A 55,663-nucleotide genomic window follows, 5' to 3' on the forward strand; every position below is an offset into this window, starting at 1 on the left:
CCCAAGGACAGACAGGACAACCCAGGGCTGATAGCACGGCGCCGAACCCTGAGCGACGCTGCGGATGCGGAACCCGCCATGATTGTGCGACAGTGTCAGCACAAACGACAGGTTCTTTTCACGCAGCCGCTTGCCAGAAGCCAAGGCAGCCCGCGAGCCGCTGCCAAGGCTTCGTCCTGTCACACATGTCCGCCCTCAGGCTGAGCCGATCAGGGGTCCGGAACCGCCCCCCGGCCACTCGCAGCCGGTCCCGCGCCCTTCCCGCGCGTGCCACAACGGCACCGCACCGGTCGCGCGATCTGTGCTTTCCCACCGGCGTTACCGTCCGCATTCGCCAGCGGATGAGCCACTGCATAACCATTGGCGTCCCCGCGAAGGCGGGGACCTCAGTGGTGTTCCGGAACATCAGCGCAAACCGCCCGAGACCCCCGCCTTCGCGGGGGAGCAGGCATGCGCTCAAACGCTCGCGAACCAGATCACATGCTTGGCGCCCTTGCCATTGGTCCGCGCGCGCACTTCCACCTCGTCCACATCGAAGCCCGCCGCCTTCAGCCGCTGGGTGAAGTTCGGGTCGCGCGCGGCTGACCAGATCGCCAGAACGCCGCCGGGGCGCAGCGCGTCCATCGCGGTGCGCAGCCCGCGCATCGTGTAGAGCCGGTTGTTCTTGGTCCGCACCAGCCCGTCCGGCCCGTTGTCGACATCGAGCAGGATCGCGTCATAGCCCGTGCCGCCCACCGAGAGCGCATTGGCCGAGATCACGTCGGCAACGTCGGTCATCACCAGCCGCACGCGCGGATCATCGAGGCAACCCGCTTCCAGTTCCTTCATCGGCCCGCGCGCCCACTGGATGATCTCGGGCACCAGTTCGGCCACGGTCACGTGCGCATCTGACGGCAGCTTCTCCAGCGCGGCGCGCAGGGTGAAGCCCATGCCATAGCCGCCGATCAGCATCGCCGGACGCTGCGCCTTCGCTATCCGCGCCCAGCTTTGCGTGGCCAGCGCGATTTCCGAGCCGTTCTGCCGCGTGCTCATCAGTTCGTTGTGCCCGAGCACGATCATGAAATCGCGGTCGTGCCTGTAGAGCTTCAGCTCTTCGCCATCGGGCACCTGCGCGGTGCCGAGAAGTTCGCGTGCAATCATGCCTCGCCCTAGAGCGCGGGAACCGCAGGGACAAGGCGCACGTTGTCAGACCCGACGGTTCCGGAGAATGACAATGCACAAGTTGATGCTAATGGCCGGTGTCGCCGCTCTCGCGGCAAGTGCCCCGGCCCTCGCCCAGGGCAATGGGAACGGCAACGGCGGCGGAAACCAGGGTGGCGGTCCGGCGAAGGCCGAGAAGATGGACCGCGGCGGCCAGAAGGGCCCTGACAAGGCCAAAGGCCCCGAAAAGCGCGCGGAAATGGGCCCCGACAAGCAGCGCGGCAATCCGGGCAAAGGTCCTGACCGCGCAGACCGCCCGCAAGACATTGAGAAAGCCGAGCGGCAGGTCTTCCGTAATAACGATCGCCGCGATGCCGTCCGCCGAGACGACAGCCCCGCCAACCGCGACGTCGTGCGCGTCGCCAGCCGCCAGTGGCAAGACGGCCGTTATCGCTATGACGACAGCCGCTATCTGATCCCCGTCTCCGCCAACTGCCCGCCGGGCCTTGCCAAGAAGAACAATGGCTGCCTGCCGCCGGGCCAGGCGAAGAAGCTGGCCGTCTCGCGCAGCTGGGGTGATTGGTATCCGGTCCGATACCTCGGCAACGATTATGACTGGCGCTACGGCAACGGCTATATCTACCGCGTCGGCAACGGAGGGCTCGTGTCGGGTCTCGTGCCGCTGCTTGGCGGAGCTTTGTTCGGCGGGCAGGTCTGGCCCACCCAGTACACCGACTACGCCGTGCCGACCTATTACGACCGCTATTACGGCTTCGACGATGGTTACGACTATCGCTACGCCCAGAACGCGATCTTCGAGGTAAATCCGCAGTCGAACCTGATCGAGGGCATTGCCGCGCTGCTGACCGGCGATACTTGGGCGGTCGGCCAGCCGATGCCCGCAGGCTACGACTTCTACAACGTGCCCCCCACCTGGCGCGACCGCTATGCCGACACGCCTGACAGCATGTACCGCTACAGCGATGGCTACGTCTACGAAGTCGACCCAACCACGCAGCTGGTCCGCGCCGTGATCGAACTGATCGCCTGATTTCCACCCAGAATTCAAAGGGTATCTCGATGGTACGCCATACCTTTTTGGGGACCGCGATGGTCGCCACGCTCATGCTCGCGGGCTGCGGCAAGAACGACGCATCGCCTGACGCGAAAGGCAGCGCCACTGTTGCCGAGGCATCGTCCAAGGACCTGTTCGATGCGCTCGATGACAGCAGCGATCTTTCGGAGTCCGCCAAGCTGGTCAAGGCGGCAGGCCTTGAAAAGACCTTCGAGGGCGTCGGCAGCTACACGCTGTTCGCGCCCACCAACGCGGCTATCGAGGCGCTGCCAGAGGCCGACCGCAAGGCGCTGGAAAGCAATGAGGGCAAGGTGCAACTCCTCGCGCTTGTTAGCCAGCACCTCTCGCCCGGATACGTCGCCAAGTCCGACATGGATCAGGGGCTCGAGCGCGCCAAGGGCACCGTCCGGCTCGCCAGCCTCGGCGGCCAGCCGCTGACGCTTACGCGCGAGGGTGACGCCATCCGTCTCGGCAGCGGCGAGGATGCGCCAAAGCTCGTCGGGGAACCGATCGTGGCGCGCAACGGCGTGATCTATCCGATCGACCGCGTCCTGCCCGCCCCGCAATGAGGCACTTGGCGGATTGTTCTGCCATGAAAGAATCGGACAAGAATTGCAGCAGGGCGGTGCAACTGCGCGGGCAAATCGCGGTTGCACCCCTTAACTGATCAGTTAATCTCTCGGGCAAAGGCGGCATGAGTCCGCTTATGAACGAGAGGACGAGGCCGGTGCACTTCCACCCCAAGTACCACGCCACCCGCAACCCTGACCGCCCCGCCGTGATCATGGGCGGCAGCGGCGAGGTCATCACCTATGCTCAGCTAGAGGCGCGGTCGAACCAGTTTGCACAGCTGCTGCGCGCGCGCGGATTGCAGATCGGCGACACCATTGCCCTGTGCCTCGAGAACCGGGCCGATTTCTTCGCACTCGCCTGGGGCGCACAGCGGGCTGGCCTGGTCTACGTCGCCATCTCAAGCCGCCTCGCCGCGCCCGAAATCGCATATATCGCGCACGACAGCGGCAGCCGGCTGCTGATCGGCTCCGCCTATACCGCGACCGTGCTCGACGAGGTGGCAAGGCTCGCGCCCGAAGTCCCGCAGTTGCGCTACGACACCGAGGGTCCGCTTTCCCTTGACGCAGCGCTCGATGCCCAACCGGCCACGCCCATCGCAGACGAGCGTGCAGGCTGCGACATGCTCTATTCGTCCGGCACCACCGGCAAACCCAAAGGCGTTCGCGTCCCCCTTCCCGAAGATCCCGAGATCGGCGGGGTCAATGCGCTGATCGGCATCGCCGCCCAAGCCTTCGGCATCACCGGCGATGCCATCTACCTGTCGCCCGCGCCGCTCTATCATGCCGCCCCCTTGCGCTGGTCGATGACCATCCACCGCATGGGCGGCACCGTCGTCGCGATGGAAAAGTTCGATCCCGAACACGCGCTCGAACTGATCGAGAAGTACAAGGTAACCGACAGCCAGTGGGTGCCGACCCACTTCGTCCGCATGCTCAAGCTGCCAGACGAGGTTCGCACGAAGTACGACACCTCAACGCTCAAATGCGCGATCCACGCTGCCGCGCCCTGCCCGGTCCCGGTCAAGCAGGCGATGATCGCATGGTGGGGCCCGGTAATCCGCGAATACTACGCCGGGACCGAAGGCAACGGCTTCACCTTCGTTTCCAGCGAGGACTGGCTGCAGCGCCCCGGCTCGGTCGGGCGCGCGATCCTTGGCACGATCCGCATCTGCAACGAGGACGGAGACGAAGTACCGCCGCGCACCGAAGGCCAGGTCTTCTTCGAGGGCGGCAACCCGTTCACTTACCACAACGACCCCGACAAGACGCGCGACGCCACCAACAAGCACGGCTGGACCAGCCTTGGCGATGTCGGCTGGGTCGACGAGGACGGCTACCTGTTCCTGACCGACCGCAAGAGCTTCATGATCATTTCGGGCGGTGTGAACATCTATCCGCAGGAGATCGAGAACCTGCTCGTCACCCACCCAAAGGTGGCGGACGTCGCCGTGATCGGCGCGCCCGATCCAGACATGGGCGAAAAGGTCGTGGCGGTCGTCCAGCCGCGAGACATGGCCGAGGCGGGCCCCGCGCTTGCGGCGGAACTTGCCGAGTGGCTGGGGCCCCAGCTCTCGCGCGTGAAGATGCCACGCCAGATCGATTTCCGCGCCGAACTGCCGCGCGAACCCACCGGCAAGCTGTTCAAGCGCCTCCTGCGCGATGAGTACAAGCAGGCTTACGAAGCCGCACAAACCGCCAACGCCTGACCCATAAGGACCGGAACCCATGGCCAGCCTCCCCCTCGTCCCGCCCGAAGTCGGACGCGCGGTGATCGACCCCAAGTCCTATGGCGCGTGGGACCCTCTCCTCGACCAGTTCGACGCGCTCCGCTCGACTGCACCGGTCGCGCGCGTCGTCGCGCCGCAGGACGAGCACGAGCCGTTCTGGCTGGTCTCGGGCTTTGACGAGGTGATGAAGGTCAGCAAGGACAACGTGACATTTCTGAACAACCCGAAGTCGGCAGTCTTCACCCTGCGCATCGGCGACGTACTGGCCCGCTCGATCACCGGCGGCAGTCCGCATCTGGTGGATTCGCTCGTCGCGATGGATGCGCCCAAGCACCCCAGGCTGCGCCGTCTGACGCAGGACTGGTTCATGCCCAAGAACCTGTCGAAACTGGATGGCGAGATCCGCAAGATCGCCAATGAGTCGATCGACCGGATGCTGGCCGCAGGGTCGGAAGGCGATTTCATACCGCTCGTCGCCGCGCCCTATCCGCTCCACGTCGTCATGCAGATCCTCGGCGTGCCGCCGGAGGACGAGCCGAAGATGCTGTTCCTGACCCAGCAGATGTTCGGCGGGCAGGACGAGGATCTCAACAAGTCCGGCCTCAAGGACCTGCCTCCCGAACAGATCTCGCAGATCGTCGCGGGTGCCGTGGCGGAGTTCGAGCGCTACTTTGCAGGGCTCGCCGCCGAGCGCCGCCGCAATCCCGGCGACGATGTGGCAACGGTCATCGCCAATGCCGTGATCGACGGCGAACCGATGAGCGACCGCGACACCGCCGGGTATTACATCATCGTCGCCAGCGCGGGCCACGACACCACTTCGGCCTCATCCGCCGGTGCCGCCCTCGCCCTTGCCCGCGACCCCGACCTGTTCGCCCGCGCCAAGGCCGACCGCAGCCTGCTGCCCGGCATCGTCGAGGAAGCGATCCGCTGGACCACGCCGGTGCAGCACTTCATGCGCACCGCCGCGCGCGATGTGGAACTTGGTGGCCAGCAAATTGCCGAAGGCGACTGGCTGATGCTCAATTACGTGGCGGCAAACCATGATCCGGCGCAGTTCCCCGAGCCGCGAAAGTTCGATCCCACGCGCCCGGCCAACCGCCACGCGGCCTTCGGCGCAGGCTCGCACCAGTGCCTCGGCCTGCACCTCGCTCGCCTCGAGATGCGCGTGCTGCTCGACGTGCTGCTCGATCGCGTCGACAGCCTTGAGCTTGCCGGAGAGCCTCGCCGCGTGAATTCCACCTTCGTCGGCGGATTCAAGGCCCTGCCGCTGCGGTGGAAGGCCACGTAAGCGCTCCACCTTTGGGCCATGCCTGACCGGTCAGTGCCAGTCTGACCGTTGGGCCTTACTGCGCCTCGTCTTCGCGTGCGTTGAGCTTGGCCCACAGGCCTTCGGTCCCGGCCTCGGTCGCCTTGTTCACGTATTGCGAGGCGACCAGCCAGCCCTTGAACGGGCGCAGCGTGGCAAGGCACCCGATGCCGAGGATCGGCACCGACGTCAGCACATGGACCCACCACGGCGGCGCATAGGCAACCTCGAGCCAGACCGCGAAGAAGGTCAGCGGGAAGGCAGTGATGCACAGCGCGAAGAACGCCGGACCATCATCGGCGTTGGCAAACCGGTAATCGAGCCCGCACGTGGGGCAGGTCTTCTGCAGCTTGAGCCAGCCCGCAAACATCGGCCCCTTGCCGCACTTCGGGCACAAGCCCTTCAAGCCGCAACGAAAGATCCAGTCGAACTTGGGGTTCTGGGTAAAGAAGGCCATAGAGTGGCTCTAAACCTTGGGGACTGGAACGCAAGGGCACGACAAGCGTATGATCGTTCGGTGACATCCCCCCTGACCCTTTTCCGCGCCCGTTTCCTCGACGTGCTCGCCTCGATCTACCTCTACAACGAGCATCGCGGATACACGTCGCTTGATCGCGTGATCGAGGCGGTGCGTGTGCGGTGTCCCGATGATCCGGGGTTCATCGCCGCGATCGAGAAGCACCGCGGGGACGAGCGCAAGCATTACGTGATGTTCAAGCGCTGGTTCGAATTGCGTGGGGTCATGCCGCTCGCGGTTGACAGCACCTGCGGGCACATCGACCGGTTCATCTTCAAGGTCTTCGGCTGCTCCATCGACGAGCTTGATACGCAGGGCGTGATCGCCAGCCCCGATGCCTTCGAGAAGTTGTGCCGCGTGATCATGCTCACCGAACAGCGCGGGATGCGGCAGGTCGAGATCCTGCTGGAGAACAGCCACGTCCGCTCGGACAAGGCGATGAAGCGGATATTCGAGGTCGTCGAAAAGGACGAGCCCGACCACTGGATGCCCTATGAGGCCTGGCTCGACCGGCAGGGCCGCACCAAGGCGAAATGGCGCGAACGCTGGGCCGATTACTGGATTCACAAGTCGCTGATGCTGGTGAAGCTGCCCAGCCTGTTCCTGCGCCGCTCGACGCCGCGGATGGCCGCTTGGCCCGATGCGGGCGAGCGTTAGACAGCCAGCGCTTCGCGCGTTACTCTCCCGTTCGGGAGAATTTGATGGTCGGGGCAATCGAGGACCGCAGGCCCAGCCTGCTATCGCGGATCGTGCGCAAGGCGCTGGTCACGTTCTATCGCATGCGCGGTTGGAAGGCGCATGGCACGCCGCCTGCGGACGGCCGCTGCGTGATCATTGCCGCGCCGCACACCTCCAACTGGGACTTCCTCTACTTCATCGGGTTGACCGAGGACCTGGGCCTCAAGCCGCACTTCATGGCCAAGGACAGCCTGTTCCGCTGGCCACTGGGCGGCTTCATGCGCGACATGGGCGGGGTTTCGATCAACCGTTCGGCGCGCCGCAACGTGGTCGATGCGATGGTCGAGGAGTTCGCCCGGCGTGACCGCTTCATGCTGACCATCGCGCCCGAAGGCACGCGGAGTGCAGTCGGCCAGTGGCGCAGCGGGTTCTATCACATCGCGCTCAAGGCCAAGGTGCCGATGGTCGTGGGCATGATGGACTATGGCACGAAGACCGGCGGCCTCGGCCCGGCCATCTGGCCATCTGGCGATTACGAGGCCGACATGCGCAAGATCTTCGAAGTCTACCGCAAGGTCACGCCGAAGCATCCCGGCCGGGGCCTGACCGAAATGCCGGAGATTTCCGATGCCTGATACGCTGCTCCTCGCCCTGCTGATCAACGTCGCGATCCTAGCGGTCGGCATGGGGGTGCTGTGGCGCGTGGCAGTGAAGATCGGCGACGTCAGCTTCATCGACGCGGTGTGGGGCGGCGGCATGGGCGTGCTGGCGCTGGCCTCGTGGCTGCATGTGAGCGGCGGTCCCGGCGAGCGGGCGAGCCTGATCGCAGGCATGGCGACAATCTGGGCGGCGCGGCTGGCGTGGCACCTCTACACCCGCTGGCGCGGCCATGGCGAAGACCCGCGCTATGCCAGGATGCTGGGCAAGGCCAAGGCGAAGGGCGAGTTTGCGTCGGCCGCGCTCAAGTTCGTCTTCGCCCCGCAGGCGCTGCTGCTGTTCATCACCTGCCTGCCTGCGCAACTCGGCATCCTCGCCAGCGGAAGACCTGCGCCACTGGGAGCGCTGGCCTTGGCCGGAGCCGCGCTGTGGCTGGTCGGCATCGTGTTCGAGGCGGTGGGCGATGCGCAGCTGAACGCCTTCCGCGCCGATCCCGCCAACAAGGGCCGCGTGCTCCAGACCGGCCTGTGGCGCTACACCCGCCACCCCAACTACTTCGGCGACGCCTGCGTCTGGTGGGGCATCTGGCTCGCCGCCGCCGACGCCGGCCTGTGGGTCGCGCTGGCGAGCGTGATCGGGCCGGTGTTCCTGACCTTCACGCTGACGAAGTGGTCGGGCAAGCCGCTGCTGGAAAAGGGCATGGAAGAGCGACGGCCGGGGTATAGGGAATACGTCGAGCGGACTTCGGGGTTTGTGCCTTGGTGGCCGAAGCGGGGGTGAAATGAGCAAACCACGATGGCTGAGCAAGCTTCTCGAACGCAGACTGTTCTGGGTGGCGACCGGCGCGTTTGCATCAGCCATCGCAATGCTCTCTGCGCAAGCGATCGACAGGCTCTATCTCAACGAACCGGAAGAGTTAGTAATACGAGGAGCAAACCTGAGCGAGAAACTGAAAACCGAACTGATCGAAACAGTTGGAACGTGTTTGGGACGTTTTGATCTGGATACTGGCCCGCATGACTACAGCGTGCATATTCCAACGAATCGCCTCGGGAAAAAGGACTACGAGTGTCTCCTGAGAAAGGGCACGGGGATTGGGGAATTCGTTAAGGTGGAGGAGGCCTACCAGGTCGTTCCAGGTACCATCTGGGTAGGTTCGGGCTGGACCATCGAGAGACCGCTCCCGTCACCCTGAACTTGTTTCAGGGTCCATCTCTTACCACGAGTGGCTGCTGGATCAGCGACATGGATCCTAAAACAGGTTCAGGATGACGACCTTAAAGTGGTTGGGAAGTTTACCCCTTAACCACCCCCGCCCGCACCTCCTGCGGCACCGTGCGCACCGGCACGGCCTTGATCCAGCTTTCCAGCGCGTCGATGTCGGTCGGGCCGGTCACCGTGTCGGGCTTGCCCACGAAGCCCGAAAAGCCATCGCCGCCGAGGCCGAGGAACCCGTTCACCGTCACGCGGTAGGTCTTCGCCATGTCCAGCGGCTTGCCTTCGAGCGTTATCGAGACGATGCGGTCACCCGCAGGCCGCGCCGGGTCGTAGCGGAACTCGAAGCCCGCTGACGGCGCCAGCGCCTGCTTCGGGCCGGTATCGTCCAGCCCCTCTTCCAGCACCGCCTTGATCTGCGCGCCGGTCATGCTTTCCGTGACCACGTTGTTGCCGAAAGGCTGGCACAGGTAGATGTCGCCGAAGGTCAGCGTGCCGTCCGCCGCCGGGACCAGCGGGGCGCGGATGCCGAAGGGGTTCATGAAGGCGATCTGCGCCCCCTTGTCGCGCGTCGCGCCCAGTTGCGCATCGGCGATGAGGTTGCCCAAGGGGCCGCCCGCGCCGCCTTCCGCGCCTTCGTTCTTGGGCGCAGGCCGGTCAATCTTGCCGATCGGGCGCTGGGTATATTCCTTCGAGGCCTCGACATATTTCGCCACGTATTGCGCGATGTCGGCCCTCGGCTGGAATTGCGGGAACAGCGGCGTATTGCCCAGCGGCCCACGCGTGGAGGTGTAGGGCACCGACTGCACGATCACGTTTTCGGCCCGCTTCGAAACCACGCGCCCCGCCACCGGATCGATCTGCAGCGTGATGTCGGTGACGAGTTCACCATAGACGCCCGCGCTGGTCAGCAGGAAGGGCTTGGCCGGGTTGATCTGCGCGTAATCGCAGACATAGGCCCAGTGCGTGTGGCCGGAGACGACCACGTCGACCCGCGTATCCAGCCGGTCGAGTATCGGGCGGATGTCTCCGGCAAAGTTCTCGCACCCTTGCGGGTTCGGATCGCCCTTGGTCCGCCCGCCTTCGTGGATCAGCACGACGATGGCGTCCGCGCCCTGCGCCTTGAGCAGCGGCACGGCAGCGTTGATCGTGTCCGCCTCGTCCGCGAAAGTCAGGCCCTCGATGCCGGTCGGGTTGACCAGATTGGGCGTGCCTTTCAGCGTCAGCCCGATCACGCCAATGGTGACGGCGGACTTGCCGCTGCCAAACGTCTTGAGCCCGGTTGCCGGAAACAGCGTCGAGCCATCGGCCCGCTTCGTGCTGGCGGCGAGGTACTTGAAGGTTGCGCCGGTGAACTTCTCAAGCGCGCAGGGTTCCTTGGCGGTGAACTTCTCGCACCCGCCGTTCTGCTTGCGCAGGAGTTCCTGCTGGCCATTATCGAATTCGTGGTTGCCCACCGCGTTGAAGTCTACGCCGATGCGGTTCATCACGCCGATGGCCGGCTCATCCAGATAGAGCGAGGAGGCGAGTTGCGAGGCGGAGATCATGTCTCCGGCCGAGACCGTCATCGAAAGCGGATGCCTGGCCCGGATTGAATCGATGGCCGAGGCAAGCCACGCCGCGCCGCCCGCCGGGACCGGCACGATGCCGCCCTTGCCATCGGCCACGTTCACCGCCTGGCGCGGCGGTTCAAGGCTGCCGTGGAAATCGTTGATGCCGATGATCCCGACTTCGACCGGCCCGGCGCTATCGGAGACCGCCATCGGCGTGGCGCAGGCACCCAAGAGCCCTGACAGGGCGAGCGGCAAGAACAGGCGAGCGCGAAGCAGCATCGTAAGAGCGACCTTATCGTAACGGGTGCAACCGGTTAAGGCTCGCCTAGCCCATCGGTGTTGCGCTTTGAAGGCCGTATCTGCGTGTCGCGACTTCGCATGAGGCTGGCACGCTTATCCTGCAGCCCCATTGTCTGGTGACCCGCGCCTCCCTACAATGCACCCAAGGCCCAGACTCAGGACGCGCGACCGCCATGGCACAGACCGGAACCGACCAAGACGCGACCCGCAGCCGGCTCGTCGAAATGGCGCAAGGCATGATCGAGGAGCGTGGCGCGGTCGGGCTTAGCCTTTCCGAACTCGCCGCCCGCGCCGGAATCTCGCAGGGCCACCTCTCGCGCTATTTCGATAGCCGCGAAGAGCTGATGGAGGCGATTGCCGACCACTGGTTCAAGCCGATGGCCGACATCATGGAAGACGTGCTGGCAAGCGACCTGCCGCCGCGCCGGAAGATGTACGAATTCTTCGCCCGCCGCTTTGTGGTGATGAGGAAGAAGTGGGAAGCCGACCCGGTCAAGCTGCAGACCTATATCGAAGTCGGCAACGAGAACTTCGAACAGGTGCGCAGCTATATCGATCTTGCAGACCACTATCTTGGCGAGATTATCGGCGAGGCCATGAGCGACGGTCATTTCACCGGGCTCGATGTTGACGAGACGATCAGCCTGATCAACCAGATGTGCGCCCCTTACTGCGCACTCAACACCATGACCATGTTCATGGAGCGCCTGAACGAGGACAAGCTGGCGCGGATCATCGACGCCGTGTTCGATGGCCTGTCCGCGCAGGACCGCGGCGCGCGCGCGGTCACCGGGCTGCGCGCGGCCTGACGATCAGGCGCACCAGTCGCTGCGCCGCCCCTTCCAGTGCTCGGCGAGGCCCTCGGCCTCCAGGATTGCGCCAAGGCTCCGGCCTTTTCGCGTGACCACACGCAGCGCGCGACCATAGCGATCGGTCTCGCGCCCGTTCGCTTCCAGCGCGAAGGGTCCGGCGTTCAGCAGTTCGACCAGACGCCGCGTGGCGCGCTTGCCGAGCTCCGCTTCGGCGGCACAGCCGGGCTGCGAGGTTTCGGGCGTGTTGATATCGGCAATGCGGATCTTGGTGCCCTCGAGCCAGAAGGTGTCGCCATCGACGACGCAGGTCACGCGGGGACCGGGTGCGCAGACGTCGAAGCGCGCGCGGGCAGTGTCCGGCAAGGGGGATGAGGCGAACGATCCGTCCGGGATGGCGAGAGGAGCCGCGAAGCCAAGCGTCGCGGCAAGCAGGCAAGTCCATTTTTTCATTGGCAGAATCTGCAGAAGACGAGCGACAGCCGCGCCTCCGTAGGAGCACGTTCAGTGTTGAGCCTCAGGAGGAGGACTCAGGGTAACCACTGGCTAACCAGATGCTGCCAGAATGGTTCCATGTTCGGCCCGCGCATCACAACTGTCTTTGCCAGTCGCTGGCGCGCCCTGTGGTGGGCTGCGTCCATGCTTGTCCTGGCATGGTCGCTCGTTCCCTCGGCAGACGAGGATGGCGGCGCCAAGACCACGAAGGCCAAGCCGGCCCACGCCGACCCCTGGGCCAAGGATGCTCCAGCGCAGGGTGTGGGGGCTACTTCCCCGTAAACAGGAAGCCGACCGCCGCCATGATGCAGGCGAAGGCGGCAAGGTGCCGCCAGTGCAACGGCTCCTTCAGCACGACGACCATGAATACGCCGAACACGACCAGCGCGATGGCCTCCTGCGCGATCTTGAGCTGGCCCGCGCTCCAGCCATTCAGCGTCCCGATGCGGTTGGCCGGCACCGCGAGGCAGTATTCGAACAGCGCGATGCCCCAGCTGATGGCAATGACCAGCATGAGCGGACGCGCCTCGACCGCCTGCGCCCCGCCCCGCACGTGCCAGTACCACGCCGTGGTCATGAACAGGTTGGAGAGCACGAGGAGCAAGACGGTGGTCATGGGCGCGTATGTCCGAAGGAAAAGGGGGCGGGACGGGGTCCTTGGCTGAATCTTAACGCCTTCGCCGTAAAAAACCCGCGTCTTGTCGAGGGACCGCATCGCATGGCTGAGACCAAATCAACCTATCGTTTCGCTGCCATGCTGCTCGTTGGCAGCGTGCTTGCTGTTGCAGCGCTGGTGGTTACCGGACTCGAGAAAGCGAAGGCTCCCTCGGACCAAGCCAGCATCGCCGCAACTGTTGCCAAAGCCGATGACGAAGATTTCAGGAAATGGGCCGACGAAGGCGATGTCGCCGACGGCAAGGGGCGGCTGATCGGCGAGATAGAGCACAACGGCAAGATGGTCGAACTGCGCGAGCTGCCGAGAAATGTCGATCCCGACGGCCCGCAGCCCGACGACGCCGAACCGCCAGCCGATTCCGGCCCGGGCGATCCGGCAATCAGGGCGGAGCAATAGTCCGCGAGAGGACTCAGTCGTCCTCTCGGCCGTCCTCGCCGTACATGCCTTCCTCGTCATCGTCGCTGCGCTCGCCGCGATAGGCGCTCATGTCGATCCGGCCTGAACTGACCATCTGCTTCATGTGATCGACGAGGTCGGGCATGTCGTCCTCCTCGTCGCCAGATCCGCGAACCTTGTCGCCGAGGTCCTGCTCGCCCAGCACGCTGGTGGCGCGCGACAGGGCCTCGTCGGCCACGGTCTGCGCCTGGGTATCACCGTCTTCCTGTTCGGTGTTGACGGTCTCGGGCGGGGAATCGTCGGCTACGGGAAGCGGCTTGCGGGTGTCGGTCACGGAAAGTCTCCTTCGAGGGAGACTACGCCCTGACCGACCGCCCGTTCCGGATCAGCGGGTAGGAACCGGCACGTCGCCCGAATAGTCGTAGAAGCCCCGGCCCGTCTTGCGGCCGAGCCAGCCCGCTTCGACATACTTCTGCAGCAGCGGTGCGGGGCGGTACTTCGGGTCGCCGGTCGAGGCGAGGTAGATCTTCATGATCTCGAGCAGGGTATCGAGCCCGATGAAGTCCGCCAGTTCCAGCGGCCCCATCGGATGGTTGAGCCCGAGCTTCACGCCCTTGTCGATATCGACGATCGAGCCCGTGCCGCTACCGAGCACGAACGCCGCCTCGTTGATGAAGGGCACGAAGATGCGGTTGACGATGAAGCCCGGCTCGTCCTGCGAGAGCACGATTTCCTTGCCGATGTCACCGACGAAACCGCGCACCGCCTCGATCGTGGAAACCGACGTGGCTAGGCCGGGGATGACTTCGACCAGCTTCATCAGCGGGACTGGATTGAAGAAGTGGATGCCGATGAAGCGTTCCGGATCGGGCGAGGACACGGCCATGCGAGTGATCGGAATCGACGAGGTGTTCGACGCCATGATCGCGTGGGAGGCAAGGTGCTTGCCCGCAGACTCAAAGATCCTGTGCTTGATGTCCTCGCGCTCGGTCGCCGCTTCGATCACCAGATCGGCTTCGGCAAGCGCGGCGTGATCGGAGAAGCTGTGCAGGTTCGCCACGGTCGAGGCTGCGAGCGCGGCATCGACCTTGCCCTTTTCGACGAGCTTGGCGAGGCCCTTGGCGATCTTGTCGCGCGCCTTGTCAGCCAGTTCGATCGAGACGTCGCCGAGCAGGACCTTCATGCCCGCCTGCGCCGATACCTGCGCAATGCCCGAGCCCATCTGCCCCGCGCCGATCACTGCAACCGTCCTGATCATCTGGAAGTCCCCGCCTGTGAATGAGATGCGAGGCGACTAGCGAGGCGCGGCACCCAAGTCCACCTGATGCTAGCGTGAGGCGTGTTCAGGGTTAGCGCGAAGCGCCGGGCACCCAGAGCGGATCGTTGCCGGCATTGGTGGCGCGAGCGAGCACGAACAAATAGTCCGAAAGGCGGTTCAGATAGGCCAGCACCTGCGGATTGACCATTTCCGCGTTGTCCAGCTCGACCGCACAACGCTCGGCCCGGCGTACCGTCGCGCGGGCGATATGGATGCGCGCGGCGGCTTCGGACCCGCCGGGCAGGATGAAGCTGGTCAGCGGAGGCAGCGATTCGTTCAGCGAATCGATGGCCGCTTCGAGCCATTCGACCTGGCTTGCCACCACGCGCAGGACCATTTCCGACGGGGTGAAGTCCTCACCTGGCGTGGCGAGGTCCGCACCGAGATCGAACAGGTCGTTCTGGATGCGCTGCAGGTTGCGCGCGGTCGTATCGGAGGCGACAACGGCAGCGAGCCCGATCATGCTGTTGGCTTCGTCCACCTCGCCGATTGCCTGCATCCGGGCATCGTGCTTGGCGCGGCGCGAACCATCGACGAGGCCGGTGGTGCCATCGTCGCCCGTGCGCGTGTAGATCTTGTTGAGCTTGACCATGATCGGAGCGCCTCGCGGCTCAGCGCGAAAAGGCGAGCAGGATCGCGACCGTCAGCACGGCAAGGCCCTGGAACTTGATGCGGTTGAACATCATCTTGTTCTGCAGAAGCTGGTTCGCGGTTGCGCCCTGCGCGGGATCGCGGTTCAGGTCTTCCTTGGTGCTGTTCAGGAACGCGATGATTCCGCGCACGAGCGACACGACCGTCATAACGGTGAAGACGATGATCAGCGTGATCAGGACATAGTTCATGGGCACTGATCTATGGCGTCGGACAAGGAAATACCAGTGTCAAATAGGGTAGCGCGCACCTCCGCCGCGACCGCGCGTCCGTCCTCTCCGGCGCGGCGGCGATCGGCCAGCGCAGGCGCGTCGCGGCGCTTGGCCAGCTTGCGCCCGTCGCTCTCGACCAGCACGGGATGATGGTGCCAGACCGGCACCGGCAACCCGAGCAGATGCTGGAGCAGGCGATGGATGTGGGTGGCGCGGAACAGGTCGACGCCGCGAGTCACGTGGGTCACGCCATCAGCGGCATCGTCGAGCGTGGCGGCAAGGTGGTAGCTGGCGGGCGCATCCTTGCGCCACAGCACCACGTCGCCGAACAGTTCGGGCTGCGCGATCTGCACGCCGTGGCGCTCGTCGGTCCATTCGAGCGGGCCTGCCAGCAGCGTCGCCTGCTCCATGTCGAGCCGCCACGCCACTTCCGGACCCGGTGTGGGGCCACGGCGCAGGCAGGTGCCGGGATAGAGCGGACCGTCAGGGCCATGGGCCACGGCAGCGGCGGCGACTTCGGCGCGGGTGCAGGTGCAGGGGTAGAGAATGCCCATCGCGCGCAACTCGTTGGCAGCGGTGCGATAGCTTGCGATGCGCGAAGACTGCGGGGCAACTTCGCGGTACTCCAGCCGCAGCCAGTCAAGGTCATCGCGGAACTCTGCGGCCAGTTCGGGGCGCGAGCGGGCTCCGTCGATGTCCTCGATCCGCAACAGGAACTCGCCCCGATCGCGAATCGCCCGGTCATGCGCGACGATTGCGGAAAACGCATGCCCCAGATGGAGCGGTCCGTTGGGACTGGGGGCAAAGCGGGTGACGGTCATCGTTCAATGACCTAGCGCGTGGCCGCGCCGGTTGGAAAGCCCGTCAGAAAGGGATGCTGCCCATAAACAAAACGGCTGCCCCGCAGGGGCAGCCGTTTTTGTGGTATGTCGTGCATTCCTGGTCCTTGGCCCGGCCAAAAGCCGGCCTGCCAACCCGCTATCAGGCGAGAGTGGCGGTCCACATCAGGCTGCTGAGACCAGCTGCCATGATGATGGGAAGCGCGATCGCGGTAAGCTTGCGCATGGTGTACCTCCTGTTGTGGTTCACCTTGCAGGTCATCCTCCCAGTTCGTGTTCATCCGGCAGGGTGGGCTGGAAGCATCGGAACTGGGGGTGCAAATACGCCGATATGCGTATGCTGCAAGTGCGAACGGGGCGTTTGCAGTTGCATGTAACGCAACTGTCACATTTCGCCGCACATCTGGACAGAAAAGCCTGCTGCCACTATCGGCCAGCCATGAGCATCCAGCCTTCAGAATCGATCCTGATCGTCGACTTCGGCAGCCAGGTAACGCAGCTAATCGCCCGCCGCGTGCGCGAAGCCGGGGTCTATTCCGAGATCGCGCCGTTCACCCAGGCCGAAGCCGCGTTCCACCGGATGAAGCCCAAGGGCATCATCCTCTCCGGATCGCCCGCGAGCGTGCCCGCAGACGGCAGCCCCCGCGCCCCGCAAGTGCTGTTCGACAGCGGGCTGCCGATCCTTGGGATCTGCTACGGCCAGCAGGTGATGAGCCACCAGCTTGGCGGCAAGGTGGAGCCCGGCGATTCGGGCGAGTTCGGCCGGGCCTTCCTGACCGTTACCGAACCTTGCGTGCTGTTCGATGGCCTGTGGAAAGAGGGCGAGCGCCATCAGGTGTGGATGAGCCATGGTGACAAGGTCACGCAGTTCGCACCCGGCTTCCGGATCGTCGCGGTTTCCGATGGCGCGCCGTTTGCCGTCATCGCGAACGACGAGAAGAAGTACTACGGCACCCAGTTCCACCCAGAAGTGGTCCACACGCCCGATGGCGGCAAGCTGATCGCCAACTTCGTGCGCCACGTCTGCGGCTGCAGCGGTGACTGGAGCATGGCCGAGTTCCGCCGCACCAAGATTGCCGAGATCCGCGAGCAGGTGGGCAGCAGCCGCGTGATCTGCGGCCTTTCGGGCGGCGTCGATTCGGCGGTGGCCGCAGTGCTGATCCACGAAGCCATCGGTGACCAGCTGACCTGCGTCTTCGTCGACCATGGCCTGATGCGCATGGGCGAGGCCGAGCAGGTCGTCTCGCTCTTCCGCAACCACTACAATATCCCGCTGGTCCACAAGGACGTCTCGGCGCTGTTCCTCGGCGGGCTTGCCGGGGTCACCGATCCCGAAGCCAAGCGCAAGTTCATCGGCAAGACCTTCATCGACGTGTTCGAGGCCGAGGCCAAGCAGGTTGGCGGCGCGGACTTCCTAGCGCAGGGCACGCTCTACCCCGACGTGATCGAATCGGTCAGCTTCACCGGCGGGCCTTCGGTCACGATCAAGAGCCACCACAACGTCGGCGGTCTCCCTGAGCGCATGAACATGAAGCTGGTCGAACCGCTGCGCGAGCTGTTCAAGGACGAAGTGCGCGCGCTGGGCCGTGAACTGGGCCTGCCCGACATCTTCGTCGGCCGCCACCCCTTCCCCGGACCCGGCCTTGCCATCCGCATCCCCGGCGAAGTCACACGCGAACGCTGCGACGTGCTGCGCAAGGCCGATGCGATCTACCTCGAGGAAATCCGCAACGCCGGGCTCTACGATGCGATCTGGCAGGCCTTTGCCGTGCTGCTCCCGGTCAAGACCGTGGGCGTGATGGGCGACGGGCGCACGTACGACAACGTCTGCGCCCTGCGCGCCGTCACCAGCACCGATGGCATGACCGCCGACATCTATCCGTTCGATGCCGGCTTTCTCAGCCGCGTGGCGACGCGCATCGTCAACGAGGTCAAGGGCATCAACCGCGTGGTCTATGACTACACCAGCAAGCCCCCGGGCACGATCGAATGGGAGTAAGCATCCGCGCAGCCACCGCGGCCGACCGTGAAGCGACGGTCGGCCTCTGGGAAGCTGCCGGACTGACGCGCCCGTGGAACGATCCGCGCGCCGATTTCGACCTCGCGCTCGCAACGCTGACCTCGACGGTGCTGCTGGCGGACGATGACGATGCGCTGATAGGCAGCGTGATGGTCGGCCTCGACGGGCATCGCGGCTGGGTCTATTACCTCGCCACCGCACCCGACCGCCGCGGGCAAGGCGTCGGCCGCACGCTGATGAGTGCCGCCGAGGACTGGCTCAAGACGCTCGGCAGCCCCAAGATCCAGCTGATGGTGCGCGGCGACAACGCCATGGCGCGCGGGTTCTATGCCGCGCTGGGATATGAATTGCAGGAAGTGGTGACCTTGGGCAAGCGGTTACAGGCAACTTGACCAAGCCCCTTGGCCAAGGCATCCTTGCGCCATGACCATCCATGTCAACATCGGCGAAGCCAAGACCCGCCTGTCCGAACTCCTTGCTGCTGCGGCGCGGGGCGAAGAGGTGGTCTTGAACAAGGCCGGCGTCCCTTTTGCGACACTGGTACCGACGCCTGAAGCGCTGGCCATCGCCCGCGAAGCCCGTGTGGCAAAGAGGCAGGCCGCGTTCGGTTGCCTTGCCGAGAAGTACAAGGACCAGCCCCGCACAGCGTTCGACATACCGCCTGCGATGACCGACGCGGACTACGAGGAACGGGCCGGGCGCAAGTTCGGCTGATCAGCAATGACGCACTGTGCCATGAAGCTGCTTATCGACACGCACATCCTCGTGTGGATCGTGCTTGACGATCCAAGGCTGAGCGCAGCCCAACGCGCAGTGCTGTCGGATCCTGACAACGACATCATCCTCAGCGCAGCCAATGCCTACGAACTCGCGCATCTTCAGCAACTCAGGCGCATTCCGCTTGAGGAGCCGATCGACAAGCTTCAGGAACTGGTCGGTTTTGAGCTGGAGGATCTCCCCGCACTTGTCTGGTCGAAAGTCGTCGATCTGCCCGACATCCACCGCGATCCGCTTGACCGACTGTTGGTGGCCCATGCGTTGGTAACGGGAATGACGCTCGTCTCGGCAGATGAATGCATTCGCCGCTACCCGGTGACGGTCGTCTAAAGTTCTAGATCGCCACGAACTTCCCCGCCGCGCGGTCCTTGCGGACTTTCAGCCCGTCGAACACCTGCCCGCTCATCGCGATCCACACGCCGGGGGCGGCGACCTGCGCGGTGGCGAAGGCCATGCCGAGGTTAAACGGGGCGTCGGTCTCGGCAAAGCGGGCGGGGGACAGCGCGCCGGTCAGCACGATGGTCTTGCCCGCAATTGCGCTGAGTACCTTGGCAGTTTCGGTCATCGTATCGGTGCCGTGGGTGATCACGACATGCCTTTCCGGTGCTTCGCGCACGGCAGCGGCGATCAGGTCACGGTCGGCGTCCGTGAGTTCGAGGCTGTCCTTGCGCATCAGTTCCATGACGCGGAACGGCAGGGCGACGCGGGCCTGCTCGATCAGAGCAGGGATGCCGCTCTCGACGATCTGGTACTCGCTGAGCGCGTCGAAATAGGCCTTGTCGATGGTGCCGCCAGTGGTCAGCACGAGGATCGGTTCTTGCTTCATGGCCAGAGCCTTAGCTGACTGAACCCACTGCGGCCAGAGGCAGGACCTAGTGACCGGGAGGTGGCGGCGGCGGGGGAGCGGAGCCGGTAGTCTGGCTTGGCAGCGACTGTCCGCCCGGAAGCGTTCCACCGCCCGGAGCACCGCCGCTGAAGGCCCAGCCCTGCTGCGGCGCTGGCGGGCCCATCAGCCCGCGCGGGTTGGGTCGCGGCGAAGGATCGGATGACGGTCCGGCCGATTCGCGCGGTGCTGGTGGCACGGTTGCGGCCAACTGCGGTTCAGGCGCGGAAGTTGGGGCTGCGAGAGGTGCGGGTTCGGACGGAGAAGTGAGCACCGATGCCGCCTTGGCAGGCGCCTGGGAATGCGCTGCAGGAGCCGATGCCAACCGGGTCTCGGGCGCGGCAGCAGGCGCGGCCTGGATCGGTGCGGGCGCGTTCTCGCGCTGGGCCATCATCGGTGCGGGAGCCGACGTCGGCCCGACCTGCTGGCCGGATTGGCCGATCAGCACCACGGCGGCAATTGTGGCAGCGATGGCGGCAAAGCCTCCCGCCAGAAGACCACGGCGAGCCTTCACCGGCTGTTGGTCTGCGACGGCTTCAGCGCGAGCCGTATGGAACGGAATGACCTTAGCCGAGACGCGCGGCGCTTCCTCGTGCGACTCCACCGATCCATCTGCGGGAAGCTGCGGAAGCGCAGTCGCCTGCGCCACGATCCGCGCCGTCAGGCCCGGCGGCAAAGCCGGACGGGGCGCACGGGCCAATGCCGCATCAAGTGCCGCTTCGGCCTGCGCGGGTGAGGCAGGAACCTTGCGCGCCATCAGCCCTGCGCCTCGAGATCGGCGCACGAGACATCGCGCGCCTCTAGCAACGTACGCATCTGTCGGCGCGCCCTGAACAACAGCGATTCCATGGCCTTGATATTGAGATCAAGCACCTGTGCTGCAAGGGCGTTCGAAAATCCTTCGTAATAACAGAGCACTAAAGCAGCGCGATAGCGTTCGGGCAGGTCCGCCAACGCAGCCGCCACGGCTTCGGAGGCCTGATCGGCCTCGATTCGCCGGTCCGCAAGAGGAGCCTCGTCTGCGGTATCGGGCACGGTTTCGACCGTGACCACGCGGAAGCGACGCTTGCGATCGAAGCACAGGTTCATCGTCACGCGGTGCAGCCAGCCGACGAGGCCTGCTCCGCTCGGGCTCCAGCGCGGCGCGTTCTGCCACAGCCGCGCAAAGCAGTCCTGCACGACGTCCTCGGCCTCTGCCGTGTCGGACAGCATGCGCATCGCCACCCGATAGAGCGCGGGCGAATGGCGATCGACAAGCATGGTGAAGGCCTCGACCGACCCGTGCGCAACCTCGCGCATCAGCGCCGCATCGTCGAGCGCCTCGCGATGGATCGGGTCTGTTGCCGCGACCAGGCTGTCATCAGCCTGGACCGCTTCCGGACGCACGTCGCCGTAGAACGTCACGATTACCTGCCGTTTTCGCACCATTGCCTCTGCGCACGGGCTGCGCAGGGAACAGCCCTGACTGCCGGTTCCCGGGTGAACGCCAGATTTACGGCCCCAGGGAGAAAGATCTTTCATCAGTTTTTCACGCGAGACGCGAAGGGTTGCGCCGAGATCCCCGTTAGGTGCTGCGGAGGCAACCGGCTGTCATGGCCACGAGTCCTCCGACCTGTCGATCGGACAGCGGGGCTCCCCCCCGTCGTCCGCTCACTGGGCCCGCGTCGACCGCACCCCGGCGCGGGCCTCCTTTACCGAATTCATGAGGGGTTTATGGACCGTCTTCGCAGCACCACCATTCTGTCGACGCTGACCGGAGCGTCCATCGCTCTGGCCATGCTGGCCCCTGAGGCCGCGCTTGCCGACACCACCGTCAGCACCAGCACGACCACGCCGCTCAAGACCTCGACCGCAGGGAACGTGACCGTCGCCAGTGGCGGCACGATCACGCTGGCCACAGGTGGCACCGCCGTCACTGTCGATTCCAACAACACCGCCACGGTCGCTTCGGGCGGCACGATCACCAACACCGGCGGCAAGGACAACGACGCTGGCATCGTGATCCAGGCGGGGTCCAACAGCACCGTCACCAACGGCGGCACCATCACCGTGACCGAGAGCTTCAACGGCCCGGATACCGACAACAACGGGGTGACCGACGGTCCGATCGCTTCGGCCAGCAACCGCTACGGCATTCTCGTAGGCGCTGGTGCGACCACGACCGCGACGATCAAGAACACCGGCACGATCAATGTGGAAGGACTCAATTCGGGCGGCATGGTCGCCAAGTCCAACCTTACCGGCAGCGTCTCGAACACCGGCACGATCAAGGTCATCGGCGACAACAGTGTCGGCATCGGCACCAAGGGCGTTTCAGGCAACGTGACGGTGGAAGGCACCGTCGCGGTTGTCGGTGCCGGAGCGCAGGGACTCGTGGTTGGCGGCGACGTCGGCGGCGCGGTCCGCATCCAGGGCGCGATCTCGCAAAGTTCGAGCTACACCAACGATGCAGGCAATTCGAAGACACTCTCGCGCACCGACCTGCGCACCGGCAAGGCCGCGGTGGAGATCGGCGGAAGCGTTGCGGGCGGCATCCTGCTCGATGCAGCCCCCTACGACCTCGACAGCACCAAGACCGACGAGGACAACGACGGCGTCGCCGACGCCTCGGAAGTGACTGGTTCGATCACCTCGGTCGGCAACAGCCCTGCGCTGCTCGTGGGTGCGGCGAACGACATCGTGATCGGCAAGGTCAAGGGGCGCGACGGAGAGTTCTCGCTGGCGCTGGACGGCAACGTCTCGGCCAGTTCGGTCTACAGCAACACAGATGCCTATGCCGTCGTGATAGGTGGCAAGGGCGGCGCGGTGTCGATGGCCAACGGCATCGGCGTTTCTGGCACGATCACCGCAACCAGCGTCGACCAGAAGGCCGTCGGCATCCTGATCAATGAGGGCTCGACCGTGCCCAGCCTGTCGAACAGCGGGACGATCAAGGCGGTCCTGTCCTCGCCCGGCGAAGGCGCGGCCTACGCCATCCAGGACAAGTCCGGCACGCTGACCACGCTCAACAACACCGGGTTCATCGCGGTGACCGGTTCGAGCGGCGACGACCTGCGGGCGATCGATCTGACTGCCAACACCAGTGGCGTGACGATCAAGCAGTACCTCAACGCCATCGACAAGAAGGCGCAGGACGCGGAGAAGGCTGCGAGCGGGTATAATCCCGCCAATCCGACGATCTACACCTCGATCACCGGCAATATCCACACCGGCAGCGGCAACGACGTGCTCGATGTCGCCTCGGGGCGGATCATCGGCAACAGCTTCCTGGGCGCGGGCAACGATTCGGTCCTGCTTTCGGGTGACAGCGGCTACATCGGCAACATCGACTTCGGCAGCGGCACCGCGACCATGGCGATGAGCGACAGCGCTTTCTTCGTCGGCAAGCTTGATCTGGCCGGGAACGCAGGCACGCTTACGCTCGGCGGTACGTCGATCTTCGCAGGCACGCTTGCCAATGCCGGCCAATTGGACGTCACGGTCAATGGTGGCAAGTTCGGCGCAAGCAGCGCGACGACGCTCTCGTTCGACAGCCTGACGGTCAACTCGGGCGGCGCGCTCAACGTCTATATCGACGGCACCACCGGAACTGCCTCGAAGATCAGCGTCAATACCGCGACATTCGCCAGCGGATCGAAGGTCACGGCAACGATCTCCTCGCTCGACAAGGCGGTGGGCAACTACACGATCCTGACTGCCGGAACACTGACCGGATCGCCGGTGTTCGATTCCACCAACACCAAGCTGCCGGTGCTGTTCAACGGCGCAATCAGCCGGGTGGGCGAAACGCTGGTGCTGGCCGTCACCCGCAAGACCGCTGCGCAACTCGGACTCGGCGCACCGCTTACCGCCGCCTATGACGCGATCTACGCGCAAGGCACCGAGTTCAGCAATCTTGGCGCGAGCTTCCTTCAGGTCGAAGACGCCGCGGCGCTCCAAGGCCAGTTCGAGCAGCTCCTGCCCGACTATGCCGGCGGCGTGTTCGATTTCGTCACCCGCTCGGGCCGCATCGGCTCGCGCCACCTGATGGACGACAGCTCGATCTTCGACATCAGCGAAGTGGGCGGCTGGCTGGAACCGATCTACTTCCGCGGCACCAAGGACGCGACCGGCACCGCAGCGTTCAAGGTCAAGGGCTGGGGCCTTTCGGCAGGGCTCGAACGCGACATCGGCGCTGGCTATGCGGGCCTGTCGTTCCTCTACACCAAGGGCGACATCACGACGTCGAACACCCAGAAGACCGATGCCAGCAACTACGAACTCGGCCTGTTCTGGCGGCTGGCGTCAGGTCCGCTCTATGCCTATGCCAAGGCATCGGTCGGACGCGTCTCGCTCGATTCCACGCGCCTGTTCACGGGCGAAGTCAATGGTGCAGCGCTGTCCTACAGCGCCAATGGCCGCTGGAAGGGCTGGACAGTGGGCGGCCAGGGCGGCGTGTCCTACAAGGCCAACCTCGGAGGCAATCTCTCGCTCAAGCCGATGGCCAAGTTCGACTATTATCGCCTGAGCGAAAAGGGCTTTACCGAAAGCGGCGACGAGGAAATCGCGCTGACCGTGGCAAAGCGCACCTCGGACCTGCTCACCGGCACCGGCAGCCTCACCGCTTCGTGGAGCGCGGGCGAAGTCAACCGCGACGAGCGCCCGCTGACACTGGAAGTCGAAGGTGGCTACCGCGCGCGTCTGGCCGGAACGCTGGGCGACACGGTTGCCAATTTTGCGGACGGCGACCAGTTCCGGCTGGTGGCCGACCGCATGAAGTCCGGCTGGACCGGCGAGGCGCGCGTGCTGCTGGGCGGGATGGACTACACCTGGCAGGTTGCCGGGGGTGCGGAACAGATCCAGGGCGGCGTCGACTATTCGATCCGCGCCTCGCTCAGCGTCGCGTTCTGATCGGAATCTGTCGGGCGACGGTCTGACCGTCGCCCGACTGTCCGTCAAACCAGTGCGTTGGCCTTGGCGATGGCGCCGAGCACTGCTGCGCTCGGCTTTGCCGTGCGTTCGAAAGTTACCGGGTCATAGCTGGCAAGGCCGAACTTGGGCTTGTAGCCGAAAACCCACTCGAAGTTGTCGATCAGCGACCAATGGCAATAGCCTATCACCGGCACGCCATCATCGATGGCCTGCTTGAGGCCCGCCAATGCGGGTGGGATAAAGGCTGCGCGCACAGCATCGTCATCGGTGCCGACACCGTGCTCGGAAACCAGCACCGGCCGCCCGGTCATCGCATGGGCATAGCGCACGGCCCCGCCAAGCGACGCAGGCCAGACCTCGCCTCCCGACCAGTTCCGAACGCTGCCTTCAGGCGCGGGAAGCCTGCCCTTGTCGCCCCACAGTGCACGCTCGTAGTTTTGCACGCCGATGAAATCGTCAGCTTTCGCCAGCTCGAGCCAAGGCCCGTAAAGCTCCTCGCGCATGCGGTCGCGGATCGAGTTCCTGCCGACGGCCTGATCGTCCATCATTGCCAGAGAAACGCCCACCGGAAGGTCACCGCGCACCGCCTTGATCGCCGCGCGTCCTGCCTTGTGCGCGGCGAGCTGGCCCAGCTGCAGAGCGGGCAGATCGTCATAAGCTGCCACGTTGCCGCATACCATCTTGGCAACGCCAAGGCGCTTGGCGGCCGTGTCCAGCGTCAGCTTCTCGATGTCCCAGACCGCCTTCGGCAACGCCTGTCTTAGCAGAATCATGAGGTTCGGCTCGTTCAGGGTGATCGCGCTGTGCATCTGCGCGCCCATCGCCTGCGTGACACGGGTACAATAGCGGGCAAACAGCTCCGCGCTTTCGGGGTTGATCCAGCCGCCCTGCGCGCTGAACCACAATGGTGCGCTGAAGTGGTTGTAGGTGACGACCGGAGCCAGCCCGCGCGCGCGACATCCTTCGATTACCCGCCGGTAGTGCCCGAGCATCGCTTCGCTGAACTGGCCCTTGACCGGTTCGATCCGCGCCCATTCGACGCCGAAGCGATACGTGTTGAGCCCGATAGATTTGGCCAGATCGAGATCGCGCTCCCACAGCAGCAAACTGTTGGCAGCATCGCCCGAAGGCTCCCGGAATACGGTCGGCTGCTGGTGTTCAAGATACCACAGATCCGACGCGGTGTTGTTGCCTTCGATCTGGTGCGGCGCCGTCGATGCGCCCCACAGGAAGCCTTGCGGGAAGGAGGGACTGGCGACGTTGCGCTGCCGCTTGCTGGCGGCGGACAGTGGCGCGGCGGCGGCAAGGGCTGCGCCTCCGGCAAGAACGGTGCGACGGTCGAACATCATTTCTCCTCAAAGCTTTGCACCAGCACCTATGCCAGCTGCACCGCAAGGTAAAATACCCGATTATCGCCCAGCCATCGCTGCAGGCTATAACTCGGCCATAACCTCGAGCATCGCCCGGCCAAGCGGCGGCAGCCTGCGGTCGGCAAGGTGGCGTACGCCTACGCTGCGCTCGAACGTCGCCTCGGCAATGGCGATGGCGCGCAGCACGCCGATGCTCAGCTCTGCGGCAGCGACAGTGCGCGGCAGCACGGTCACGCGATCGCTGTGCCGGACGATCGCCTTGGTGGTGAGCAGCGAATCGCAGCGGATCACGTTCTGCGGCACCGGCACGCCCGCGGCGAGGAACAGCGCATCGACCTGCCGCCGGAACGCGCCTTGCGCCTCGGGCAGGACCCACGGCAGATCGGCCACGTCGCGCAGCGAGAGGGCATCGTTCAGCGCATCGTGCCGCCGCCCGACGATGAGCGCGAACGAATCCCGCGATGCCGTCACTTCAACAAGGTCCGACGGGCACTCCTCGATTTCGGTGGTCACGAAAGCAAGGTCGATTGCGCCAGTGCGCAGCAGGTCGGCCAGTTGCGGGTCCGGCCGCTCGATCACACTCAGCGCGAAAGGCCCCACGCGCTCCTCAAGCTGCGCCACCGCCTGCGGCAGAAGGCTGACCAGCGCGCCCGGCGTGCCGCCGATCCGTAGCGGCCCTGCCACATTGCGCGCAGCGTGATCGACCTCGACCGCTGCCGTCTCAAGCAGACGGACCATCGCCTCGGCCCGGTCGCGCAGCGCCTCGCCCTCGCGCGTCAGCACGATGCCGCTGCGTGCGCGGGCGAAGAGCGTGACGCCAAGCCTTTGCTCGAGGAGCGCAATCGTGTTCGAGACCGAAGGCTGCGACAGGTTCATCGCCCGCGCCGCGCCACTGATCGATCCCGTCTCGCACACCCGCCAGAACGTGGCGACGGCGCGCGGGTCGATGCGGAGTCGGGAGGGCTGGTCACTCATCCCGATACCTTACCGCGCAAGCATAGCGCCTGTCTATGCAACGGCGCGCGACAGGCCTTGTCACCCCCCTAACAGCCATTGTCATCGGACATCCCTGCGCCCGCGCGATAGCTGAAACGCCATCATCCAGTCGCGAGGGGTACGATGGCGACCAAGCATCATTTCCTGCAGGCCACCGCCTGCACCATGGCCGTGGCGGCAGCGCTGCCCGCGCCAGCGTTCGGCCAGACAGCGAACGCCAGCGAAGCTGAAACCCGCTACGCCGCTCTCGCTGCGCAGGAACGCGCCAAGGCCGGCGACCCGGCGTTCGACTACGCCCTCGGCCTCGCTGCCTCCGATGCGGGGCACTATGGCGAGGCGATCGTCGCCCTCCAGCGCGTGCTTGCCCGCCAGCCCGACAACGCCCCGGCCCGCGCCGAACTCGCCCGTGCGTATGCGCTTGCCGGAGACATCGACACCGCCCGCGCCCAGTTCGCCACCGTGGTCGACGATCCGACGATCCCCGATCCGGTGCGTCAGCGCTTCACCGGCTTCGTCCGCCAGTTCGACAAGCAGATCAAGGGCGGCGGCTCGGATGTCTCAGGCTTTGCCGAGGCCGCATTCGGGCATGACAGCAACATCAACTCGGCCACTCAGCTGACCTCGATCACCATCCCCCTCTTCGCAGCGCTTGGCCCCGGCACGCTGGGCAATGGTGCGCGCGCGCAGAAGGACGAGTTCTACGACCTGTCTGGCGGCGTCAGCGCGGTCAGCGCGGTCTCGCGGCAGGACCGCGTGTTCGGCTCGCTGCTCGGCAACTTCCGCGACAATCTCGATTCTGCTGCCTTCGATCAGGCCAGCCTTACCGGCACCGCAGGCTTTGCCCACACGTTCGCCAACCGCGATGTCGCCTCGCTTTCGGGGCAGGTGCAAAAGTACTGGCTCGGCCACAAGGGCTTCCGCACCGCCTATGGCGCGATCGGCCAGTACACCCACATGCTGGCCGGGGGCAAAGCCCTCTCCGCCTCCGTCCAGTATACCCGCTTCGATTATGACCGCGATCCGTTGCGCGATGCAGACCGCTTCGCCGTCGGCCTCGGCCTTGCTGCGCGGCAGTTCTCGGTGAACCTGATCGGCGGTCACGAGGAAACCCGCAAACAGGCGGGCGACGCCGAATCCAACACCTTTGCCGGAGCCAGCGCGGGCGCGGAAGTGCAGATCGCGCCCAAGGTGGCGGTCGTTGGCGGCATTGCCTTCGACTTGCGCCGCTATGACCGCGCCGACCTGCTGTTCATGCGCAAGCGCCATGACGAGCGCGTGGACGTGACCGCTGCGGTCAAGATCGCGGTGCTGCCGCGCCTGTTCCTCCAGCCCAAGGCGACATGGTCGCGCAACTGGTCGAACATCGCCCTTTACGATCACGAACGCTGGACCGTGCAGGCCGGCGCGCGCTTCGAATTCTGATCCGGGAGACAAGTCCCATGAAAGCTTCAGCCCTCACCGCCCTCCTGATCGGCGCTTCCTCTCTGGCCGTGGCCACCCATGCCAAGGCGCAGGAAGTGGTCTTTGCCGACAATGCCGACCTTGCCGCCGCCGCCCTGCGCGGTGAGCGCGTGACCCAAGGCTCCGGCGTCACCCAGATCCGCCTGTCGAGCGGCGCGATGCTCTCCTTCGTCGAAGGCGCGGAATTCCAGCTGCGCCCCGATGGCACGGTCGACCTGTTCAAGGGCAACGTCACCGTCACCGGCGCTGGCATGAGCGAAACCGTGGTGCGCCTCGGCGGGCAGGGCTCCGGCAAGATCAGCGGCGCGGGATCTTCGGGCAGCTTCTCGGTCGATACCGATGCCAGCGGCAAGACCAAGGCGACAGGCCGCGTCCTCACCGGCCTTGCCTCCATCGCCAACGGGCGCGAGGAAAAGCGCTTTGCCGCAGGGCAGGCCTGGGAAGTCGCCAATGGCCACCCGCGCCTTGCAACGTCCGCCCCGGTCGCGCCTGCCCCGCGCATGACGCCGCAGCGGCAGGCCCAACTGGCCACGCAGACGCCCGCCCCTGCTCCCGCCCCGACGCCAGAACCGCAAGTTGCCGCGATCAGCGAAGGCGGCCCTGCCGCTGCGGCGGAGAACGGCGTGCCGGTCGTGCTGGGTGAAGCGCTTGCCGCTGCCGGGGCTTCGGGCGACATCGTCTCCTCGGGCCAGCGCGTCGAGGCGGCCGTCGCCAATCCTTCGCTCGAAACTTTCCCGTCGGATGATCTGGCGAACCTCGTCGCATATGCCGCGCGGCTGCAGACGCTCTACGGCGGCCAGCCGTTCAACCAGGCCCAGGCCGACGTGATCCGCGCCTACCTGAACTATCTCGCCAGCGGCCAGTCGCAGGCGCAGTTCCTCACCGTCTATGCCGGACTGATGGTGCAGTTCCTCGATCTCGTCCGCTCCGGCGCGGCACCATCGTCGTTCAGCGGGACGTCGCTGGCTGACATAAACGCCTTCATCTCCTACCGCTCGCGCACCGATGGCTTTGCCGCGCTGTCGAGCCAGAACCGCGTGCTGGTCGACGCCTATATCGCCTTCGTGCTAGGCGGCGGCAGTGCAGACCAGTTCGTCGCGCGCTATACCACGCTGACCCAAGCCTACTTCACTTTCATCCGTGGCGGCGGCGATCCGCTGGCCTTTGAAGGCGCAACGCAAGCCACGCTCAGCGCATACATCACCTTCCTCAACGATTCCGGGTTGCTGGTGCGCCTTGCCGAGAGCGACCGCGCGTTTCTGCAGGCCTATCTCGCCAATGGCGGCACGGCCTTCATCCAGCAGTACCGCACCGCGCTGACCACTTACTTCGCCTATCTGCAGAGCGGACAGTTGCCGAGCCAGTACGAAGGCGCCGATCCCGCCGCGCTGCGCCAGTACCTCGAAACGCTGCAGGCGACCGGGCTGTTCGAACAGGTGCTGGGCGCACAGGCGACGTTCTATGCGCAGTATCTCGCCTACCTGAAGCAGGGCGGCACCATCGACGGCTGGCAGGGCCTGCCCGCCAATGTCTTTGCAGGTTATGCGCAGGCGCTCGCGAGCTATCAGGCCTACCTTGCCGCAGGCGGGGTGCCCTCGGCCTATACCGCGCTCGATCCCGCGGTGCTGCGCCAGTATCTCGATGCGCTGGCGGCGGCAGGTGCGCTTGACCGGTTCCTTGGCAACACCGCCACGTTCTATGCGCAATACCTCGCCTACCTTGCAGACGGCGGCACGATTGACGGGTGGCAGGGCCTGCCATTCAACGTCTTCACCGGCTACGCCACCGCACTGCAGGCCTATTACGATTTCCTGCAGAACGGAGGCCTGCCCTCGGCCTATACCGCGCTCACGCAGGACGAGATCCGGCAGTATCTGGCAGCCCTTTCGGCGGTCGGCGCGAACGAGGCATTCCTCGGCCAGCTTGCCAGCTTCTACACGGCGTTCTTCACGTATCTTGCCAATGGCGGAAACCCGGATCTCTACACCGGCCTGCCGACCCCGCCGAACTATCAGGCCTTTGCCGATGCGGTCGCCGCCTATGTCGCCTATCTTCAGGCGGGCGGCGTGCCGAGCGCTTACACGGGCGCTGATCTTGCCCTGCTGCAGCAGTACATCAAGGCACTGATCGACAGCGGCAAGCTTTCGACGCTGCTGGCAGGACAGGCCGAGTTCCTCACCGCCTATTATGCGTTCCTTGTGGGCGGCGGCACGGCGGACGGCTATTCGGCGCTGCCGGTCTATGCGACCTACGTTACCGCGCTCGAGGCCTACTACGCTTTCCTGGCGAGCGGCGGAAAGCCTTCGGACTATACCCTGCTCACGCAGGCGCAGATCCTCGCCTACCTCAAGGCGCTGACCGATGCGGGCGTGCTTGCCGCGCTGTTCGACGGGACGACCCTGAGCTTCATCCAGAGCTACTACGTCTATCTGGCAGGCGGCGGCAATCCGGACCTGTTCTCGGGGCTTCCGGGCAGTGGCGGCGGCACGGGCGGTGGCGGAACGGGCGGCACGCGCCTGACGACCTACACCGGCGGCTTCCCCTCGAACGCATCGGGATCGAAGGCCATCGCCGGCCACGCCGGGAACATCCAGCCAGCCAACTCGACGCCCACCGTGAACGCAAGCGGTGAACTGGAAACGGCGGGCGACATTGCCACGCTGGGGGCCAAGGTCACCGACGTTGCAGGCGATGCCAGTGCCATCGTCGGGCGCTACTACGATGGCAATGCCCGCTTCAAGAACAGCCAGTTCGGCTTTGGCGTGAACAACGGCCTGCCCTATGTCGTGCTCGCCCCCAAGGGCGGGACCCTGCCGGTCTCGGGCACGGTCGATTACAAGGTGCTCGCGGCAACGCGTCCGGTCTATTCCGACGGCCGCACCGCGCCGGGCACCTTCGATGCAGCGCTGACCCTGAGCTTCACCAGCAACAGCCGCGTCCTGTTCTTCCGCACGCTGGGCACCATCGTGATGCCTGAAAGCGGAGGCGACGTTACCTACACCTTCAGCACGCCCAATTATGCAAACGGGCAGCTGCAGGAGGTCATCTACGACAGCCTCGGCAACTACTTCTTCGGCACCGGCATGACAGGGCAGGGCGAAGGTTGCGTCGGCACCGGCTGCAACATCAGCCTCTACGGCGATTTCGCGGGGCAAGAGCAGGTCAACCGCCTCGGCCTGATGTACCAGACCTATGGCGGCAGCTTCAGCGCAGGCCGCATCCAGGGTGCGGTAATCTTCGGCAAGGACGGCACACTTCCGGGCGGTAGCACGGGCGGCGGAACGGGTGGAGGCGTCCTCACCGGCTACAGTGGTGGCTTCAACGGCACCTCCCCCCGGATCAACTTCATCACCACCCTGCGCCTGCCGGACGGTCGCCTGATCACCGGCAGCGAGCTGGGCTTCAGTGCCACAGCCTATACGCTCGATGCCAACGGCGGGCTGCAAAGCTACACCCGCCCGGCCAACATCACGCGCACGCCCGGCACGATGACGGTCAGCGATGTTGCTGGTGATGCTGATATAGTGCTCGGGCGCTGGTCCAATGGCACCAATACCGGAGCAAATCCGTTCACTCTCAACGCCAACCAGGGGCTGCATTATTTCGCCGCGCGGGCCTTGCCGACAAACTTCACGGCGCCGACGACGGGCATCGTCAGCTATGCTCTCTATGCCGCGACCAAGCCAACATGGATCGACGGATCGAGCGCGCCGGGCACGTTTACCGGCAGCTTCAAGGTCAATTTCGGGCGCACCCTGCCGATAGTGGCGATGGAAGCGCGTATCGTCATGCCCGGCGGCAGTCTTAATGGTGCCGATTACGTCTATAACATCGCCACCACGGGCGGCCTTGCCGACATCTCGCAGTCGACAACGCAGTTCCAGCTCTATTCTAACGGGACCTTCGGCTTCGTCGCGCCCGGGGACGACGGATCGAGCCGCTGCACGAATTTCTGCACCGTGGCCGTCAACGGCAGCTTTGCCGGATCGGCAGACAAGGCGGCAATCACCTACGCCGCGCTGACGCCGGGCGGCGACAGCAAGTACATCATCGGCTCTGCTGCCTTCAAGGCCAGCGGCACCGTCGCCTCGTCCGGCTCGCCCACGATCAGCTTCGCGCCAACTGCGGTTCTGCAAAACGGCGGCACTAACGCGTCCTCGTCCGCCGAAGTCACGGTCTCGCCGGACGGCACGATCAGCCGGGTCAAGCTGACGCCGAACTCCAACATCCTCTACGGCACCTCCTCGGTGCTCAAGGAACACGGCCGCATCGATGATGCAGTGGCCTGGACTCGCTGGGACGATACCGCGAACAATGCCTCGACCAATCCTCAGGTTCATATCGTCACCGGAACCGCAGCAGCCAACCTCCCGGTAAGCGGGACGGTAAACTACGCCGTCGTCGGATCGACCGCGCCGACCAACTTCAACGGGGCGGACGGCAACTCGGGTACGGCATCGGGCACGCTCGCCGTCCAGTTCGGCACGCAGGCCAAGGTCGGCTTCAACCTCAACGTCGCCACCGGCAACCGGGGCTGGACGGTGGCAACGCCGGGCGGATCGGCAGACCCTGGCAACGGCGGCCTCGTTGTCGGCGGCGACATGCGCTTCGGTTCGGGCTCGGTTGGCATCGCGGCGGCAAACGCCAACAGCTGCATCGGTTCTTGCACCGCAAGCGTGGTGGGCGCGCTCTATGGCAACGCTGCCAGCCACGTCGGGCTTGGCTATCAGATCAGCGATTTTGCCCCGACTGGCGCGTTCACCGTCAACGGCGTGCTTGTCTTCGGCAAGGTTGCTCCTTGATCGGCAAGCGCCACTGAAAGTAACGGCATTTGTCACGAGAGTGACGGGACAGTTGTGTGGGAGTTAGGGGGGAGTTGGGCGAGAGTCCCCGAGAGTTGGAAAGGGGCCGCACGGGAGTGTGGTCCGGCTTCTAGGGGATGACCGATGCTTCGCAAGACCTTCGCTTTCGCTGTACTTTCAATGACTTCAAGTGCCGCACTGGCGGCTGACAAGGAACCGCCCGTCACGCTCAACAAGTGCGAGACGAGCTACGGCACCGTCGCGCTCGTGGATGGCGACACGCAAGGCTGGACCAAGTACGGCCTCTCCTCCCCACGCGAGCTGATCGCCGCGATGGCCCGCGAATCCGGCTGCTTCGCGCTCCACGATCCCGCCAGCGGCAAGCCCGCCACGTTCCTGATGAACGTCATCGCAGGTGACAAGGAAGAGGTGGACCAAGCCATTGAAAAGGCGAAGGGAGTCGCCATGGAGGGCCTCGTCCGCTCGGGGGCGGCCAGCAGCATGTTGCGCGGAATCCCCGGCGGCGGCTCGATGCTCGGGATGTTCGGCGGCTTTGGCGGCAAGAAAAAGGTGGTGGCTGCCGGCATCCGCCTGATCAGCCCCGCCAACGGCCAGACCGTTGCCTCGGGCGCGGGAGAGGTCAAGAAGACCACGATTTCGTTCGGCAACGGCGGCGGCACGATCGGCGCAGTGGCCAGCGGCGCGACCGGTGCGGCCTATGCCGGGAGCAAGGACGGACAGATGCTGATCGAGGCATTCGTCAAGGCTTTCAACGGCTTGTCGGCCCAAGGACCGTCGCTGGCTTCGCTGGTCCCGGCGGCAGCCGCCGCTCCTGCACCGGCCCCGGCTATGTCGGCCGCAACGACGGCAGTCGACACCAAGATGCTCGCCAAGGCCGACCTCAAGTCCGCAACGCTGCGCACCGTGCGCGCCGGAACCGCTCTCACCCCCACCGGCCAGCGGCAGGGTCTGTTCGTCGAGGTCCAGGACAGCTTCGGCACCAAGGGCTGGGTCTCGGTAGAGGACATGCGCTGACATACGCACAAAACGAAGTGTTGCATGGCTACCGTCCGGCGTGAAAAGATCGCGTCGGACGGTTTGCCCGCAACCGGGGGCAAGCCGAGGGTGCAGACATGATGGGCAATCTCAACATCCTCTATGTCGAGGACGATCCGCGCGCCGCGCAGGCGGTGCAGGACCTCGTGCTCGCCGATGGTGACCGGCTGGCCTGGGAGCAGACCGGAACCGGCGGCTTGCAGCGCGCCGGAGCCGAACAGTTCGACGTGATCATCCTCGACCGCATGCTCCCTGACATCGACGGCCTGACCATCGTTTCGCGCCTGCGCGCCGCAGGCGTGGGCACGCCGGTGCTGATGCTTTCGGCGCTGGGGCGCAGCGAAAACCGCATTGAGGGGCTGGAAGCAGGCGTCGACGATTACCTCGCCAAGCCCTATGAACCGCAGGAACTGGTGGCTCGTCTGCGGGCACTGCACCGCCGGGCGGCGGGCGCGGTCCATGGGGCGGTAATCATCTACGGCGCGTTCGAATGCCACGTGAAAGCCCGCACAGCGTTCCGTTCGGGCAAGCACATCGCGCTCAGCCCCAAGGAATTCGCCCTGTTCCGCTATTTCATGGAGAATGCGGGCGAGACCGTGACCCGCGAGATGCTGCTGCGCGACGTGTGGAACATGAACTTCGATCCGCAGACCAACGTCGTCGACGTCAATATCGGCCGCCTGCGCCGCAAGCTTGAGGACGGTTTTGCCGCGCCTGCGCTCGAGACGATCTGGGGCGCGGGATACCGCCTGACGAGAGGCGAATGAAGCCTGCGCGCGTCCGTGCACGGTCGATCTTCGGCCAGCTGACGACGGCCTCGATCCTCATCGCGGTCATCGCGGTGGGCGTGCTGTTTGCGGTTACCACGATCACCGTCCAGCGCCAGACGCGCAGCTCGCTTTCCGCCACAGTCTCGACCGATCTGGCCGGCCTGATCGATATCTATGCGACCGCAGGCCGCGAGGAACTGCTGCGCCGCGTGGCAGACCGGCAGGATGTCGTCAGCCTTGAAGGGCGGCGATCGCACTACATGATTGCCGATGGCGCCGGGCGCTTGCTGGCAGGTGACGTGAAGCACTGGCCCGAACTCAACGCCGCGCGCTCGGAAGAGGGGTTCGTTACGCTCGGCGATGGCACCCAGGTCTATGCGCAAGGAGCCAAGCTTGCCCCGAACCTGCAACTGCTGGTTGCCCGCGAGTATGACCGCGACAGGTCTGCGCTCGCCGTGCTTTCAGCCGCATTCCTTGCCGTGGGCGCGGCCATCGTCGGTGCGGTGGCCTTCGTTGCATGGATCACGGCGCGGCATCTTGCGCGGCGGATGGATGCGGTGAATGCGGCGCTCGGCGCGGCGGCGGACGGGCGCGCCGCGAGCTTCCCTGCCCGCCAGCGCGGCGGCGACGAGATCGACGAAGTGGCAGGCCATGGCGCAAGGCTGCTGGCGCGGCAGGCGCAATTGCTGAAGGCCTACAAGCAGGTGTCCGAACACGTCGCGCACGAGGTGCGCACTCCGCTGATGCACCTCGACAACCGGCTCGGCACCGCGATGCAGGCGCGGCCCGAGGGGGCAGGCGGCCCCATTGGCCAGTCGCGCGAGGATATCCGCACGATCCTCTCGATGCTCGATTCGCTGCTCGACATCGCTTCTGCCGAGAGCCGCCGGGGCGATCTGGCGGGGTTGGCAGAGATCGACATGAGCGCCCTCGTCACAAGTCTCGCCGATCTCTACGAAGGAAGTGCGGAAGACGCCGGGCTGACCTTCGAAACGTCGATTGCCAAGAACGTGACCATGCTGGGCGAGCGGATGCAGATCACCCGGCTGCTGTCCAACCTGCTCGACAATGCGATCAAGTACGTGCCCGAGGGCGGGCGCGTGCGCCTGATCCTGCGAGCCGGGCCGCAGGTCACCGTCGAGGACGACGGGCCCGGAATTCTCCGCGACCAGCGCGACCGCATTTTCGAACGGTTCGCGCGCGCAACTGCCCCCGGCGACCGGCCCGGCCACGGCCTCGGCCTTGCCCTTTCCCGCGCCATTGCCGAACGCCACGGCCTTGTCCTGAGGCTGGGCGATGCCCCGCGCGGCGCACAATTCATCCTGGAGCCTGCCCCATGAAAGTCCTTACAGCCCTGAGCCTTGCCTGCGTGCTCGCGCTTGGCGGTTGCGCTGCCGATGGACAACAGGCGGCGCGCGGAACGCCAGCCCCCTTGCTCCTGACGAGCACCGCCGAACCGGCCGAGGCCGTGGCGGGCCTGCTGGCCGATGCCGATTCTGCACAGGGCGATCCCAAGCGGCTGGGCATGATCCTCGCCGCGCTCGACGCCTTCGGTGCGCGGCCCATGGCGGGCGAGGCAGACCCGGTTGTCGCATGGCGTAGCAGGGCCGAAATGCCCAAGGCACCACCCTATCGCGGCCGCGTGCTGGGGCCTGCCTATAAGGCGGGCATGCTCAATCCCGGCGCAACGGTGCGCCTGCCGCAACTGTTCGACGGCGGCAGATCAGCGCGCGTGGCGGTGGCGACGCCGGGACAGGCGGGACTCGATTTCACCGTACTCGACGGCGAGGCCAAGCCGGTCTGCCCGCCCGCAAAAGCCCGCACCCGCGAATGCATGTGGACGCCCCTGTTCAGCGGACGCTTCGAGATCGTGCTGACCAACCCCTCGAGCAACGCTGCGGGCTATTACCTCGTCATCGACTGAGGTTCGACTGGCGGGGGAAGTGTGGAGGCCCGAGCCGGAATCGAACCGGCGTAAACGGATTTGCAATCCGGTGCGTAACCACTCCGCCATCGGGCCTCGATCGCAGGAGCTGCGTGGTTCGGCGCGGTTAGCCGGAACGGGGGCTGGCCGCAAGGGGTTCTTGCGCGCAAGCGATCAAGCCGGGGCGAAGGTCAGGCGGCGGGCCTTGCTGTCGACCGCGGCAAGGCGCAGATCGACGCGAGATCCGGGGGCGGCGCCGGGAATGCGGGCGCGCGAGACGATGGGCAGGCCGAGCAGCTGAACGCGCGCCGAATCACCGTCAGCGTCGGTCACGCAGGCCTTGAAGGTCTCGCCCTCGCGGCCGTGGAGCATGACGGTCTCGGCAAGGTCGATCACCGCGCGCTCGATCTGGCCAGAGAGGGCTTCGGCCTTGGCCATGACGCCGGGGAGGCGGCGGAAGGCGTCTTCGACTTGTGGATCGACGGGCTGGCCATTGGCGACGGCCAGCGTCGCGCGGATGACGTAGCGATCGGCGAGGCGACGCAGGGGTGCCGTGGCGTGGGCGTACGTCGCGGCAATCGCCTCGTGCCATGGAGTGACGCCCGGGATCCAGGGCGCGTAACCCGCGCCGGTTCCGGCACGGCGGACGGCAAGCATGAAGGCGGCATGGGCGGGGTTGCGCTGGTCGAGCGTGCGTTCGAGCGCCTTGAGGTCAACGCCTTCGGGCCATGCAAGACCAAGCCCTGCCGCCGTGCTGCGCAGCCGCGCCATGGCTTTGGCGCTCGGCCCCGCCATGACGCGGAACAAGCCGGTGCCCGCCTGCTGGAGCGCGGCGGCAATGGCAAGGTTGGCCGCAAGCGAGAGCGCAGCGTTGCGCCGTTCCGAGGCGAGCAGCGGGCGGAATGACAGAGCGTAGCGCCCGTCGCCCAGCGCCTCGACCTCCTGCTCGGGCGGATCGACGCGGGCGGCACCGCGCGCAGCTTCGGCGGCGTTCACGCGTTCGGCAAAGCGGGCGAAGGCAGGCGGCAGATCGGCGGCGGTGACGCTGTCGTAGGCCAGCTTGGCGCGGCTGCGTATCAGGGCACGGCGGGCGGCATCAAGCCGGGCTTCGCCATCGGGGCCGAGGCGGACCGTGAAAACGACCGCCGGGCGCGGGCCTTGCGGCAGGAGGCTGGCCGCGCCTTCGGCAAGCGCGGGTGGATAGAGCCCAGCCTTGCCATCGGGGAGGTAGAGCGTCTCGCCGCGCTTCCAGGCCTCGACATCGAGCGGATCGCCATCGGCCACGAACCACGCGACATCGGCAATCGCATAGTGGAGCAGGAGGTCGTTGCCTGCTTCCTCGATATGGAAGGCCTGATCGAGATCTGTGGAACTGGCCGGGTCGAGCGTGACGAAAGGCTCGTCGGTGCGGTCTTCGTGTGCCGGTCCCGGCAAATTTCGCGCGGCGAGGTCGGCGGCGGCGAGGACTTCGCGGGGGAAATCCTCGGGCACCTGATACTGCTGGCGGATCGCGGCGAGTCCTGATGCGAGAGCACCGTGGGGATCGTGAATGGCCTTCATCTCGGAAAGCCTAGCAGGCCTTTACGGATCGACAAATTCGCCTGCGCGCTTTTCCATGCCTGCGCGCACCGCTTCGATCTGGTTCTTCGAATACATCAGTTCGTGCTGGGCATGCGATTCGGCCATGAGCACTTCGTCGACGGTCATGTCGGGCGTGCGGTTGGAGAGCAGCTTGGCCCCGCGCACGGCGGTGGGGCTTTTCGAGGCGATTTCCTGCGCGAGCTTCATCGCATCGGCCAGCGGATCGGGGCTGACGTGGGTGGCAAAGCCGAAGCTGACGGCCTCCTCGCCGCTGAATTCGCGGTGGGTATAGGTCAGTTCACGCAACACATCGTCACGCACGTTGCCGCGCCACAGGGCGTAACCCGCCATGTCGGGGACCAAGCCCCACTTCACTTCCATCACCGCGAGACGGGCGTCGGGGGCGATGAACCGGATGTCAGCGCCGCTCGCCACCTGCAGCCCGCCACCGAAGCAGACGCCGTGGACCGCTGCCACAACCGGCATCGGCAGTTTGCGCCAGACCATAGCCGCCTGCTGCGGGCGATTGGCATTGCCGTGGGTGCGGGCAGTCAGGCCATCGCCTTCACCCTCATTGCCCCACCGGGACGTGTTGCCCATGCTGGCAAGGTCGAGCCCAGCGCAAAACGAGCGCCCTGCGCCGGACAGCACCACGGCGCGCACGCCGCGTTCGCCGTGGAGGTGGTGGCCTGCCGCGATGATCGCTTCGAACATCGCATCGTCCAAGGCGTTCATCTTGTCAGCCCGGTCGAGCAGGACGTGGGCGACGTGGTCCTCGATGGTGACGGTGACGCGGTCATGGAAGTTCATTGCGGGGCATCCGTTATCTGGTTCTTCAGGCCGAGGTTGCCCCAGCACCGTCGCCCGGTCCAGTCTCCTCATTTGACGGATGGCCGTGAACGGCAACGGCCCTCCCCGCGCTGGCGGAAAGGGCCGTCGTATCCTTGCGTCAGTGAGGCCTCAGGCGGCCGAGGCGTTAACGCCCATCGATTGCAGGTAGCGCTTGATGTTGCGCGCAGCCTGGCGGAGGCGCTGTTCGTTCTCGACCATGGCGATACGCACGTAGCCCTCGCCGTCCTCGCCATAGCCAACGCCAGCGGCAACCGCGACTTCGGCATGGGTGAGCAACTGCTTGGAAAACTCGAGGCTGCCAAGGTGCTTGAGCGCAGGCGGAAGCGGTGCCCAGGCGAACATCGACGCCTTGGGGCTGGGGATCTCCCACCCGGCGCGGCCAAAGGCTTCTACCATGACATCGCGGCGCTTCTGATAGAGTTCGCGGTTCTTCTGCACGATGTCCTGCGGGCCGTTGAGCGCGGCGCAGGCTGCGGCCTGGATCGGGGTGAAGGCACCATAATCGAGGTAGGACTTCACGCGCTTCAGCGCCGCGATCAGCCGCGGGTTGCCGACCGCGAAGCCGACGCGCCAGCCGGCCATCGAGAAGGTCTTGGACATCGAGGTGAATTCCACCGCCACGTCCTTCGCGCCCGGAACCTCCAGGATCGAGCGGGTCGGGTTGCCGTCGAAATAGAGTTCGGAATAGGCGAGGTCCGAAAGGATCCAGACCTTGTTCTCCTTTGCCCAGGCAACAAGGCGCTCGTAGAAGGCGAGGTCGACGGTCTCGGCCGTCGGGTTCGACGGATAGTTGACGATCAGGATCGATGGGCGCGGCACCGAGTACTTCATCGCGCGGTCGAGCGAATCCCAGTAGCGATCGTCCGGCGTGGTCGGCACCGAGCGGATCGTGGCCCCTGCAATGATGAAGCCGAAGGTGTGGATCGGGTAGCTCGGGTTCGGGGCGAGCACGACATCGCCGGGCGCGGTGATCGCGGTGGCGAGGCTGGCGAGGCCTTCCTTGGACCCCATCGTCATCACCACTTCGGTCTCGGGATCGAGTTCCACATTGAAGCGGCGGCCGTAGTAGTTCGCCTGGGCCTTGCGCACGCCGGGAATGCCGGACGAGGCCGAATAGCCATGCGCATCGGGCTTGCGTGCCACTTCGCACAGCTTCTCGATCACGTGATCGGGCGGGGGAAGATCGGGGTTGCCCATGCCGAGGTCGATGATGTCCCTACCGGCGGCGCGCGCGGCGGCCCGCATGCCGTTGACTTCGGCAATGACGTAGGGCGGCAGGCGCTTCATGCGGTAGAATTCTTCGTCCACGGTTGAATACTCATCGAAAGGCGCGGCAGGAGCGCCGCAACGCAAGCCCTTACGCCAATTGCCGGATTGTGGAAACCTTGCTCTCGATGGACGGCGAAGAGCGATCGACGGGGCTAACAAGCTGTCACACGGCGTGTATAGATCGCTTTAACAAGGCCATGACGTAACGGCAGGGAACGGTGATGACGGACAAGACGGTGAGTGATTCGCCCATGGGCTCGCCTGCGGATTCAATCGTGTTCGAGGACCTGTTCCGCCAGCAGGGCGAGGCCATGCGGGCCATGTTCGCGCCCCTGGTGCCAGGCGCGGAAGCGGTCTCGACCGACCCGTCCGACCTGCAGCACTGGGCGATGTCGGCGGCCAAGCTGCAGAAGATGTGGCTCGACTTCAGCGCCGAACAGGCAGGCCAGATCGAGCCGATGCTGAATCGGCTGGGCGACATCGGCAAGTGGACGCAGACGTTCATGGCCATGGCCGGCCAGTTGCCGATCACCCAGGCCGAGACTCAGGCGAAGCTTTGGAACGAGAGCATGGCGCTGTGGGGCTCGGTCATGGGACAGTTCGTCTCGGCGGGAACCGCCACCGGCGCAACCCCTGCCCTTCCGCGCCAGGATCGCCGCTTCAGGGACAAGCGCTGGCACGAACAGCCCGCTTTCGCCCTGATCCACCAGACCTATCTGTTCCTCTCGGAAAAGCTGCAGCAGATGGCGAACGACGCGCAGGGGTTGAGCCCCGAGCGCAAGGAGCAGCTGCGCTTTGCCACCAAGGTGGTGACCGACGCACTTTCCCCCGCAAACTTCCCGCTGACCAACCCGGTGGTGATCGAGCGGACGATGGAGACGCGCGGCGAGAACCTCGTCAAGGGCGTGGAGCACCTGCTGGACGATTTGCGCAAGGGCCAGCTCACCCACACCGATCCCAACGCGTTCGAGCTTGGCCGCAACATCGCGGTGACGCCGGGCAAGGTGGTGCACGAAACGCCTCTATACCAGTTGATCCAGTACACGCCGACTACGGACAAGGTATTCGAGACGCCGCTGCTGATCTTCCCGCCGTGGATCAACCGCTTCTACATTCTCGACCTCAATCCGCAGAAGAGCTTCATCCGCTGGGCCGTAGGCCAGGGTCTGACAGTCTTCGTGGTATCGTGGAAATCGGCCGATGCCTCGATGGCGGAGATTGTCTGGGACGATTACGTCCGCGCCCAGATCGACGCGATTGACGAGGTGCGCGCGCGGCTGAAGGTACCTGCCGTGCATACCATCGGCTATTGCGTGGCCGGAACCACGCTTGCGGCAACGCTGGCGGTGCTCGCGCGGCGATGTGACAGCGACAAGGTGGCGAGCGCGACGTTCTTCACCGCGCAAGTCGATTTCGACGACGCTGGCGAGCTCAAGAACTTCATCGACGACGGCCAGCTCAAGATGCTGGAGAGCCTTTCGACCGACGGTTACCTCGACGGGCGCTACATGGCTGCGACGTTCAATGCGCTTCGCGGGACGGACCTGATCTGGAATTACGTGGTCAACAACTACCTGCTGGGCGAGGACTATCCGGCCTTCGACCTGCTGCACTGGAACGGCGACACCACCAATCTGCCGAGCAAATGGCACAAGGCCTACCTGTGCGATCTCTATCGCGACAACCGGCTGGTAATCCCCGATGCGATGGTGGTCGACAACACGCCCGTTGATCTGCGCCGCATTGCAACACCGTGCTACATTCAGGCCGGTCGCGAGGACCATATTGCGCCGCCGAACAGCGTGTGGAAGTTGACCCGCCACCTCTCCGGCCCGTGGAAATTCCTGCTGGCAGGCTCAGGCCATATTGCTGGCGTGGTCAATCCGCCCGACTCGGGCAAGTACCAGTATTGGCTCAACCCCGATGATCCTTCGACGCTCGAGGAGTTCGTGGCCGGAGCCCGCGAAACCAAGGGAAGCTGGTGGCCCGACTGGATCGAGTGGATCCGCGAGCAGGCTCCGGCGGAGGTTCCAGCCAAGGGCAAGCGCGTGCCTGGTGCCCGCGGCGACAGGGTGATCGAGGACGCTCCGGGCCGCTACGTCCGCAGCCGCTGACCTACTGGAGTTGATTGCTCCATTACGGATTTTGTGCACCGCACAAAATTCTTGACATTCGGCGTCGAAAACCTATTTTGTGCACTGCAGCAAGAGTGGAGTTGATCCTTGGATCGCTCCGCCCGCGCAAGCAGGAGTCACGAAGATGGTCGAAGAAACGAAAGACAGCCTGGTCGAATCTGCCCCCGTGGTGGACGCGCCCGCAGCGCTGCCCGACGTGACTGAAGCCACGCCGGAAACTGCCCCGGAAACCGCCGTTGCGGACACGGTAGAAGCGTCGGTCGTCGAACAGCCCAAGGCTGCTAGCCCGCGCAAGCCGCGTACCCCGAAGGTCAAGGCTCGCAAGGCCAAGGCCGTCGAGGTTGCAACGACCGAAGCAGAAGCGCCCGCAGAAACACCTGCTGCCGAACCGGTGGCAGAAGCGGTCGACGTTCCGGCCGCCAAAGCCGTCACGCCCAAGGCGCGCAAGCCCAGGGTCGTGAAGGTCAAGCCCGTGAAACAGGCCGCCAAGCCTGCAATCAAGGCCCGTCCGGCCAAGCCGCCCGTGGCGGTTGCACCGGCGGCCGCGGTGAAGCCCGCAGCCAAGCGTCCTTTCACCGCCACTCCCAGCGTGAAGAAAACGAGCGCCAGCCAGTTCAAGGCTCCGGCGCCAAGAAAGGAACTGTTCGCAATGGCTACCACCACCACCGAAATCACCGAAAAGATGACCGCCGCTTTCAAGGAAGCCCAGGAAAAGGCCAAGGCCGCGCTCGAAAAGAGCCAGGCTGCGTTTGGCGATGCCGGCGCATTTGCCAAGGGCAACGTCGAAGCCGTCGTCGAATCGTCGAAGATCTTCGCCAGCGGCCTTCAGGAAATGACCAAGGGCTACGTCGAAGAAACCAAGTCGGCGTTCGAAGCAATGACCGCCGACGTCAAGGACCTGACCACGGTCAAGTCGCCGACCGAATTCTTCGAAAAGCAGTCGGCCCTGCTCCGCAAGAACTTCGACGCTGCGGTTGCCGCAAGCTCGAAGAACAGCGAAGCCATGCTGAAGCTTGCAAACGAAGCGTTCCAGCCGATCTCGACCCGCGTCAGCCTCGCGGTCGAAAAGATCAAGCACGCTGCCTGATGGCGTGCGGCGGCGCACCTTGCGCTGCCTGAAGACACAAGGGGTCGGACGAATACTCGTCCGACCCCTTTGTCGTATCAGAGCAACTTTTTGCCCGCATGTAGCGACCACCCCCTTCGTGCCCCTTGTGGATGGGGCTCGCCAATGCGATATTCCCGCCATCATGAGCATCATTCGCCCTGACCGAACGGATCTGTCCGCCGCGCCGCTTCGCGCCGGTGACGATGATTCGCACAGGTCCGGCGGCGATGACCAGGTCGGCATCGCCACCAAGACCCGCGCCAAGCCCAAGAAGCCGAGCCAGTTCAAGGTCCTGATGCTGAACGACGATTACACCCCGATGGAATTCGTGGTGATGGTGCTCAAACGCTTCTTCCACATGGATCTCGAGCAGGCGACCCGCGTCATGCTTCACGTCCACCAGCGCGGCGTCGGTGTCTGCGGAATTTTTCCCTACGAGATCGCCGAGACCAAGGTGAACCAGGTGATGGATTTCGCCCGGCAGAACCAGCACCCGTTGCAATGCACGCTGGAAAAAGCCTGACGCCTTCCGGCAAAGAGCTCTGAAACGCAAAAAGCCGGGTCTCTGCCCGGCTTTCACGTCTCTTCATGAAATTCTGGAAACTGCCAGTGGCCCTGGATCAGTGGGATGTCGCGGCGCGCTGCTCGACGCCCTGCCGTGCAAGTGCACGCAGCAGGGCGGCCATCCATGCCATAGGCAGGCTTGCCGCGTCACGCGAATGGGCGCCGCTGCCGCCTTCGAGAATGACCTGCGCGATGAAGGAGCCGTCTTTCAATCGGCCACCGGTGAAGATAGCATCGTGCGGAATCATGGCGATTGCCGCGCTTTCGAACGCGCCCGTATCCACCAGATGCACAATCCATCCGATTGCTGCACTCTTGAGCTCTTCTTCCCGCTCGTTTCCGAAATCGGCAAATTGTCGCAGGACGCGATCAAAACCTCGCCTTTGTTCATGTGGGCCGAGTTGCTCGCACCATTTCGCAAGATCGCCGAGCGCTTCTGGATTGCCGTCGTTACCGCCAAAGCCACTCCACCAGGCTTCTCCGGTTTGCTGATGCGACATTCACTATTCTCCAGATACGGTACGACCTTTCGGGCACTATATCTTTGAGGTTGGCATTTCCATATCTTTAGTTAGTATTGCTTCCTTCCCGCCGCTTTTCCCTTCCCCACGGCCGAGCTTGACGCTAGTCCCTGCGAACGCTCATCGGCGGTTCACTCGCTGTCGGCCAGTCCGGCCGGACGAGCTTAGAACTCCGGTAAGCAAGTTGATCGCACGACCAGCCTCATCGTTAGATCCTTCGGACGACCCAAAGATCGCATAGCACCTCCCACGTGAAACTTCTCACCGCCACCGACCGCTATATCGCCCGGCTCGTCTTCGTGCCGATGCTTTCGGTGTTCGTGCTCGCCGCATCGCTGCTCGTGCTCGACAAGATGCTCAAGCTGTTCGATTTCGTGGCCACGGAGGGCGGACCGGTCAGCGTCGTCTTCAAGATGCTGGCAAACCTGTTGCCCGAGTATGCCAGCCTCGCAATTCCGCTGGGGCTGATGCTCGGCATCCTTTTCGCCTTCCGCAAGCTGGCGATGAGCTCCGAACTGGACGTGATGCGCGCCGTGGGCCTGTCCTACACCCGGCTGCTGCGCGTGCCCTACATGTTCGCCATCGGCCTTGCCGCACTGAACCTGCTGATCGTCAGCTATCTCCAGCCGCTGTCACGCTACTATTACGAGCAATTGCAGTTCGAGCTGCGTTCGGGCGCGCTGGGGGCCTCGATCAAGGTCGGCGAGTTCAACTCGTTGCAGGATCGCACCGCGCTGCGCGTGGATTCGAGCCGTGACGAGGGACGCGACCTGCGCGGCATCTTCGCCCGGCTGCAGACCTCCAACGGCCAGGTCATGGTCATCTCCGCACGCGAGGGCCGCTTCTTCGCCAACAAGGAGAGCCCGGACACGGTGATCCTGCGGCTCACCGATGGGCAGATCGTGCAGGACGGGCCGGGCATCGCCTCGCCCCGCGTGCTGACCTTTGCCAGCCATGACCTGCCGATCGACCTGCCGAAGATCGAGCAGTTCCGCCAGCGCGGCGATGCCGATCGCGAATACTTCCTGCCCGAACTGCTGCAGATCGGCTGGAATGATCGCTACTCCGCAGAGATCCGCAACCAGTCTCGGGCGAGCCTCAACTACCGGTTGGTCGAAGTGGTGATGATGTTCCTGCTGCCGCTGCTCGCGGTGGCCCTGGCCGTGCCGCCCAAGCGCTCGACATCCGCGCTTGGCGTGTTCCTGTCGATCGTGATGGTGGTCGCCTATCACAAGGTCAACCAGTATGGGCAGGACGTGGCAAGCCTCGGGCGGATCGATCCGGTTGTGGCCCTGTGGGGCCCATTCGTGGTGTTCTCTGCGCTGATCGTGTGGATGTACTGGCGCATCGCCTATGTCCCCGGTGGGCAGCCGATCGGCGCTCTCGAAACCGGCTTCGCCAAGATTTCGCGCTCGCTGCGCAAGCTGTTCGAGCGCAAGCGCCTGCCGGACGAGGCGCCGGTCGCAGAGGAAGATGCCGCCCATGCAGCTTGAATTCTTCCCCTCGCCCACGCTCGCCCGCTACATCGGCAAGATGTTCGCGGTGCGCATCGTGGCGGTGCTGCTGATGCTGGTGCTGGTGCTGCAGATGCTCGACCTGCTGAGCGAAAGCGGCAAGGTGCTTGCAGCGCCGGGCAACGGGCAAGGCCAGCTGCTGACGTATGTTTCCCTGCGCATGCCGCAGCTGATCAGCCGGTTCCTCCCCTATTCCGTGCTGCTGGCGACGATCATCACGCTGATGACACTGAACCAGAACAGTGAGGTCATTGCGATGAAGGCCGCAGGGCTTTCGGCGCATCAGGTGCTGGCGCCGCTGTTCCTCGTGGCAGCCGTGACTTCAGCGGTGACGTTCACCTTCAACGAGCGGATCGTGACGCGCTCGACTGCCACCCTCAAGGCATGGCAGAACGTGGACTACGGGCCGATTCCGGAGGAATCCGCAATCAAGTCCAACGTCTGGTTGCAGGACGGTCCGAACATCCTGTTCGCCCGCTCGGTCGCTGGCGAGGGCAAGGCGATGCGGATGGAAGGAGTCAGTTGGTATCGCCGTGACCCGACCGGCATGGTCACCGAGATCGTCACCTCGCCCTCTGCCGCCTATGTGAACCCTGGCTGGAGGTTCAGCGCGCCGGTCGTGTTCGACGTGCAGAGCGCCCGCAAGACGCCGCTGGGCCGCGACGAGATCTTCGCAAAGTCGGTCGAGCCGGTGCAGGTGACGATCAGCCGCGTCGATGCCGACGCGGAATCGTTGACGCAGTTGACCGGCTCGCTTTCCGCGATCCGCGAGGCGGGTTTCCGCACCACCGAGCTCGACGGCAAGTGGTGGCACAAGCTTTCGGGGCCGCTTTCGGCACTGCTCATGCCGCTGCTCGGCGCCGTGGCGGCGTTCGGTCTTGCCCGCTCCGGCCACCTGTTCGTGCGCGCGGTGATCGGCATGGCGCTGGGCTTTGCCTACTTCGTGTTCGACAATGCCGCGCTGGCAATGGGCAACTTCGGCGCTTATCCTCCGCTGCTGGCGGCCTGGGCCCCGTTCGTCCTGTTCCTGCTGATCGGCGAGACAGTGCTCATCCGCACAGAGGAATGACGCATAAAATTAGTTATTGCTAATTTGCGTCGTTGCTAATATATGGAAGCCATGACGCTTCCAACCATCACACCCGCCAAGGCCCAGACACTGCTCGACGAGGGTGCCCGGCTCATCGATATCCGTGACGCTGACGAACATCGCCGGCAGAGCATTCCTGGCGCGGCGAACATGCCGCTCGCTTCGCTGGAGCCGGTTTCCGGCCATCCCGCAGTGATCTGGCATTGCCGCTCCGGCATGCGCACTGCGGCCAACGCAGCGCAGCTTGCCGCGATGTCGGGCTGCCCCGGCTACATTCTGGAAGGCGGCATCGATGGCTGGCGCGCGGCGGGAATGCCGGTTGCCACCGATGCCAAGGCGCCGCTTGAGATCATGCGGCAGGTGCAGATCGTGGCGGGCCTGCTGATCCTTGCAGGCGTGATCCTGTCGCTGACCGTGGCGCAGGGCTTCGTCCTGCTCTCGGGCTTTGTCGGCGCAGGATTGCTGATGGCCGGCGCGACCGGATGGTGCGGCATGGCCCGGCTGCTCGGCGCGATGCCGTGGAACCGCCGCGCCGCCTGACCGGCGCGGCTAACTTCGTTCAGCGCGGCAACATCGTGCTGCGCGCGAGCCTCCCGACGAGCGGGAGCAGTCCGCTATAGTTGCCCTTCTGGTAAGTCGAATCGACGCCGAGATGGCGCACAATGCGGCGGTGTGCCTCGGCCAGCGAGTGATAGGGCATCGAGGGCAGGAGATGGTGCAGCGCGTGGTAACGCAGGCCCACCGGAGCCCATAGCGGCGCGAGCAACGCGGGCGGCGGGACGTTGACCGAATCGAGGTACTGCCCGGTCACGGTCATCGCCTCACCCTCGTTCTCCCACAGATGCGCGACAAGCGTGCGGATCTGGTTCAGCAGCGCCGTCAGCGAGATCACCGCGATGCCGATCAGCAGCGGGCGCCATGAGTGCGTCGCGCTCCACCACATCACGAACAGCGCCCAGGCCGAAGCGCCTAGTTCCTGCCAGAACACCATCCGCGCAAATTCGCCTTCGGGTGGGCGACGGCGAAATTCGGGGTTGATCGAAAGCGCCGAGGCGCGCTCCCACACCAGTCGGCGCAGCGGTGGAATCACCGCACCCAGTGGCACCAATACCGCCGAGCGAATGAGCAGGCCGATGGGCAGGAGCAGCGCGACCAACGCGAAGAGCGGCAGCGACCACGGCTTCATCAGCGCCAGCGGCAGGTACTCGGGGTCCTCTGCCGTGCCATAGCGCGTGCGCGCGTGGTGCAGGGTGTGCACGCCTTCGTACATCAGCGAGGGCGTCAGCATCGGAATGCCGACCAGCAGGTTCCAGCCGAAGCGGAAGCCGGGCAGGGCATTCTTGTGGATGTGGGTCAGCTCATGGATGAACAGGAGCGCGCGGTAGAGCGCCAGCGCCGAGACTACGCCAGAAAGCGCCGCCAGCACCGGGTTGCCGATCAGGATGGCACCCGCCAGTGCCGCATAGCCGAGCCCAGCCGAAAGCAGCATGTCCGGCCAGTAGACCTCAGGTCGCGCGGTCGCGATGTCGCGCGTCAGTTCGACGGCGGAGCGCAGCATTTCCTTGTCATCAGGCGTGCCGGCAAGGCCGCGCGGAAGCGCGGGAGTGGCGGCCGGAGCGGAAGAACCAACGGCTGCGGGGGTATCAAGCGTATCGGTCGCAATCATGCCACAAATTCCAGTAAGACCCGTATCTCGCCGGCTAGGTCCGGCTTTTGCACCATGCTTTTTGCCATCGGGCGACCCCACCTGCGCCCCGTGGCTTGACAATGCGCCGGTCGGGACCGCAGTCCACCCGGCGAAAACCCGCTTACCCGCAAACAAAGGCAAGATCGTGGCTCAAGGCGAAGTAATCATCACTCCCGTTTCCGGCAAGGCTGACCGCAAGGCCTTCGTCGATATCGCCTATCGCCTGAATGCCGCCGATCCGAACTGGGTTCCGCCGCTGCGCATGGAAGCCGAAGAGCTGATCACGCCGGGCAAGAACCCGTTCTTCGAACACGCCGACGTCCAGCTGTTCCTCGCACGCCGGGGGAGCGCGATCGTGGGCCGTATCTCTGCACATATCGACCGGCTGGCCATTGCGATGGACCCGTCGCAGGGCATGGGCCCCGGCACGGGCAACTGGGGCCTGCTCGAAGCCGAGGACGAAGCGGTGGCGCGGTCGTTGATCGCGCGCGCCGAGACATGGTTGCGCGAAAAGGGCATGACCCGCGTGCTCGCCCCGCTGTCGATGTCGATCTGGGAAGAGCCCGGCCAGCTGAACAGTGGCTTCGATCATCCGCCCACGGTGATGATGGGCCACCAGCCCAAGCGCTATGACGATTACATCAAGGCGCTGGGTTACCAGACTGCCAAGACGCTCAACACTTATGAGCTCGACATCACCCGGGACTTCCCGCCGCTTATCCAGCGCATCGTCCAGTCAGGCGAGAAGAACGCCAAGATTCGCATTCGCAACGTCGACAAGTCGAAGTTCGATTCCGAAGCGGCGCTGATCCTCGACATCCTCAACGATGCCTGGTCCGATAACTGGGGCTTCGTTCCCTTCACCGACACCGAGATCAAGTACGCCGGCAAGAAGTTCAAGCCGATCGTGCGCGAGGACCTGATCATGATCGCCGAGTACGAGGGCGAGCCGGTGGCCTTCATGATGACGCTGCCCGACCTCAACGAGGCGATAAAACCGATGGGCGGCAGCCTGTTCCCGTTCAACTGGGCCAAGCTGCTGCTGTGGCTGCGCAAGCCGCGCGTGCGCACGATGCGCGTGCCGCTGATGGGCGTGCGCAAGCGCCTGCAGGCTTCTCGCCTTGCCAGCCAGCTCGCCTTCATGATGATCGAGGCGATCCGCCAGAACTCGATCCGCGAATATGGGGCGACGCGAGGCGAGATCGGCTGGATCCTCGAAGATAACCAGGGCATGAACGCCATCGCCGAGGCCATCGACAGCCACGTCAACAAGACCTACGTGATCTACGACAAGCCGCTATGATCCGGCTTGGCTGAACGCCTTGATCGCAGGCGGTCGGAACTCGCCGCCCGGTCGCAGCGTTCAGATGAACGACCGTTCATGGTCATTCTCGGGAACAGGTCCAAGGTGACAACCACGCGACAAGACCGCAGCAACGCAAGACAACGCAAGCCCTTGCGCTCTTTGGGCCATGCCCTCGTCGTCGAGGATGACGGGCTGATTGCGATGGATATCGCAGAAGCGTTGGCCGAAGCCGGGGCGGAACCCGTCGTCACATGTGTCAGCGTTGCAGAAGCAATGTTGGAACTCGAACGGGCCGCCCCCGCCCTGCTCGTGCTGGACGTGCACCTGGCCGATCGAGACGATGGCTGGGCCCTTGCGGAACTGGCCATTCAGTTGGCCCAGAGCCCGCCGCTGATTCTTTTCACCACGGCAACGCCGTCTTCGATCCCGCCCTCAGCGTCGACCCTGGGCCACGTCCTACCCAAGCCCTTCCGGACCGAAGCGCTGATCAGCCTGATCGAGCAGCAGCGGCCTCTCGGCCTGATCGGCCGCATCCGCCACGCGCTCTCCGGGCAATAACCGGTAACATCCCCCAGAAACCCCGGCCGCACACTTGGCACGACCGGGGCGATCTTACCGAAAAAAAGGTCCCCGACGTTTCCATCGGGGACCTTTCGGGATCGTATCACCAGCCGCTTGGACGGGAGGGGGGGTCTCGGCGGTGACAACATATAAACGAGCGTCCCCGAGGCCGGTTCCCTCACTGCGCAAATTTTTTAATCCAATAAAATCAACGCTTAAATGTAGGGTCGCGAAGAAAAAACACTGCCATCGATCTTGGCGAAGGCACGCGCGGCAGCAATGTCGGGGATCCGGATCGAGGTCAGGGTCCAGTCCACCAGCCCAATACGGCGCAGCGCCTGCAAGGTCCGATTGGTATGGACCAGCGACAGGCCAAGCATCTCGGCGATCTGACCCTGCGTGACCGTGAGGGTCAGCACGCCGTCAGGCGCTATGCCGGTATCGATCCCGCGCTGGACAAGAAACACGGCCAGCGCTGCCATCCGTTCGCGGGCATTGCGTTGGCCGAGCGAGACGAGATGCTCTTCGAGCGCCGCCTCCTCGTGCGCGGCCAGCCATGTCAGGTCGAACGACAGGCGCGGTTGCTGCGCGACGAGATCGAAGAACCGCTCGCGCACGAAGGTGCACAAGGTGACATTGGTCATCGCTTCCACCGCGTGCCCCATCTCGGCGTCGAGCGCCGCCTGAAGCCCGATGAAATCTCCGGGGAACATGAAGTTGATGATCTGCCGACGCCCGTCTTCGAGAAGGCGGGAGCGCATCAGCACGCCGGAAAGCACGGTGTAAAGAAAGCGCGGGCGCGTGGCTTGGGCATAGACCTGCTCGCCCCTGGCAAAACGCATATCGCCATGACGGAAGGCGGCGATCCAGTCGCGCACGTCGGGCGGAGGCTGGCGCAGCCCTTCGCAATCGGCAAGAGGGCACGCACGGCAAGGCTGGCCACCGTTCACCACCAGCCTCCCGCCAGCTGCCTGATCCTGCCGTTGCTCCAGCATGCTGTGCACAAGTGCCGTCCCCATCTGCGGACTGCTGTCATTGTCGTCCCTGCCCATTCCGTCTCCTTGTTCCCAACACCACGCCTGTTGGTGCTGCTATGTCAAATGACAGGGTTGGTTCCCGAAATGTGCCCTAAGCCCCCCGCCATGAATGAAGAAACGGGAACGAGCAACAATGATGCCTGCGGCCAGCCGGTCGTGCTGGTGGTGGAGGACAGCGTTCTTGTAGCGATGGCCATCGAGGATGCGCTGAACGAGCGCGGACTGCAGGTTATCGTTGCAGCAACGCTTGCCGCGGCAGAACAGATGGTCGAACGCAGTGCACCCGATCTCGCCCTGCTTGACCTTCAGCTTCCCGATGGCCTGTCGCTCGATCTAGCCTGCCGGTTGCGCGATGCGGGATGCACCGTGGCGATCACATCAGGCCTTGATTCCGGGGCGGTGCCCGATAGCCATCGCTTCGCCGTGCAGTTCCGCAAACCGACCTCGCCGGACCTTCTTGCCGATTGGGCCGTTGCATCCCTGCAGGGCGACTTGTTAGAACGGACGCCGCGGAAAACGACAACGATTCCCTCTTGTTCCCGATCGGGAACCGGATGACGATGTCACGCGTTGGAACGCACGATACTGTCCGGGAAGGGGTACGAATGTCTCTGGGTGCCAAGGTTGCCAATCAACTTCCTTATCTTCGCCGTTATGCCCGTGCGCTGACGGGAAGTCAGAATGCGGGTGACTCCTTCGTGCGCGCGACGCTCGAGGCAGCGCTCGCCGATGAAGATCTTCGCGCGACGATCGGCGAAGGCCGTCCGCAGCTCTATCATGCGTTCAATCGTGTGTGGTCGACAGCGTTTGTCGACACCGCAGATCGCTCGTCATCGGGGCTCGGCCATCATGAGGCGGCAGCGCAGGAGCGCCTCGCCGCAATGACGCCGGCCAATCGCCAGGCGCTGTTGCTGACAACGCTAGAAGACTTCAGCATCGAGGAAGCCGCCTACATCATGGGTCGCGACCCTTCGGATGTCGAACTGCTGGTGCAGGACGCAGTTGCCGAAATCGATCGCGAATCGGCGACGTCGGTGCTGATCATCGAAGACGAGCCGCTGATCTCGATGCAGCTCGAAGATCTCGTCCGCTCGCTCGGCCATGACGTCTGCGGCATGGCCGCCACGCGCACGCAGGCTCTCGAGATCGTTCAGCGCGAGCAGCCGGGCCTTGTCCTTGCCGACATCCAGCTTGCCGATGGCAGCTCGGGTCTCGATGCGGTGGACGATATCCTGCGGATCGGGTCGGTGCCGGTCATCTTCATCACCGCCTATCCGGAACGTCTGCTCACCGGCGACCGCCCTGAGCCGACCTATCTGATCACCAAGCCGTTTCAGGAGCAGACCGTGCGGACGGCGATCAGCCAGGCGCTGTTCTTCGGCTCCAGCCGACCGCTCTGAACGGGTCGGACCGCGAGGTCTGACAATCCGATTGGCTTATGCAAAGGCGCGGCGTCAGCTGCGCCTTTCGCGTATGGAGAAGTCGCCGCGGCGGCGCACCGGGATCAGCAGGGTGCAGCGCACGCCCTCGGGCTCGAAGCTGAGATCGACCGGGTTGCGCAGCTCGTGCGCGACGATCTTCTCAATCAGTTCGGTGCCAAAGCCGCGCTTGCGCCGCGTGGCCGGGTCGATGACCGGGCCTCCGCGCTCAATCCATTCGATCCGCGCGAGGTTCTCGCCCGCCATTTCCCATCGAACGGAGACGCTTCCGCCCTCCACGCTCAGCGCACCGTACTTGGCGGCATTGGTTGCCAGTTCGTGGATCGCGAGCCCAAGCGACAGCGCGTCATTCGGAGCAAGCTCCACTTCCGGGCCGTCGATGTCGAGATGGCGATGCGTATCCTGCGCGTAAGGTGCAAGCTCCGCCTTGACCACCAGCATGACCGGCGTGGTGCCCCAGTCCGACTGGGTCAGCAGGTCATGCGTGGCAGACAGGGCGCGGATGCGGTTCTCGAGACTGTCGGCGAACTCGGCAAGGCTCGTCGCGCGACGGCGCGTCAGCGAGACGATCGACAGCACGTTCGCCAGAGTGTTCTTCACCCGGTGATTGAGCTCGCGGGTCAGAGAATTGCGAATCGAGGACTGCTGCTCGAACCAGGCCAGCGCAATCCGGTCTTCCACGGCCTGCTGGGTCAGAAGCCGGGCAAGCACCAGCAGCAGCGTCGCCACGAGCAGGCCGAACAGCAGCGACATGACCGACATAATCGAAAGCATCGGCGTTGCCTGTGCTTCGATTTCCAGAACGAACCGGTGTCCGGCAATGTCTATCGCCCGTCGCACGCGCTGGCCCGACCCGTTCTCGGTTGCGATCTCCGCCATCAGTCGCCGACCGCCCGCATCCTCGTCGAACAGACGCACGCCGGCCCCGCCGAGATGGCTCACATCGATCGAGGATTCCAGAAAGCTCTGCGCGTTGAACGGCGAATAGACGTATCCGCGCAAGGTGCGGCTGCTGGCGGCCGATTCAATCGCGAAGACCGGCATGTAGACAAGAAAGCCCGAAGCATCGGTCGATTGCCCCTCCTGCTGCAACACCACCCGGCCCGTGGCCGTCGGCTGCCCGGTGCGCTCTGCCGATTTCATGGCGGCACGGCGGACCGGCTCGGAGAACATGTCAAAGCCGATGGCGCGGCGATTGCGGACCGTGTCCGGTTCGATGAACATGACGGGGATGACGAAAGGCCGGTCGGCAGACGGCACCGGGCGAACGGCGAAATCGGGACTGCCACCTTGCCGCAAGATCGCCTCGACGGTGGGAATGTCTTCGCGCCGCACCTTCATGGCCCAGCCGATGCCGTCCGAGCCGACATAGCGGCCATCGAGATGAAGCTGGCGGATGAAGGTTCGGAAAAGCGGCGCCTCGACCATCTGCTGCGTGGCAAACAGCGCTGCGCTTGACCTCAGATAGGCGGCATTGGCGTTGGATCGACGCTCGAGACCTGAGGCGACGGCCTGGGCAGTCTGTGCGGTAAGCGCGGCTTGCCTGCGATCCTCGGCGGTCTCGATTGCAAAGACGCTGAGCTGCGTCACCGCCATTGTCAGCCCGAAGATGCTGACCGGCACCCCGCGGGGGAAACGCTCGTACCAGCGCGGAACGAGCTTCTTCTGGGCAAGAAGCTTCTCCATCGCGTACCGGTATTCCTTTCCCTCGCAGCCAAACCTGGAACGATCACGCTCCCACCGTTGCATCCGACGTCTTGCAAAATGCTCCGCACAAACGAAACAGCGATTGCTGGACGACTTCTCGGGAACCGACAGCGGACAATATCGTTCCTGATCGAAACCACGCGCCGATTGCATTTTTCGCATTGTTTGAGAAGCCTGTTAACG

55 protein-coding genes and 1 tRNA gene are annotated in these 55,663 nt (G+C 64.8%); 32 read left to right on the plus strand and 24 right to left on the minus strand.

Annotation, left to right across the window (positions count from 1 at the left end; genetic code table 11):
* On the minus strand, positions 1–183 hold a 183-nt coding region (locus tag IQ25_RS21235), incomplete at its 3' end, for a hypothetical protein (protein WP_220094562.1).
* Between the two features lie 273 nt (positions 184–456).
* On the minus strand, positions 457–1,140 hold the full coding sequence (locus tag IQ25_RS18435) for a spermidine synthase family protein (protein WP_144907751.1): 684 nt from the start codon (positions 1,138–1,140) through the stop codon (positions 457–459).
* Between the two features lie 73 nt (positions 1,141–1,213).
* Here IQ25_RS18435 and IQ25_RS18440 point away from each other — a divergent pair, with 73 nt between their 5' ends.
* From IQ25_RS18440 to IQ25_RS18455, 4 genes are all read left to right on the plus strand, one after another.
* Entirely contained in the window at positions 1,214–2,191 is a 978-nt protein-coding gene (locus IQ25_RS18440; RefSeq protein ID WP_144907752.1) for a hypothetical protein, read from the plus strand.
* Between the two features lie 29 nt (positions 2,192–2,220).
* Positions 2,221–2,784, plus strand: coding sequence for a fasciclin domain-containing protein (locus IQ25_RS18445; RefSeq protein WP_144907753.1), 564 nt, complete (start codon positions 2,221–2,223; stop codon positions 2,782–2,784).
* Between the two features lie 137 nt (positions 2,785–2,921).
* Positions 2,922–4,493: an acyl-CoA synthetase gene (locus tag IQ25_RS18450; protein ID WP_181447280.1), complete on the plus strand. Its 1,572-nt coding sequence runs from the start codon at positions 2,922–2,924 to the stop codon at positions 4,491–4,493.
* Between the two features lie 19 nt (positions 4,494–4,512).
* On the plus strand, positions 4,513–5,805 hold the full coding sequence (locus IQ25_RS18455; protein WP_144907754.1) for a cytochrome P450: 1,293 nt from the start codon (positions 4,513–4,515) through the stop codon (positions 5,803–5,805).
* 55 nt (positions 5,806–5,860) lie between these two features.
* Here IQ25_RS18455 and IQ25_RS18460 read toward each other — a convergent pair whose 3' ends face one another.
* Positions 5,861–6,280, minus strand: a complete 420-nt coding sequence (locus IQ25_RS18460; RefSeq protein WP_144907755.1) for a DUF983 domain-containing protein — start codon at positions 6,278–6,280, stop codon at positions 5,861–5,863.
* A gap of 60 nt (positions 6,281–6,340) precedes the next feature.
* On the opposite strand from IQ25_RS18460, the gene IQ25_RS18465 reads away from it, so the two are divergent.
* From IQ25_RS18465 to IQ25_RS18480, 4 genes are read left to right on the plus strand one after another with little or no spacing between them, the layout of a single operon-like run.
* Complete coding sequence (locus IQ25_RS18465; protein WP_144907756.1) at positions 6,341–6,997, plus strand: ferritin-like domain-containing protein; 657 nt, start codon at positions 6,341–6,343, stop codon at positions 6,995–6,997.
* Positions 6,998–7,041: 44 nt separating this feature from the next.
* Entirely contained in the window at positions 7,042–7,653 is a 612-nt protein-coding gene (locus IQ25_RS18470; RefSeq protein WP_144907757.1) for a lysophospholipid acyltransferase family protein, read from the plus strand.
* The gene (locus IQ25_RS18475; RefSeq protein WP_181447281.1) at positions 7,646–8,455 is read left to right on the plus strand and encodes a DUF1295 domain-containing protein; all 810 of its coding nucleotides are present in this window, start codon (positions 7,646–7,648) and stop codon (positions 8,453–8,455) included. Before IQ25_RS18470 ends, IQ25_RS18475 begins: the two co-directional genes overlap by 8 nt.
* 1 nt (position 8,456) lies before the next feature.
* A complete protein-coding gene (locus tag IQ25_RS18480; RefSeq protein WP_144907758.1) occupies positions 8,457–8,870 on the plus strand; it encodes a hypothetical protein in 414 nt (137 codons plus the stop codon).
* 100 nt (positions 8,871–8,970) lie between these two features.
* Here IQ25_RS18480 and IQ25_RS18485 read toward each other — a convergent pair whose 3' ends face one another.
* Positions 8,971–10,722: a bifunctional metallophosphatase/5'-nucleotidase gene (locus IQ25_RS18485; RefSeq protein WP_144907759.1), complete on the minus strand. Its 1,752-nt coding sequence runs from the start codon at positions 10,720–10,722 to the stop codon at positions 8,971–8,973.
* 194 nt (positions 10,723–10,916) lie between these two features.
* On the opposite strand from IQ25_RS18485, the gene IQ25_RS18490 reads away from it, so the two are divergent.
* The gene (locus IQ25_RS18490; protein ID WP_144907760.1) at positions 10,917–11,552 is read left to right on the plus strand and encodes a TetR family transcriptional regulator; all 636 of its coding nucleotides are present in this window, start codon (positions 10,917–10,919) and stop codon (positions 11,550–11,552) included.
* A 3-nt stretch (positions 11,553–11,555) separates the two neighbouring features.
* Here IQ25_RS18490 and IQ25_RS18495 read toward each other — a convergent pair whose 3' ends face one another.
* Positions 11,556–12,005, minus strand: a complete 450-nt coding sequence (locus IQ25_RS18495) for a thermonuclease family protein (protein ID WP_144907761.1) — start codon at positions 12,003–12,005, stop codon at positions 11,556–11,558.
* Between the two features lie 120 nt (positions 12,006–12,125).
* On the opposite strand from IQ25_RS18495, the gene IQ25_RS18500 reads away from it, so the two are divergent.
* Positions 12,126–12,329, plus strand: coding sequence for a hypothetical protein (locus IQ25_RS18500; protein ID WP_144907762.1), 204 nt, complete (start codon positions 12,126–12,128; stop codon positions 12,327–12,329).
* Here the strand turns inward: IQ25_RS18500 and IQ25_RS18505 are convergent.
* Entirely contained in the window at positions 12,316–12,663 is a 348-nt protein-coding gene (locus IQ25_RS18505; protein WP_144907763.1) for a DMT family protein, read from the minus strand. The two genes, IQ25_RS18500 and IQ25_RS18505, sit on opposite strands and share 14 nt — an antisense overlap.
* A gap of 102 nt (positions 12,664–12,765) precedes the next feature.
* Here IQ25_RS18505 and IQ25_RS18510 point away from each other — a divergent pair, with 102 nt between their 5' ends.
* Positions 12,766–13,119, plus strand: coding sequence for a hypothetical protein (locus IQ25_RS18510; protein ID WP_144907764.1), 354 nt, complete (start codon positions 12,766–12,768; stop codon positions 13,117–13,119).
* Positions 13,120–13,132: 13 nt separating this feature from the next.
* On the opposite strand, the gene IQ25_RS18515 is transcribed toward IQ25_RS18510, so the two are convergent.
* The 5 genes from IQ25_RS18515 to gluQRS form a co-directional block, all read right to left on the minus strand.
* Entirely contained in the window at positions 13,133–13,453 is a 321-nt protein-coding gene (locus tag IQ25_RS18515) for a hypothetical protein (protein WP_144907765.1), read from the minus strand.
* 51 nt (positions 13,454–13,504) lie between these two features.
* A complete protein-coding gene (locus IQ25_RS18520) occupies positions 13,505–14,377 on the minus strand; it encodes a 3-hydroxyacyl-CoA dehydrogenase NAD-binding domain-containing protein (RefSeq protein ID WP_144907766.1) in 873 nt (290 codons plus the stop codon).
* 91 nt (positions 14,378–14,468) lie between these two features.
* Positions 14,469–15,029, minus strand: coding sequence for a cob(I)yrinic acid a,c-diamide adenosyltransferase (locus IQ25_RS18525; RefSeq protein WP_144907767.1), 561 nt, complete (start codon positions 15,027–15,029; stop codon positions 14,469–14,471).
* 19 nt (positions 15,030–15,048) lie between these two features.
* Complete coding sequence (locus tag IQ25_RS18530; protein WP_144907768.1) at positions 15,049–15,279, minus strand: HIG1 domain-containing protein; 231 nt, start codon at positions 15,277–15,279, stop codon at positions 15,049–15,051.
* Positions 15,276–16,121, minus strand: a complete 846-nt coding sequence (gene gluQRS, locus IQ25_RS18535; protein ID WP_144907769.1) for a tRNA glutamyl-Q(34) synthetase GluQRS — start codon at positions 16,119–16,121, stop codon at positions 15,276–15,278. The genes IQ25_RS18530 and gluQRS overlap by 4 nt, the downstream gene beginning before the upstream one ends.
* Before the next feature lie 457 nt (positions 16,122–16,578).
* On the opposite strand from gluQRS, the gene guaA reads away from it, so the two are divergent.
* From guaA to IQ25_RS18555, 4 genes are read left to right on the plus strand one after another with little or no spacing between them, the layout of a single operon-like run.
* Positions 16,579–18,138 carry a glutamine-hydrolyzing GMP synthase gene (gene guaA / locus IQ25_RS18540; RefSeq protein WP_144907770.1) on the plus strand — a complete coding sequence of 520 codons (1,560 nt, stop codon included), beginning with the start codon at positions 16,579–16,581 and terminating at the stop codon, positions 18,136–18,138.
* On the plus strand, positions 18,129–18,551 hold the full coding sequence (locus tag IQ25_RS18545) for a GNAT family acetyltransferase (RefSeq protein WP_144907771.1): 423 nt from the start codon (positions 18,129–18,131) through the stop codon (positions 18,549–18,551). Before guaA ends, IQ25_RS18545 begins: the two co-directional genes overlap by 10 nt.
* A 31-nt stretch (positions 18,552–18,582) precedes the next feature.
* Positions 18,583–18,873, plus strand: a complete 291-nt coding sequence (locus IQ25_RS18550) for a type II toxin-antitoxin system Phd/YefM family antitoxin (RefSeq protein WP_144907772.1) — start codon at positions 18,583–18,585, stop codon at positions 18,871–18,873.
* A 21-nt stretch (positions 18,874–18,894) separates the two neighbouring features.
* On the plus strand, positions 18,895–19,266 hold the full coding sequence (locus IQ25_RS18555; protein WP_158637794.1) for a type II toxin-antitoxin system VapC family toxin: 372 nt from the start codon (positions 18,895–18,897) through the stop codon (positions 19,264–19,266).
* 4 nt (positions 19,267–19,270) lie between these two features.
* Here IQ25_RS18555 and IQ25_RS18560 read toward each other — a convergent pair whose 3' ends face one another.
* Genes IQ25_RS18560 through IQ25_RS18570 form a run of 3 tightly spaced genes read right to left on the minus strand, consistent with a single transcriptional unit; the run spans position 19,271 to position 21,223 of the window.
* The gene (locus IQ25_RS18560; RefSeq protein WP_144907774.1) at positions 19,271–19,762 is read right to left on the minus strand and encodes an asparaginase domain-containing protein; all 492 of its coding nucleotides are present in this window, start codon (positions 19,760–19,762) and stop codon (positions 19,271–19,273) included.
* A 46-nt stretch (positions 19,763–19,808) separates the two neighbouring features.
* Positions 19,809–20,576 (minus strand): hypothetical protein, encoded by a 768-nt coding sequence (locus IQ25_RS18565; RefSeq protein WP_144907775.1) that lies wholly within the window; start codon positions 20,574–20,576, stop codon positions 19,809–19,811.
* On the minus strand, positions 20,576–21,223 hold the full coding sequence (locus IQ25_RS18570) for an RNA polymerase sigma factor (RefSeq protein WP_258537071.1): 648 nt from the start codon (positions 21,221–21,223) through the stop codon (positions 20,576–20,578). Before IQ25_RS18570 ends, IQ25_RS18565 begins: the two co-directional genes overlap by 1 nt.
* Before the next feature lie 309 nt (positions 21,224–21,532).
* Between IQ25_RS18570 and IQ25_RS18575 the strand changes: the two genes are divergently transcribed.
* Positions 21,533–24,709: an autotransporter outer membrane beta-barrel domain-containing protein gene (locus IQ25_RS18575; protein ID WP_158637795.1), complete on the plus strand. Its 3,177-nt coding sequence runs from the start codon at positions 21,533–21,535 to the stop codon at positions 24,707–24,709.
* Between the two features lie 44 nt (positions 24,710–24,753).
* Here the strand turns inward: IQ25_RS18575 and IQ25_RS18580 are convergent, their stop codons facing one another.
* On the minus strand, positions 24,754–26,076 hold the full coding sequence (locus IQ25_RS18580; protein ID WP_144907778.1) for a family 1 glycosylhydrolase: 1,323 nt from the start codon (positions 26,074–26,076) through the stop codon (positions 24,754–24,756).
* 87 nt (positions 26,077–26,163) lie between these two features.
* A complete protein-coding gene (locus tag IQ25_RS18585) occupies positions 26,164–27,075 on the minus strand; it encodes a LysR family transcriptional regulator (RefSeq protein WP_144907779.1) in 912 nt (303 codons plus the stop codon).
* A gap of 144 nt (positions 27,076–27,219) precedes the next feature.
* On the opposite strand from IQ25_RS18585, the gene IQ25_RS18590 reads away from it, so the two are divergent.
* From IQ25_RS18590 to IQ25_RS18615, 6 genes are all read left to right on the plus strand, one after another.
* Positions 27,220–28,518, plus strand: coding sequence for a tetratricopeptide repeat protein (locus IQ25_RS18590; protein ID WP_246415458.1), 1,299 nt, complete (start codon positions 27,220–27,222; stop codon positions 28,516–28,518).
* Between the two features lie 17 nt (positions 28,519–28,535).
* Positions 28,536–33,359 carry a hypothetical protein gene (locus tag IQ25_RS18595; protein ID WP_144907780.1) on the plus strand — a complete coding sequence of 1,608 codons (4,824 nt, stop codon included), beginning with the start codon at positions 28,536–28,538 and terminating at the stop codon, positions 33,357–33,359.
* Between the two features lie 144 nt (positions 33,360–33,503).
* The gene (locus IQ25_RS18600; RefSeq protein WP_144907781.1) at positions 33,504–34,394 is read left to right on the plus strand and encodes an SH3 domain-containing protein; all 891 of its coding nucleotides are present in this window, start codon (positions 33,504–33,506) and stop codon (positions 34,392–34,394) included.
* Between the two features lie 101 nt (positions 34,395–34,495).
* On the plus strand, positions 34,496–35,182 hold the full coding sequence (locus tag IQ25_RS18605; protein ID WP_144907816.1) for a response regulator transcription factor: 687 nt from the start codon (positions 34,496–34,498) through the stop codon (positions 35,180–35,182).
* The gene (locus tag IQ25_RS18610) at positions 35,179–36,525 is read left to right on the plus strand and encodes a sensor histidine kinase (protein WP_144907782.1); all 1,347 of its coding nucleotides are present in this window, start codon (positions 35,179–35,181) and stop codon (positions 36,523–36,525) included. The genes IQ25_RS18605 and IQ25_RS18610 overlap by 4 nt, the downstream gene beginning before the upstream one ends.
* Positions 36,522–37,109, plus strand: a complete 588-nt coding sequence (locus IQ25_RS18615; RefSeq protein WP_144907783.1) for a hypothetical protein — start codon at positions 36,522–36,524, stop codon at positions 37,107–37,109. The genes IQ25_RS18610 and IQ25_RS18615 overlap by 4 nt, the downstream gene beginning before the upstream one ends.
* A gap of 22 nt (positions 37,110–37,131) precedes the next feature.
* Here IQ25_RS18615 and IQ25_RS18620 read toward each other — a convergent pair.
* The 4 genes from IQ25_RS18620 to IQ25_RS18635 all read right to left on the minus strand — a co-directional run bounded on the left by IQ25_RS18620 (position 37,132) and on the right by IQ25_RS18635 (position 40,850).
* Positions 37,132–37,205, minus strand: a tRNA-Cys gene (locus IQ25_RS18620).
* A 78-nt stretch (positions 37,206–37,283) separates the two neighbouring features.
* On the minus strand, positions 37,284–38,669 hold the full coding sequence (locus tag IQ25_RS18625; RefSeq protein WP_144907784.1) for an RNB domain-containing ribonuclease: 1,386 nt from the start codon (positions 38,667–38,669) through the stop codon (positions 37,284–37,286).
* A gap of 21 nt (positions 38,670–38,690) precedes the next feature.
* Positions 38,691–39,500, minus strand: coding sequence for a crotonase/enoyl-CoA hydratase family protein (locus IQ25_RS18630; protein ID WP_181447282.1), 810 nt, complete (start codon positions 39,498–39,500; stop codon positions 38,691–38,693).
* Between the two features lie 150 nt (positions 39,501–39,650).
* Positions 39,651–40,850 carry an LL-diaminopimelate aminotransferase gene (locus IQ25_RS18635; protein ID WP_144907786.1) on the minus strand — a complete coding sequence of 400 codons (1,200 nt, stop codon included), beginning with the start codon at positions 40,848–40,850 and terminating at the stop codon, positions 39,651–39,653.
* A 182-nt stretch (positions 40,851–41,032) separates the two neighbouring features.
* Here IQ25_RS18635 and IQ25_RS18640 point away from each other — a divergent pair, with 182 nt between their 5' ends.
* The 3 genes from IQ25_RS18640 (at position 41,033) to clpS (ending at position 44,577) form a co-directional block, all read left to right on the plus strand.
* The gene (locus IQ25_RS18640; RefSeq protein ID WP_144907787.1) at positions 41,033–42,925 is read left to right on the plus strand and encodes a PHA/PHB synthase family protein; all 1,893 of its coding nucleotides are present in this window, start codon (positions 41,033–41,035) and stop codon (positions 42,923–42,925) included.
* 145 nt (positions 42,926–43,070) lie between these two features.
* A complete protein-coding gene (gene phaP, locus IQ25_RS18645; protein WP_144907788.1) occupies positions 43,071–44,033 on the plus strand; it encodes a phasin family protein in 963 nt (320 codons plus the stop codon).
* A gap of 163 nt (positions 44,034–44,196) precedes the next feature.
* Complete coding sequence (clpS, locus tag IQ25_RS18650) at positions 44,197–44,577, plus strand: ATP-dependent Clp protease adapter ClpS (RefSeq protein ID WP_144907789.1); 381 nt, start codon at positions 44,197–44,199, stop codon at positions 44,575–44,577.
* A gap of 97 nt (positions 44,578–44,674) precedes the next feature.
* On the opposite strand, the gene IQ25_RS18655 is transcribed toward clpS, so the two are convergent.
* Positions 44,675–45,118, minus strand: a complete 444-nt coding sequence (locus tag IQ25_RS18655; protein ID WP_144907790.1) for a hypothetical protein — start codon at positions 45,116–45,118, stop codon at positions 44,675–44,677.
* Positions 45,119–45,390: 272 nt separating this feature from the next.
* Here IQ25_RS18655 and lptF point away from each other — a divergent pair, with 272 nt between their 5' ends.
* The 3 genes from lptF to IQ25_RS18670 are packed head-to-tail and all read left to right on the plus strand — an operon-like array spanning position 45,391 to position 48,283.
* A complete protein-coding gene (gene lptF / locus IQ25_RS18660) occupies positions 45,391–46,632 on the plus strand; it encodes an LPS export ABC transporter permease LptF (protein ID WP_144907791.1) in 1,242 nt (413 codons plus the stop codon).
* Positions 46,622–47,722: an LPS export ABC transporter permease LptG gene (gene lptG / locus IQ25_RS18665; RefSeq protein WP_144907792.1), complete on the plus strand. Its 1,101-nt coding sequence runs from the start codon at positions 46,622–46,624 to the stop codon at positions 47,720–47,722. The genes lptF and lptG overlap by 11 nt, the downstream gene beginning before the upstream one ends.
* A gap of 51 nt (positions 47,723–47,773) precedes the next feature.
* Positions 47,774–48,283 carry a rhodanese family protein gene (locus tag IQ25_RS18670; RefSeq protein ID WP_144907793.1) on the plus strand — a complete coding sequence of 170 codons (510 nt, stop codon included), beginning with the start codon at positions 47,774–47,776 and terminating at the stop codon, positions 48,281–48,283.
* 19 nt (positions 48,284–48,302) lie between these two features.
* Here IQ25_RS18670 and IQ25_RS18675 read toward each other — a convergent pair whose 3' ends face one another.
* A complete protein-coding gene (locus tag IQ25_RS18675) occupies positions 48,303–49,409 on the minus strand; it encodes a fatty acid desaturase family protein (RefSeq protein WP_144907794.1) in 1,107 nt (368 codons plus the stop codon).
* A gap of 166 nt (positions 49,410–49,575) precedes the next feature.
* On the opposite strand from IQ25_RS18675, the gene IQ25_RS18680 reads away from it, so the two are divergent.
* Both IQ25_RS18680 and IQ25_RS18685 read left to right on the plus strand, forming a co-directional pair.
* Positions 49,576–50,733 carry an N-acetyltransferase gene (locus tag IQ25_RS18680; protein WP_144907795.1) on the plus strand — a complete coding sequence of 386 codons (1,158 nt, stop codon included), beginning with the start codon at positions 49,576–49,578 and terminating at the stop codon, positions 50,731–50,733.
* Between the two features lie 105 nt (positions 50,734–50,838).
* Complete coding sequence (locus IQ25_RS18685; protein WP_158637796.1) at positions 50,839–51,294, plus strand: response regulator; 456 nt, start codon at positions 50,839–50,841, stop codon at positions 51,292–51,294.
* A gap of 218 nt (positions 51,295–51,512) precedes the next feature.
* Here the strand turns inward: IQ25_RS18685 and IQ25_RS18690 are convergent, their stop codons facing one another.
* Entirely contained in the window at positions 51,513–52,349 is an 837-nt protein-coding gene (locus tag IQ25_RS18690) for a Crp/Fnr family transcriptional regulator (RefSeq protein WP_144907797.1), read from the minus strand.
* 90 nt (positions 52,350–52,439) lie between these two features.
* Here IQ25_RS18690 and IQ25_RS21090 point away from each other — a divergent pair, with 90 nt between their 5' ends.
* The gene (locus tag IQ25_RS21090; protein ID WP_158637797.1) at positions 52,440–52,892 is read left to right on the plus strand and encodes a response regulator; all 453 of its coding nucleotides are present in this window, start codon (positions 52,440–52,442) and stop codon (positions 52,890–52,892) included.
* A gap of 47 nt (positions 52,893–52,939) precedes the next feature.
* The gene (locus tag IQ25_RS18700; RefSeq protein WP_144907799.1) at positions 52,940–53,734 is read left to right on the plus strand and encodes a response regulator; all 795 of its coding nucleotides are present in this window, start codon (positions 52,940–52,942) and stop codon (positions 53,732–53,734) included.
* Between the two features lie 54 nt (positions 53,735–53,788).
* Here IQ25_RS18700 and IQ25_RS18705 read toward each other — a convergent pair whose 3' ends face one another.
* Positions 53,789–55,459 carry a CHASE domain-containing protein gene (locus IQ25_RS18705; protein WP_144907800.1) on the minus strand — a complete coding sequence of 557 codons (1,671 nt, stop codon included), beginning with the start codon at positions 55,457–55,459 and terminating at the stop codon, positions 53,789–53,791.
* Positions 55,460–55,663 lie beyond the last annotated feature (204 nt).

This window comes from Novosphingobium taihuense, assembly GCF_007830315.1.
Lineage (GTDB): Bacteria > Pseudomonadota > Alphaproteobacteria > Sphingomonadales > Sphingomonadaceae > Novosphingobium > Novosphingobium taihuense.

Bases quoted from the DNA above. Each gene is read 5' to 3' on its own strand.
- IQ25_RS18505 (WP_144907763.1), bottom strand. From the start codon at position 12,663: ATGACCACCGTCTTGCTCCTCGTGCTCTCCAACCTGTTCATGACCACG.
- IQ25_RS18435 (WP_144907751.1), bottom strand. From the start codon at position 1,140: ATGATTGCACGCGAACTTCTCGGCACCGCGCAGGTGCCCGATGGCGAA.
- guaA (WP_144907770.1), top strand. From the start codon at position 16,579: ATGAGCATCCAGCCTTCAGAATCGATCCTGATCGTCGACTTCGGCAGC.
- IQ25_RS18545 (WP_144907771.1), top strand. From the start codon at position 18,129: ATGGGAGTAAGCATCCGCGCAGCCACCGCGGCCGACCGTGAAGCGACG.
- IQ25_RS18480 (WP_144907758.1), top strand. From the start codon at position 8,457: ATGAGCAAACCACGATGGCTGAGCAAGCTTCTCGAACGCAGACTGTTC.
- IQ25_RS18580 (WP_144907778.1), bottom strand. From the start codon at position 26,076: ATGTTCGACCGTCGCACCGTTCTTGCCGGAGGCGCAGCCCTTGCCGCC.
- IQ25_RS18520 (WP_144907766.1), bottom strand. From the start codon at position 14,377: ATGATCAGGACGGTTGCAGTGATCGGCGCGGGGCAGATGGGCTCGGGC.
- IQ25_RS18555 (WP_158637794.1), top strand. From the start codon at position 18,895: ATGAAGCTGCTTATCGACACGCACATCCTCGTGTGGATCGTGCTTGAC.
- phaP (WP_144907788.1), top strand. From the start codon at position 43,071: ATGGTCGAAGAAACGAAAGACAGCCTGGTCGAATCTGCCCCCGTGGTG.
- IQ25_RS18595 (WP_144907780.1), top strand. From the start codon at position 28,536: ATGAAAGCTTCAGCCCTCACCGCCCTCCTGATCGGCGCTTCCTCTCTG.
- IQ25_RS18600 (WP_144907781.1), top strand. From the start codon at position 33,504: ATGCTTCGCAAGACCTTCGCTTTCGCTGTACTTTCAATGACTTCAAGT.
- IQ25_RS18700 (WP_144907799.1), top strand. From the start codon at position 52,940: ATGTCTCTGGGTGCCAAGGTTGCCAATCAACTTCCTTATCTTCGCCGT.
- IQ25_RS18470 (WP_144907757.1), top strand. From the start codon at position 7,042: ATGGTCGGGGCAATCGAGGACCGCAGGCCCAGCCTGCTATCGCGGATC.
- IQ25_RS18615 (WP_144907783.1), top strand. From the start codon at position 36,522: ATGAAAGTCCTTACAGCCCTGAGCCTTGCCTGCGTGCTCGCGCTTGGC.
- IQ25_RS18550 (WP_144907772.1), top strand. From the start codon at position 18,583: ATGACCATCCATGTCAACATCGGCGAAGCCAAGACCCGCCTGTCCGAA.
- IQ25_RS18585 (WP_144907779.1), bottom strand. From the start codon at position 27,075: ATGAGTGACCAGCCCTCCCGACTCCGCATCGACCCGCGCGCCGTCGCC.
- IQ25_RS18510 (WP_144907764.1), top strand. From the start codon at position 12,766: ATGGCTGAGACCAAATCAACCTATCGTTTCGCTGCCATGCTGCTCGTT.
- IQ25_RS18460 (WP_144907755.1), bottom strand. From the start codon at position 6,280: ATGGCCTTCTTTACCCAGAACCCCAAGTTCGACTGGATCTTTCGTTGC.
- IQ25_RS18565 (WP_144907775.1), bottom strand. From the start codon at position 20,576: ATGGCGCGCAAGGTTCCTGCCTCACCCGCGCAGGCCGAAGCGGCACTT.
- IQ25_RS18590 (WP_246415458.1), top strand. From the start codon at position 27,220: ATGGCGACCAAGCATCATTTCCTGCAGGCCACCGCCTGCACCATGGCC.
- IQ25_RS18630 (WP_181447282.1), bottom strand. From the start codon at position 39,500: ATGAACTTCCATGACCGCGTCACCGTCACCATCGAGGACCACGTCGCC.
- IQ25_RS21090 (WP_158637797.1), top strand. From the start codon at position 52,440: ATGAATGAAGAAACGGGAACGAGCAACAATGATGCCTGCGGCCAGCCG.
- lptG (WP_144907792.1), top strand. From the start codon at position 46,622: ATGCAGCTTGAATTCTTCCCCTCGCCCACGCTCGCCCGCTACATCGGC.
- IQ25_RS18485 (WP_144907759.1), bottom strand. From the start codon at position 10,722: ATGCTGCTTCGCGCTCGCCTGTTCTTGCCGCTCGCCCTGTCAGGGCTC.
- IQ25_RS18690 (WP_144907797.1), bottom strand. From the start codon at position 52,349: ATGGGCAGGGACGACAATGACAGCAGTCCGCAGATGGGGACGGCACTT.
- IQ25_RS18670 (WP_144907793.1), top strand. From the start codon at position 47,774: ATGACGCTTCCAACCATCACACCCGCCAAGGCCCAGACACTGCTCGAC.
- IQ25_RS18445 (WP_144907753.1), top strand. From the start codon at position 2,221: ATGGTACGCCATACCTTTTTGGGGACCGCGATGGTCGCCACGCTCATG.
- gluQRS (WP_144907769.1), bottom strand. From the start codon at position 16,121: ATGACCGTCACCCGCTTTGCCCCCAGTCCCAACGGACCGCTCCATCTG.
- IQ25_RS18655 (WP_144907790.1), bottom strand. From the start codon at position 45,118: ATGTCGCATCAGCAAACCGGAGAAGCCTGGTGGAGTGGCTTTGGCGGT.
- IQ25_RS18475 (WP_181447281.1), top strand. From the start codon at position 7,646: ATGCCTGATACGCTGCTCCTCGCCCTGCTGATCAACGTCGCGATCCTA.
- clpS (WP_144907789.1), top strand. From the start codon at position 44,197: ATGAGCATCATTCGCCCTGACCGAACGGATCTGTCCGCCGCGCCGCTT.
- IQ25_RS18495 (WP_144907761.1), bottom strand. From the start codon at position 12,005: ATGAAAAAATGGACTTGCCTGCTTGCCGCGACGCTTGGCTTCGCGGCT.
- IQ25_RS18450 (WP_181447280.1), top strand. From the start codon at position 2,922: ATGAACGAGAGGACGAGGCCGGTGCACTTCCACCCCAAGTACCACGCC.
- IQ25_RS18525 (WP_144907767.1), bottom strand. From the start codon at position 15,029: ATGGTCAAGCTCAACAAGATCTACACGCGCACGGGCGACGATGGCACC.
- IQ25_RS18610 (WP_144907782.1), top strand. From the start codon at position 35,179: ATGAAGCCTGCGCGCGTCCGTGCACGGTCGATCTTCGGCCAGCTGACG.
- IQ25_RS18640 (WP_144907787.1), top strand. From the start codon at position 41,033: ATGACGGACAAGACGGTGAGTGATTCGCCCATGGGCTCGCCTGCGGAT.
- IQ25_RS18500 (WP_144907762.1), top strand. From the start codon at position 12,126: ATGTTCGGCCCGCGCATCACAACTGTCTTTGCCAGTCGCTGGCGCGCC.
- IQ25_RS18440 (WP_144907752.1), top strand. From the start codon at position 1,214: ATGCACAAGTTGATGCTAATGGCCGGTGTCGCCGCTCTCGCGGCAAGT.
- IQ25_RS18625 (WP_144907784.1), bottom strand. From the start codon at position 38,669: ATGAAGGCCATTCACGATCCCCACGGTGCTCTCGCATCAGGACTCGCC.
- IQ25_RS18530 (WP_144907768.1), bottom strand. From the start codon at position 15,279: ATGAACTATGTCCTGATCACGCTGATCATCGTCTTCACCGTTATGACG.
- IQ25_RS18455 (WP_144907754.1), top strand. From the start codon at position 4,513: ATGGCCAGCCTCCCCCTCGTCCCGCCCGAAGTCGGACGCGCGGTGATC.
- IQ25_RS18705 (WP_144907800.1), bottom strand. From the start codon at position 55,459: ATGGAGAAGCTTCTTGCCCAGAAGAAGCTCGTTCCGCGCTGGTACGAG.
- IQ25_RS18605 (WP_144907816.1), top strand. From the start codon at position 34,496: ATGGGCAATCTCAACATCCTCTATGTCGAGGACGATCCGCGCGCCGCG.
- IQ25_RS18675 (WP_144907794.1), bottom strand. From the start codon at position 49,409: ATGATTGCGACCGATACGCTTGATACCCCCGCAGCCGTTGGTTCTTCC.
- IQ25_RS18490 (WP_144907760.1), top strand. From the start codon at position 10,917: ATGGCACAGACCGGAACCGACCAAGACGCGACCCGCAGCCGGCTCGTC.
- IQ25_RS18560 (WP_144907774.1), bottom strand. From the start codon at position 19,762: ATGAAGCAAGAACCGATCCTCGTGCTGACCACTGGCGGCACCATCGAC.
- IQ25_RS18575 (WP_158637795.1), top strand. From the start codon at position 21,533: ATGGACCGTCTTCGCAGCACCACCATTCTGTCGACGCTGACCGGAGCG.